At 71.0% G+C, this 52,827-nt stretch carries 50 protein-coding genes; 40 read left to right on the top strand and 10 right to left on the bottom strand.

What is annotated here, in order from left to right; all coding sequences use genetic code 11:
- The 14 genes from KVT44_RS51140 to KVT44_RS51075 all read left to right on the top strand — a co-directional run.
- A partial coding sequence (locus tag KVT44_RS51140; protein WP_302832235.1) for a biotin/lipoyl-containing protein occupies nt 1-156 on the top strand: 156 nt, incomplete at its 5' end.
- Nucleotides 157-311: 155 nt separating this feature from the next.
- Nucleotides 312-641: a TcmI family type II polyketide cyclase gene (locus KVT44_RS51135; RefSeq protein ID WP_054237209.1), complete on the top strand. Its 330-nt coding sequence runs from the start codon at nt 312-314 to the stop codon at nt 639-641.
- A complete protein-coding gene (locus KVT44_RS51130) occupies nt 638-1,909 on the top strand; it encodes a beta-ketoacyl synthase (RefSeq protein ID WP_054237210.1) in 1,272 nt (423 codons plus the stop codon). Before KVT44_RS51135 ends, KVT44_RS51130 begins: the two co-directional genes overlap by 4 nt.
- The gene (locus KVT44_RS51125) at nt 1,906-3,120 is read left to right on the top strand and encodes a ketosynthase chain-length factor (protein WP_217575481.1); all 1,215 of its coding nucleotides are present in this window, start codon (nt 1,906-1,908) and stop codon (nt 3,118-3,120) included. The genes KVT44_RS51130 and KVT44_RS51125 overlap by 4 nt, the downstream gene beginning before the upstream one ends.
- Before the next feature lie 64 nt (nt 3,121-3,184).
- Nucleotides 3,185-3,460, top strand: coding sequence for an acyl carrier protein (locus KVT44_RS51120; RefSeq protein ID WP_054237212.1), 276 nt, complete (start codon nt 3,185-3,187; stop codon nt 3,458-3,460).
- A gap of 97 nt (nt 3,461-3,557) precedes the next feature.
- Nucleotides 3,558-4,343, top strand: a complete 786-nt coding sequence (gene fabG / locus KVT44_RS51115) for a 3-oxoacyl-ACP reductase FabG (protein ID WP_099921683.1) — start codon at nt 3,558-3,560, stop codon at nt 4,341-4,343.
- 50 nt (nt 4,344-4,393) lie between these two features.
- On the top strand, nt 4,394-5,329 hold the full coding sequence (locus KVT44_RS51110) for an aromatase/cyclase (RefSeq protein WP_217575479.1): 936 nt from the start codon (nt 4,394-4,396) through the stop codon (nt 5,327-5,329).
- 2 nt (nt 5,330-5,331) lie between these two features.
- Nucleotides 5,332-6,912, top strand: coding sequence for an FAD-dependent monooxygenase (locus tag KVT44_RS51105; protein ID WP_217575478.1), 1,581 nt, complete (start codon nt 5,332-5,334; stop codon nt 6,910-6,912).
- Between the two features lie 163 nt (nt 6,913-7,075).
- Nucleotides 7,076-8,551, top strand: a complete 1,476-nt coding sequence (locus KVT44_RS51100; protein WP_254651023.1) for an FAD-dependent monooxygenase — start codon at nt 7,076-7,078, stop codon at nt 8,549-8,551.
- A gap of 164 nt (nt 8,552-8,715) precedes the next feature.
- Nucleotides 8,716-9,615, top strand: a complete 900-nt coding sequence (locus KVT44_RS51095) for an alpha/beta hydrolase (RefSeq protein WP_177324387.1) — start codon at nt 8,716-8,718, stop codon at nt 9,613-9,615.
- A gap of 112 nt (nt 9,616-9,727) precedes the next feature.
- Nucleotides 9,728-10,984 (top strand): MFS transporter, encoded by a 1,257-nt coding sequence (locus KVT44_RS51090; protein WP_254651026.1) that lies wholly within the window; start codon nt 9,728-9,730, stop codon nt 10,982-10,984.
- Nucleotides 10,968-11,282, top strand: a complete 315-nt coding sequence (locus KVT44_RS51085) for an acyl carrier protein (RefSeq protein ID WP_054237216.1) — start codon at nt 10,968-10,970, stop codon at nt 11,280-11,282. The genes KVT44_RS51090 and KVT44_RS51085 overlap by 17 nt, the downstream gene beginning before the upstream one ends.
- 30 nt (nt 11,283-11,312) lie before the next feature.
- Complete coding sequence (locus KVT44_RS51080; RefSeq protein ID WP_217575474.1) at nt 11,313-12,896, top strand: acyl-CoA carboxylase subunit beta; 1,584 nt, start codon at nt 11,313-11,315, stop codon at nt 12,894-12,896.
- Between the two features lie 14 nt (nt 12,897-12,910).
- The gene (locus tag KVT44_RS51075) at nt 12,911-13,183 is read left to right on the top strand and encodes an acyl-CoA carboxylase subunit epsilon (protein WP_075033384.1); all 273 of its coding nucleotides are present in this window, start codon (nt 12,911-12,913) and stop codon (nt 13,181-13,183) included.
- A gap of 150 nt (nt 13,184-13,333) precedes the next feature.
- Here the strand turns inward: KVT44_RS51075 and KVT44_RS51070 are convergent, their stop codons facing one another.
- The 3 genes from KVT44_RS51070 to KVT44_RS51060 form a co-directional block, all read right to left on the bottom strand.
- A complete protein-coding gene (locus KVT44_RS51070; RefSeq protein WP_129592043.1) occupies nt 13,334-14,140 on the bottom strand; it encodes a 4'-phosphopantetheinyl transferase superfamily protein in 807 nt (268 codons plus the stop codon).
- Nucleotides 14,137-15,090 (bottom strand): aromatase/cyclase, encoded by a 954-nt coding sequence (locus tag KVT44_RS51065; protein ID WP_217575473.1) that lies wholly within the window; start codon nt 15,088-15,090, stop codon nt 14,137-14,139. Before KVT44_RS51065 ends, KVT44_RS51070 begins: the two co-directional genes overlap by 4 nt.
- A 304-nt stretch (nt 15,091-15,394) precedes the next feature.
- Nucleotides 15,395-16,090: an antibiotic biosynthesis monooxygenase gene (locus KVT44_RS51060; RefSeq protein WP_054237220.1), complete on the bottom strand. Its 696-nt coding sequence runs from the start codon at nt 16,088-16,090 to the stop codon at nt 15,395-15,397.
- 248 nt (nt 16,091-16,338) lie between these two features.
- Between KVT44_RS51060 and KVT44_RS51055 the strand changes: the two genes are divergently transcribed.
- The 3 genes from KVT44_RS51055 to KVT44_RS51045 all read left to right on the top strand — a co-directional run bounded on the left by KVT44_RS51055 (nt 16,339) and on the right by KVT44_RS51045 (nt 18,789).
- Nucleotides 16,339-16,785, top strand: coding sequence for a nuclear transport factor 2 family protein (locus KVT44_RS51055; RefSeq protein WP_190172712.1), 447 nt, complete (start codon nt 16,339-16,341; stop codon nt 16,783-16,785).
- Entirely contained in the window at nt 16,782-18,092 is a 1,311-nt protein-coding gene (locus KVT44_RS51050) for a cation:proton antiporter (protein ID WP_099921677.1), read from the top strand. Before KVT44_RS51055 ends, KVT44_RS51050 begins: the two co-directional genes overlap by 4 nt.
- Before the next feature lie 172 nt (nt 18,093-18,264).
- Nucleotides 18,265-18,789, top strand: a complete 525-nt coding sequence (locus tag KVT44_RS51045) for a flavin reductase family protein (protein WP_225900379.1) — start codon at nt 18,265-18,267, stop codon at nt 18,787-18,789.
- Between the two features lie 14 nt (nt 18,790-18,803).
- Here KVT44_RS51045 and KVT44_RS51040 read toward each other — a convergent pair whose 3' ends face one another.
- Nucleotides 18,804-19,211, bottom strand: a complete 408-nt coding sequence (locus KVT44_RS51040) for a helix-turn-helix domain-containing protein (protein ID WP_075033417.1) — start codon at nt 19,209-19,211, stop codon at nt 18,804-18,806.
- Between the two features lie 206 nt (nt 19,212-19,417).
- Between KVT44_RS51040 and KVT44_RS51035 the strand changes: the two genes are divergently transcribed.
- The 5 genes from KVT44_RS51035 (at nt 19,418) to KVT44_RS51015 (ending at nt 26,600) form a co-directional block, all read left to right on the top strand.
- Nucleotides 19,418-20,911, top strand: a complete 1,494-nt coding sequence (locus KVT44_RS51035; RefSeq protein ID WP_217575471.1) for an MFS transporter — start codon at nt 19,418-19,420, stop codon at nt 20,909-20,911.
- A 47-nt stretch (nt 20,912-20,958) separates the two neighbouring features.
- Nucleotides 20,959-21,354 carry a pyridoxamine 5'-phosphate oxidase family protein gene (locus KVT44_RS51030; protein WP_054237224.1) on the top strand — a complete coding sequence of 132 codons (396 nt, stop codon included), beginning with the start codon at nt 20,959-20,961 and terminating at the stop codon, nt 21,352-21,354.
- A gap of 225 nt (nt 21,355-21,579) precedes the next feature.
- A complete protein-coding gene (locus KVT44_RS51025) occupies nt 21,580-23,055 on the top strand; it encodes an FAD-dependent monooxygenase (RefSeq protein ID WP_099921675.1) in 1,476 nt (491 codons plus the stop codon).
- A 123-nt stretch (nt 23,056-23,178) separates the two neighbouring features.
- Nucleotides 23,179-24,879 (top strand): NAD(P)/FAD-dependent oxidoreductase, encoded by a 1,701-nt coding sequence (locus KVT44_RS51020; protein ID WP_060900219.1) that lies wholly within the window; start codon nt 23,179-23,181, stop codon nt 24,877-24,879.
- A gap of 209 nt (nt 24,880-25,088) precedes the next feature.
- Nucleotides 25,089-26,600, top strand: a complete 1,512-nt coding sequence (locus tag KVT44_RS51015) for an FAD-binding oxidoreductase (RefSeq protein ID WP_099921673.1) — start codon at nt 25,089-25,091, stop codon at nt 26,598-26,600.
- 152 nt (nt 26,601-26,752) lie between these two features.
- Here the strand turns inward: KVT44_RS51015 and KVT44_RS51010 are convergent, their stop codons facing one another.
- A complete protein-coding gene (locus KVT44_RS51010; RefSeq protein WP_217575469.1) occupies nt 26,753-27,355 on the bottom strand; it encodes a TIGR03086 family metal-binding protein in 603 nt (200 codons plus the stop codon).
- A gap of 178 nt (nt 27,356-27,533) precedes the next feature.
- Here KVT44_RS51010 and KVT44_RS51005 point away from each other — a divergent pair, with 178 nt between their 5' ends.
- Both KVT44_RS51005 and KVT44_RS51000 read left to right on the top strand, forming a co-directional pair.
- Complete coding sequence (locus KVT44_RS51005) at nt 27,534-28,568, top strand: YafY family protein (protein WP_217575467.1); 1,035 nt, start codon at nt 27,534-27,536, stop codon at nt 28,566-28,568.
- Between the two features lie 115 nt (nt 28,569-28,683).
- Nucleotides 28,684-29,526 carry an NAD(P)H-binding protein gene (locus tag KVT44_RS51000; RefSeq protein WP_217575466.1) on the top strand — a complete coding sequence of 281 codons (843 nt, stop codon included), beginning with the start codon at nt 28,684-28,686 and terminating at the stop codon, nt 29,524-29,526.
- 187 nt (nt 29,527-29,713) lie between these two features.
- On the opposite strand, the gene KVT44_RS50995 is transcribed toward KVT44_RS51000, so the two are convergent.
- Complete coding sequence (locus KVT44_RS50995; RefSeq protein ID WP_217575464.1) at nt 29,714-30,367, bottom strand: FMN-dependent NADH-azoreductase; 654 nt, start codon at nt 30,365-30,367, stop codon at nt 29,714-29,716.
- Nucleotides 30,368-30,470: 103 nt separating this feature from the next.
- Between KVT44_RS50995 and KVT44_RS50990 the strand changes: the two genes are divergently transcribed.
- The 4 genes from KVT44_RS50990 (at nt 30,471) to KVT44_RS50975 (ending at nt 34,034) form a co-directional block, all read left to right on the top strand.
- A complete protein-coding gene (locus KVT44_RS50990; RefSeq protein ID WP_060900223.1) occupies nt 30,471-30,842 on the top strand; it encodes a helix-turn-helix domain-containing protein in 372 nt (123 codons plus the stop codon).
- Nucleotides 30,843-30,978: 136 nt separating this feature from the next.
- Entirely contained in the window at nt 30,979-32,544 is a 1,566-nt protein-coding gene (locus tag KVT44_RS50985) for a DUF2252 domain-containing protein (protein WP_254651022.1), read from the top strand.
- Between the two features lie 171 nt (nt 32,545-32,715).
- Nucleotides 32,716-33,615 carry a hypothetical protein gene (locus KVT44_RS50980; RefSeq protein WP_229889364.1) on the top strand — a complete coding sequence of 300 codons (900 nt, stop codon included), beginning with the start codon at nt 32,716-32,718 and terminating at the stop codon, nt 33,613-33,615.
- A gap of 89 nt (nt 33,616-33,704) precedes the next feature.
- The gene (locus tag KVT44_RS50975; RefSeq protein WP_054237233.1) at nt 33,705-34,034 is read left to right on the top strand and encodes a rhodanese-like domain-containing protein; all 330 of its coding nucleotides are present in this window, start codon (nt 33,705-33,707) and stop codon (nt 34,032-34,034) included.
- 196 nt (nt 34,035-34,230) lie between these two features.
- On the opposite strand, the gene KVT44_RS50970 is transcribed toward KVT44_RS50975, so the two are convergent.
- The gene (locus tag KVT44_RS50970; protein WP_217575462.1) at nt 34,231-35,364 is read right to left on the bottom strand and encodes an acyl-CoA dehydrogenase family protein; all 1,134 of its coding nucleotides are present in this window, start codon (nt 35,362-35,364) and stop codon (nt 34,231-34,233) included.
- Between the two features lie 366 nt (nt 35,365-35,730).
- Here KVT44_RS50970 and KVT44_RS50965 point away from each other — a divergent pair, with 366 nt between their 5' ends.
- Genes KVT44_RS50965 through KVT44_RS50955 form a run of 3 tightly spaced genes read left to right on the top strand, consistent with a single transcriptional unit; the run spans nt 35,731 to nt 38,728 of the window.
- The gene (locus KVT44_RS50965; protein ID WP_254651021.1) at nt 35,731-36,699 is read left to right on the top strand and encodes a DUF5819 family protein; all 969 of its coding nucleotides are present in this window, start codon (nt 35,731-35,733) and stop codon (nt 36,697-36,699) included.
- Nucleotides 36,696-37,925, top strand: coding sequence for an HTTM domain-containing protein (locus KVT44_RS50960; protein ID WP_217575460.1), 1,230 nt, complete (start codon nt 36,696-36,698; stop codon nt 37,923-37,925). Before KVT44_RS50965 ends, KVT44_RS50960 begins: the two co-directional genes overlap by 4 nt.
- Nucleotides 37,922-38,728 (top strand): RNA methyltransferase, encoded by an 807-nt coding sequence (locus KVT44_RS50955; RefSeq protein WP_217575457.1) that lies wholly within the window; start codon nt 37,922-37,924, stop codon nt 38,726-38,728. The genes KVT44_RS50960 and KVT44_RS50955 overlap by 4 nt, the downstream gene beginning before the upstream one ends.
- 100 nt (nt 38,729-38,828) lie before the next feature.
- Here KVT44_RS50955 and paaN read toward each other — a convergent pair whose 3' ends face one another.
- Nucleotides 38,829-40,529, bottom strand: a complete 1,701-nt coding sequence (paaN, locus tag KVT44_RS50950) for a phenylacetic acid degradation protein PaaN (protein WP_217575455.1) — start codon at nt 40,527-40,529, stop codon at nt 38,829-38,831.
- A 148-nt stretch (nt 40,530-40,677) separates the two neighbouring features.
- On the opposite strand from paaN, the gene KVT44_RS50945 reads away from it, so the two are divergent.
- The gene (locus KVT44_RS50945; protein WP_217575453.1) at nt 40,678-42,192 is read left to right on the top strand and encodes a 3-hydroxyacyl-CoA dehydrogenase; all 1,515 of its coding nucleotides are present in this window, start codon (nt 40,678-40,680) and stop codon (nt 42,190-42,192) included.
- Nucleotides 42,189-42,779 (top strand): TetR/AcrR family transcriptional regulator, encoded by a 591-nt coding sequence (locus tag KVT44_RS50940; protein ID WP_054234203.1) that lies wholly within the window; start codon nt 42,189-42,191, stop codon nt 42,777-42,779. The genes KVT44_RS50945 and KVT44_RS50940 overlap by 4 nt, the downstream gene beginning before the upstream one ends.
- 751 nt (nt 42,780-43,530) lie before the next feature.
- Here KVT44_RS50940 and KVT44_RS50935 read toward each other — a convergent pair.
- Entirely contained in the window at nt 43,531-44,016 is a 486-nt protein-coding gene (locus KVT44_RS50935; protein WP_099921663.1) for an Lrp/AsnC family transcriptional regulator, read from the bottom strand.
- Between the two features lie 188 nt (nt 44,017-44,204).
- On the opposite strand from KVT44_RS50935, the gene pdhA reads away from it, so the two are divergent.
- From pdhA to KVT44_RS50905, 6 genes are all read left to right on the top strand, one after another.
- Nucleotides 44,205-45,347, top strand: coding sequence for a pyruvate dehydrogenase (acetyl-transferring) E1 component subunit alpha (pdhA, locus tag KVT44_RS50930; protein ID WP_217575451.1), 1,143 nt, complete (start codon nt 44,205-44,207; stop codon nt 45,345-45,347).
- On the top strand, nt 45,344-46,348 hold the full coding sequence (locus tag KVT44_RS50925; protein WP_054234200.1) for an alpha-ketoacid dehydrogenase subunit beta: 1,005 nt from the start codon (nt 45,344-45,346) through the stop codon (nt 46,346-46,348). The genes pdhA and KVT44_RS50925 overlap by 4 nt, the downstream gene beginning before the upstream one ends.
- The gene (locus KVT44_RS50920) at nt 46,348-47,730 is read left to right on the top strand and encodes a dihydrolipoamide acetyltransferase family protein (RefSeq protein ID WP_217575449.1); all 1,383 of its coding nucleotides are present in this window, start codon (nt 46,348-46,350) and stop codon (nt 47,728-47,730) included. Before KVT44_RS50925 ends, KVT44_RS50920 begins: the two co-directional genes overlap by 1 nt.
- A 25-nt stretch (nt 47,731-47,755) precedes the next feature.
- A complete protein-coding gene (locus KVT44_RS50915; RefSeq protein ID WP_217575447.1) occupies nt 47,756-48,691 on the top strand; it encodes an NTP transferase domain-containing protein in 936 nt (311 codons plus the stop codon).
- On the top strand, nt 48,688-50,082 hold the full coding sequence (locus tag KVT44_RS50910; RefSeq protein ID WP_217575445.1) for a molybdopterin molybdotransferase MoeA: 1,395 nt from the start codon (nt 48,688-48,690) through the stop codon (nt 50,080-50,082). The genes KVT44_RS50915 and KVT44_RS50910 overlap by 4 nt, the downstream gene beginning before the upstream one ends.
- 102 nt (nt 50,083-50,184) lie before the next feature.
- Nucleotides 50,185-50,556: a potassium channel family protein gene (locus tag KVT44_RS50905; RefSeq protein ID WP_368857614.1), complete on the top strand. Its 372-nt coding sequence runs from the start codon at nt 50,185-50,187 to the stop codon at nt 50,554-50,556.
- Here KVT44_RS50905 and KVT44_RS50900 read toward each other — a convergent pair.
- Nucleotides 50,478-51,584, bottom strand: a complete 1,107-nt coding sequence (locus KVT44_RS50900) for a TrkA family potassium uptake protein (protein WP_217575443.1) — start codon at nt 51,582-51,584, stop codon at nt 50,478-50,480. The genes KVT44_RS50905 and KVT44_RS50900 overlap by 79 nt on opposite strands.
- Before the next feature lie 448 nt (nt 51,585-52,032).
- Here KVT44_RS50900 and KVT44_RS60360 point away from each other — a divergent pair.
- A partial coding sequence (locus KVT44_RS60360; RefSeq protein WP_302832234.1) for a YncE family protein occupies nt 52,033-52,827 on the top strand: 795 nt, incomplete at its 3' end.

Genomic DNA, 52,827 nt, shown 5'->3' with positions numbered 1-52,827 from the left:
CAGGAGGTCAAGGAGGGCGACCTCGTCGTCGTCCTGGAGGCCATGAAGATGGAACAGCCCCTCAACGCCCACCGCTCGGGGATCGTCAAGAGCCTCACCGCCGAAGTGGGCGCGTCCGTCGCCTCGGGCGCCGCCATGTGCGAAATCACCAGCTGAATCACCCGGAATTTCCCGGCATTCTCCAGCGCAATTCTGAACCGGTCTGACAATTCCCTGACACGGGGAATATTGAAACCGCTCGTACCGCCCAAGATACTGAATATGAGCTTTCGTCAACTGTTGTGTGGTGGGCCCCGAGGAGAGGGAAACGTATGTACAGCACGCTGATTGTGGCTCGGATGGATCCCGGGTCGAGCGTCGACGTCGCGAAGATTTTCGGTGATTTCGACGACACGGAAATGCCGCACCGCATGGGCACGCGCCGGCGCCAGCTCTTCCAGTACCGGGGTCTGTACTTCCACCTCCAGGACTTCGACGCGGACAACGGCGGCGAGCTGATCCAGCACGCCCGGCACGACCCCCGCTTCATACAGATCAGCGAGGACCTGAAGCCGTTCATCGAGGCGTACGACCCGGCCACCTGGCGCTCCCCGGCCGACGCGATGGCCACACGCTTCTACAACTGGGAGGCGTCCGCGTGACCGGCCGACGAGTTGTCATCACCGGTATCGAGGTGCTCGCCCCCGGTGGTGTCGGGGCGAAGAACTTCTGGAACCTGCTGAGCGAGGGCCGTACGGCCACCCGCCGCATCACGTTCTTCGACCCCAGTCCGTTCCGTTCCCGGGTCGCCGCCGAGATCGACTTCGATCCCGCGGAGCACGGACTGCGCCCGCAGGAGATACGCCGGATGGACCGCGCCGCCCAGTTCGCGGTGGTCGCGGCCCGTGGCGCGGTCGCCGACAGCGGTATCGACATCGACGCCTACGACCCGTACCGCGTTGGCGTCACCATCGGCAGCGCGGTCGGCGCGACCATGGGTCTGGACGAGGAGTACAACGTCGTCAGCGACGGCGGCCGGCTCCATCTGGTCGACCACGCCTACACGGCCCCGCACCTGTACAACTACCTGGTCCCCAGCTCCTTCGCGGCCGAGGTCGCGTGGGCCGTGGGCGCGCAGGGCCCCAACACGGTGGTCTCCACGGGCTGTACGTCCGGCATCGACTCGGTCGGGCACGCCGTGGAGCTGCTCCGAGAGGGCTCGGCGGACGTCATGATCACGGGTTCGTCCGACGCCCCGATCTCGCCGATCACGATGGCGTGCTTCGACGCGATCAAGGCGACGACGCCCCGGGACGACGTACCCGAGCGCGCCTCGCGCCCCTTCGACGGGACCCGCAACGGGTTCGTCCTCGGGGAGGGTGCCGCCGTGTTCGTCCTGGAGGAGCTGGAGAGCGCCAAGCGGCGCGGCGCGCACATCTACGCCGAGATCGCGGGCTATGCGACGCGCTCGAACGCGTACCACATGACCGGTCTGCGTCCGGACGGGGCGGAGATGGCCGAGGCCATCACGGTCGCGCTCGACGAGGCCAGGATGAACGCGACCGAGATCGACTACATCAACGCGCACGGCTCGGGCACCAAGCAGAACGACCGCCACGAGACCGAGGCGTTCAAGCGGAGCCTGGGCGACCACGCCTACCGGACCCCGGTCAGCTCGATCAAGTCGATGGTCGGGCACTCGCTCGGCGCGATCGGCTCCATCGAGATCGCCGCGTCCGCGCTGGCGATGGAGAACCACGTCGTGCCGCCCACGGCCAACCTCACCACCCCCGACCCCAAGTGCGACCTCGACTACGTGCCGCTGGTCGCCCGTGAGCAGCTCACCGACGCGGTGCTCACGGTCGGCAGCGGCTTCGGGGGATTCCAGAGCGCCATGGTGCTGGCGCGTCCCGAGAGGAGCGTGGCATGACCACCACGGTGGTAGTGACCGGTCTGGGCATCGCCGCCCCCAACGGACTGGGCACACAGGACTTCTGGGCCGCCACCCGGACCGGCAAGAACGGCATCGGGCGGGTCACCCGCTTCGACCCGTCCTCCTACCCGTCGACCCTGGCGGGCGAGGTGCCCGGTTTCGTCGCCGCGGACGTGCTGCCGAGCCGGCTGCTGCCGCAGACCGACCACATGACCCGGATGGCGCTGGTCGCCGCCGAGTGGGCGCTCGCGGACGCGGGCATCGACCCCAAGGAACTGCCCGAGTACGACATGGGCGTCGTCACGGCCAGTTCCTCGGGCGGCTTCGAGTTCGGACAGGGCGAGCTGGAGAAGCTGTGGAGCCAGGGCAGCCAGTACGTGTCCGCGTACCAGTCCTTCGCCTGGTTCTACGCCGTCAACAGCGGTCAGATATCCATCCGCAACGGGCTCAAGGGCCCCAGCGGCGTCATCGTCAGTGACGAGGCCGGCGGTCTCGACGCGGTGGCGCACGGCCGGCGGCTCATCCGCAAGGGCACCCCGATGATCGTCTCCGGGGGCGTCGACGCGTCGATCTGTCCCTGGGGCTGGGTGGCGCAGATGGCCGGCGACCGGCTGAGCACGAGCGACGAGCCGACCCGTGCCTACCTGCCCTTCGACGCCGACGCGGCCGGTTACGTACCGGGCGAGGGCGGCGCCATCCTGATCATGGAGTCGGCCGAGTCGGCGTGCGAGCGCGGCGCCAAGATCTACGGCGAGATCGCGGGCTACGGCTCGACGTTCGACCCGCGGCCCGGCAGCGACCGCGAGCCCGCCCTGCGCAAGGCGATCGAACTCGCCCTCGCTGACGCGGGTGCCGCGCCCGAGGACGTCGACGTGGTCTTCGCGGACGCGGCGGGCGTGCCGGAGCTGGACCGTATCGAGGCCGACGCGATCTCGGCGGTCTTCGGGGTCCGGGGTGTCCCGGTCACCGCGCCCAAGACGATGACGGGCCGGCTGTACTCCGGCGCGGCCCCGCTCGACGTCGCCACCGCGCTGCTGGCCATCGAGGAGGGCCTCATCCCTCCGACGGTCCACATCAACCCCGACGAGGAGTACGGCCTCGACCTGGTCCTCAACCAGTCGCGCACCGCCCAGGTGCGCACCGCCCTGGTCCTGGCCCGCGGTTACGGCGGCTTCAACTCGGCCGTCGTGGTCCGCGCCGTCGACTGACCGGCACCCCCTGCCCCCAAGACCCCCGACTGAACGATCCATTTCGACCTGGGAAGGAACCCACGTGTCCACTTCGGAATTCACCCTGGACGACCTGCGCCGCATCCTCCAGGAGGGTGCCGGTGTCGACGAGGGCGTCGACCTCGACGGCGACATCCTCGACGAGCCGTTCGAAGTCCTCGGCTACGAGTCGCTGGCGCTCCTGGAGACCGGCAGCCGTATCGAGCGCGAGTACGGGATCGTCCTCGACGAGGACCTGCTGACCGACGCCGACACCCCGCGCGCCCTCATCGAGGCCGTGAACCAGCAGTTCGGCGCCGACGAGCCCGCCGCCGCCTGACGCCCGACGGCGTTCCCGGACCGGGCGAAACCTTTCACCTGACCTCGTCCGGTCCGGTACCGCCGCACCCCCGCAGCACAAGAGGGAGAGGAAGCACATGTCAACGCTGGAAAAGCGGGTCGCTCTCATATCGGGGGCCACCAGCGGCATCGGCCTCGCGTCCGCGCGGGCGCTGGCCGCGGCCGGCCACCGCGTGTTCATCGGCGCCCGCAGCGCGGACAACGTCGCCGAGACCGTCAAGATCCTCCAGGAGGAGGGCATCGACGCCGACGGCACGGTCCTCGATGTCCGCGACCCCGCCTCGGTCGGCGCCTTCGTGCAGGCCGCGGTCGACCGCTTCGGCACCGTCGACGTCCTGGTCAACAACGCCGGCCGGTCCGGTGGCGGCGTCACCGCCGACATCGAGGACGAGCTGTGGACCGATGTCATCGACACCAACCTCAACAGCGTGTTCCGGCTGACGCGGGAGGTGCTCACCACCGGCGGCATGCGCCACAAGAGCCGTGGCCGCGTCATCAACATCGCCTCCACGGCCGGCAAGCAGGGCGTGGTCCTGGGAGCCCCCTACTCCGCCTCGAAGCACGGCGTGGTCGGTTTCACCAAGGCCCTCGGCAATGAGCTGGCCCCCACCGGCATCACCGTGAACGCCGTCTGCCCCGGCTATGTCGAGACGCCGATGGCCCAGCGCGTGCGCGCCGGATACGCGGCCGCCTACGACACCTCCGAGGACGCCATCCTCGAGAAGTTCCAGGCCAAGATCCCGCTCGGCCGCTACTCCACCCCCGAGGAGGTCGCCGGCATGGTCGCCTACCTCGCCTCCGACACGGCCGCCTCGGTCACCGCGCAGGCCATCAACGTCTGCGGCGGACTCGGCAACTTCTGAGCACCCCCACCGACCGGCAGCCCGTACCCAGCCATGGAGAAGAAAGCGTCATGACGACCCGTGAGGTAGAGCACGAGATCACGATCGCCGCGCCCGCACCGGCCGTGTACCGGCTGCTGGCGGAGGTCACCAACTGGCCCCGGATCTTCCCGCCCACCATCCACGTGGACCGCGTGGAGCACGACGGCTCCCAGGAGCGGATACGGATCTGGGCCACCGCCAACGGCGAGGCCAAGAACTGGACCTCGCGCCGCGAACTGGACCCCGAGGCCCTGCGCATCACCTTCCGCCAGGAGGTGACCGCCCCGCCGGTCGCCGCGATGGGCGGCACCTGGATCATCGAGCCGCTCGGCGAGAACGAGTCCCGGGTACGGCTGCTGCACGACTACCGCGCCGTTGACGACGACCCGCACGACCTCCTGTGGATCGACGAGGCCGTCGACAAGAACAGCCGCTCCGAGCTGGCCGCGCTGAAGAAGAACGTCGAGTTCGCGCACGCGGCGGAGGAGGTGACCTTCTCCTTCGAGGACACCGTCTACGTCGACGGTTCGGCCAAGGACGTGTACGCCTTCATCAACGAGGCGAACCTGTGGTCGGAGCGCCTGCCGCACGTCGCCACGGTCCGTCTGGAAGAGGACACCGTGGGGCTCCAGACCCTGGAGATGGACACCCGGGCCAAGGACGGTTCCGTCCACACCACCAAGTCCTACCGGGTGACCTTCCCGCACCAGCGCATCGCGTACAAGCAGGTCACGCTCCCCGCGCTGATGACCCTGCACACGGGCCACTGGACGTTCACCGACACCGACCAGGGCGTCGCGGCGACCTCCCAGCACACGGTCACCCTCAACACGGACAACATCGAGAGCATCCTCGGCTGCGGGGCCACCGTCGCCGACGCCCGCGAGTACGTCCACACGGCCCTGTCCACCAACAGCCGGGCCACCCTCACCCACGCCAAGGCCTTCGCAGAGAACAGGCGTTGACGATGACGACGGACCATCAGGACACCGACACGACCATCCTGGACACCGACGTCCTCGTGGTCGGAGCGGGCCCCGCCGGGCTGATGCTCGCCACCGAGCTGAGGCTGGGCGGCGCCGAGGTGGTCGTCGTCGACCAGCGCCCCGGCCCGACCACCGAATCGCGGGCCTCCACCCTGCACGCCCGCACGATGGAGATCCTCGACTCCCGCGGGCTGCTGGACGAGCTCGGTACACCGCCGTGCGAGCCGCGCGGTCACTTCGGCGGCGTACCGCTGGACCTGACGCTGCCCAGCTCACACCCCGGGCAGTGGAAGGTCGCGCAGACCCGCACCGAGGAGCTGCTGCAGCGGCGGGCCGCCGTGCTGGGCGCCGATCTCCGGCGCCGGCACCAGCTGCTGTCCCTGGAAGCGAAGAGCGAGGGAGCCGGGCGGGACGAGGCCGGACAGGTCGGCGCCGGGCAGGACAGGGTGGAGGCCGAGGCCATCGGTCCCTACGGTCCCGTCCGCATCCGGGCCCGCTACCTGGTCGGCTGCGACGGCGAGGACAGCACCGTACGGCGCCTGGTCCGGGCCCCCTTCCCGGGCCGGGACGCCGCACGCGAACTGCTGCGCGCCGACGTCTCCGGCGTCGAGGTCGCCGACCGGCGCTTCCAGCGCCTGGAGCACGGGCTCGCCATCGCCGCCACCCGCGAGGGGGTGACCCGGGTGATGGTCCACGAGTTCGGGCGCCCCGCCGCCGAACGCGGCGGCGCCGAACCGGACTTCGCGGAGGTCACCGACGTCTGGAAGCGCGTCACCGGCGAGGACATCAGCCAGGGCACCCCCCTGTGGGTCAACGCCTTCGGCGACGCCAACCGGCAGCTCGCCCACTACCGGCACGGTCGCGTCCTGTTCGCCGGGGACGCGGCGCACCGGCAGATGCCGAGCGGCGGACAGGCCCTCAACCTGGGCGTCCAGGACGCCTTCAACCTCGGCTGGAAGCTCGCCGCCGTCGTCCGCGGCAGCGCGGGCGAGGACCTCCTGGACACCTACCACTCCGAGCGCCACACCGTGGGCCGCCAGGTCCTCGCCAACATCCGGGCCCAGGTCGAGCTGCTGCTCGGCGGCCCGGAGGTCGAACCCGCCCGGGCCCTGCTCACCGAACTCGTCGCCCTGGACGGCGTACGGCAGCACCTCGCCGGGATGATCAGCGGCCTCGGCATCCGGTACGACGTCGAGGACGTCGGCGTCGGCCCCGAGATCCACTCCGACGAACACCCGCTGCTCGGGCGGAGGTTGCCGGACGTGTGGCTGGAGCCCGCGGAGCGTGGCACGCGGCGCCGTACGACCGAACTGTTGCGCACCGGTCGCGGCTTGCTGCTGTCCCTGGACGGGGACGGCGCCCCGGCGCTGCGCGCGACGGCGGCCCCCTGGTCGGACCGGGTCGCCTTCGTCGCCGACCGCCCCGCTGCCGGCGGCCCGCTGCCGGCCGGGCAGGCCCTGCTGATCCGTCCCGACGGCCATGTGGCCTGGGCCGGTTCCGGTCCGGCCGGTCTGGCGCGGGCGCTGACCCGCTGGTTCGGCACCCCGGCCGCCGACGACTGAGTACGACCGCACGGGCCCGTCACGGACAAGCACACGCACAGGCAAAGGCACGGCACGGCAGGGCACGGACAGGCACACGCACACGCACGCACACGCACAGCTGAGGCACCGCACGTCACCCACCGATGCGACGCGCGCCCGGGCGCGCGAGGAGAGGACACCCATGGACGCGCAGATGGACGCGGACGTCATCGTCGTCGGCGCCGGCCCGGCCGGGCTGATGCTGGCCGGGGAACTGCGGCTGGGCGGGGTGAGTGTCATCGTCGCCGAGCGGCTGGCGCGGCCCACCGGACAGTCGCGCGGGCTCGGGTTCACCGCCCGCGCCATGGAGTCCTTCGACCAGCGCGGTCTTGTCCCGCGCTTCGGCGGGCTGGAGAAGAGCCCGATGGGTCACTTCGGAGGGGTGCAGTTCGACTACACCGTGCTGGAGGACGCCCACTTCGGGGCCCGCGGCGTCCCCCAGTCCCAGACGGAGGCGGTTCTGGAGGAGTGGGCGGGTGAGCTCGGCGCCGACATCCGGCGGGGCTGGGAGTTCCTGGCGCTGGAGCAGGACGGGACCGGGGTCACCGTCACCGTGGCCGCGCCCGACGGCGAGCGCACGCTGCGCGCCGCGTACCTGGTGGGCGCCGACGGCGGGCACAGCCCGGTGCGCAAGGCCGCGGGCTTCGACTTCCCCGGTACGCCCGCCACCCGCGGCATGTACCTCGCGGATGTCGTCGGCTGCGAGATCCCGCCGCGCTTCCTGGGCGAGCGGCTGCCCGGCGGCATGGTGATGGCCGCGCCGCTGAAGGAGGGCGTGGACCGGATCATCGTGTGCGAGCACGGCACCCCGCCGGCCGACCGCAGTGAGACCCCGGAGTTCGCCGAAGTGGCCGCGGCCTGGGAGCGGTTGACGGGTGAGGACATCTCCGGCGGCGGTGCGGACTGGGTCAGCTCCTTCACGGATGCCACCCGCCAGGTCACCGAGTACCGGCGCGGGCGGGTGCTGCTCGTCGGCGACGCCGCGCACATCCACCTGCCGGCCGGCGGCCAGGGACTGAGCACCGGTGTCCAGGACGCGGTCAACCTCGGCTGGAAGCTCGCGGCGACCGTCCAGGGCCGGGCCCCCGAGGGACTGCTCGACACCTACCACGACGAGCGTCACGCGGTCGGCGCGCGGCTGCTGATGAACACCAAGGCACAGGGCACGGTCTTCCTCGGCGGCCCCGAGTCCCAGCCGCTGCGGGATCTGTTCGCCGAGCTCATCGGCCTCGATTCGGTCAAGCGGCACCTCGCCGGGGTGGTCAGCCACCTCGACGTCCGCTACGACCTCGGGGACACCGGGGACTCGCTGGTCGGGCGCCGGTTGCCGCCGCGGGCGCTGAACACCGCCACCGGCGAGGTCCGTACGCCCGAACTCCTCCACGCCGCCCAGGGCGTGCTGCTCGACCTCGCCGACGACTCCGTACTGCGTGAGGCGGCTGCCCGCTGGAAGGACCGCGTCACCGTCGTCACCGGCACCCCGCAGGACCCGGCCGCGTTCGGCGGCGCCGCCGCGGTGCTGGTCCGCCCCGACGGCTATGTGGCCTGGGCGGACACCGGTTCGGCGGAGCTGTGCGCGACGCTGCACCGCTGGTTCGGCGCACCCGAGACCCGCTGAGAACCACCACCGGCAACCGATCCGCACGAGAGCACCAAGACGAGAGCACCCGCACGAGAGCACCCACAAGAAAGCACGAACACGCAAGCACGAACACGAGAGGAAGTACCCCAGTGAGCGTTCCCACGGTCGAGACCATCCCCTCGTCCGTACCCGGTTCGGCCATGCCCTCGATGTCCCCTGGTGTGCGCCCCGTCGCCCTGGCGGCCGGTGACGTCACGCTCTCCGCGCTGATCGCCCAACCGTCCGGGCCACCGCGGGCCACGGTCGTCGCGGTGCACGGGGGAGGAATGAGCGCCGGGTACTTCGACGGGCAGGCCCACCCCGACGTCTCCCTGCTCGCCCTCGGCGCCCGGCTCGGCTACACCATGGTCGCCGTCGACCGGCCCGGCTACGGGCTGTCCGCCGCGGACGCCCCGAGCGGTCAGACCCTGGCCGAGCAGTCCGCAGCGCTGCACGCGGCGCTGCGGCACCTGGCCGGCCGCGCCGAGACGGGCGCCGGGGTGTTCCTGCTCGCGCACTCCTTCGGCGGCAAGCTCGCCCTGACGTACGCCGCCTGCCAGGCCGGCGATCCGGATCCGGCCGTACCGCCGCTGCTCGGGCTCGACATCTCCGGGCTCGGCCGGGACTACGCGGTCGACCACCCGGAGGGCGGCCCCGACCCGCACCAGCACCGGCACTGGAAGCGGAACTGGGGTGCCCTGCGTTTCTACCCGCCGAACACCTTCCGCGAGGCCGAGGGCCTGGTCGCCCCGATGCCCCCGCGCGAGCAGGCCGAGGCACTCCAGTGGCCGCGGCGGTTCCCGGTCGCGGCGGCGGCCGTGCAGGTCCCGGTGCGGCTGACGTTCGCCGAGCAGGAACTGTGGTGGCACCACGACGAGGACACCGTCGCCGACCTCGCCGCGCACTTCGCCTCGGCGCCGTCCGCCGCCGTCGACCGTCAGCCCGGTGCCGGGCACAACATCAGCCTCGGCTGGGCCGCCCGCACCTACCACCTGCGCGCGTTCGCGTTCTTCGAGGAATGCCTCGCGCGCCGGTCCGCGGGCGCGTCCGTGACGCCCTGATGCCATGACGACCACACGGCCCGACGCCAGGGACACGACGAAGAGGGCGAGGCGGGGAAGGAGGGGCAGGCGGCCCGGGGGCGTCGGCAGCCGTCGTACGCCCTTCCGGTCCCTGGCCGTGCGCAACTTCCGGCTCTTCGCGGCCGGCCAGGTCGTCTCGGTCGCGGGCACCTGGATGATGGTCACCGCCCAGGACTGGCTGGTGCTCTCCCTGACGGGGGACTCCGGCACGGCCCTGGGCACCGTGACCGCGCTCCAGTTCACCCCCCTGCTGCTGTTCACGCTGTACGGCGGCCGGCTCGCCGACCGCCACGACAAGCGGCTGCTGCTCACCGTCGCCAACCTGGTCTCCGGCGCCCTCGCGCTGGCACTCGCCGTACTCGTCCTGGCCGGCTCCGCCCGGCTGTGGCAGCTGTATCTGTTCGCGCTGGGCCTCGGCACCGTCAACGCGGTCGAGGTGCCCACCCGGATGGCGTTCGTCAGCGAGATGGTCGGCCCCGAGCTGCTGCCCAACGCCTCGGCGCTCAGCGCCGCCTACTTCAACACCGCCCGCGTGGTGGGCCCCGCCCTCGCCGGACTGCTGATCAGCGCGGTCGGCGCGGGGACAGCCATGCTGCTCAACGCGGCCAGCTATCTCGCCACCGTGACCGGGCTGCGACTGATGCGCCCGGGGGAACTCCTGCGCACGGCCCCGCCGGAGCGCGGGGTCAAGGTGGTCGACGGGCTGCGGTACGTGCGCGGGCACCCCGACCTGTTCGTGCCGCTGGCACTGGTCGCCGTGGTCGGCCTGTTCGGCTTCAACTTCCAGCTCACCCTGCCGCTGCTCGCCAAGACCGTCTTCCACTCGGGCGCGACCGCGTTCGGGCTGCTGACCACGGCGTTCGCCGCCGGTTCGCTGCTCGCCGCGTTCGCCACCACCGTGCGCAGCGCCCGCCCGGCCGCCCTGACCGTCACCGCCTCCGCACTCGCCTTCGGGCTCCTCGAGACGGCGGCAGGCTGGTCGCCCACCTACGTGTGGGCGGCCGTGCTGCTGTTTCTGACCGGCTTCGCCACCCTCTACTTCGCCCAGGCCGCCAACCACCGCATCCAGTTGGGCAGCGACGCCGCCTACCGCGGCCGGGTGATGGCGCTCTACACGCTCATCCTGCAAGGACTCACCCCACTCGGCGCCCTCCTCGTGGGCTGGCTCACCGTTCGTCACGGTGCGCGCTCCGGCCTGTACGTGGGAGGGCTCGCCTCGTCGGCGGCGGCGCTCGCGGTGCTGCTCGCGGGGCGGACACGTCGATTCCTCCCCAGCCACCGGCCGGAACCGGCACTCCTCGGGCCCGGCCCTCTCCCTGAAAGGCAGCCCCATGAGTCCCCTGAGTGACGACACCCCGTGCAGTTGGCTCGACCGGCTCCCGGACCCGGTCCAGCTGCGCGCCATGGCCCCCGACGCACGTGCCCGCACCATCGGCCACTGCCTGCGCCTCGAACTGCATGACCTGCTCGCGGTCCCGCCGGGGCACCGGCTCTCGCCCGGTCTGCCGTTGCGCGGCCAGGGCCTGGACACGCTCGACGCCCTGCACCTGGGGCGCCGGATCCGGCGCGCCCTCGACGCCGAGGTGCCCGCCGAGGTGCTGCGGGAGAGCACCGTCGGCGAACTGACCGCGTTGCTCGCCCGCTGACCGAACCGTCTTTCCTCTTGATCCACTTGAATGGGAGATCCGTACATGGAGCCCGCGATACCCATCGAACTGGGCGGCCGGCTGATGGAGCTGGCCGAACGCAAGGACATCGCCCGTGCCGGACAGGACCCGAAGGCGACCGAACGACAGCACGCCAAGGGCAAGCTGACCGCTCACGAGCGCATCGAACTACTGCTGGACAAGGGCAGCTTCCAGGAGGTCGAACCGCTGCGCCGGCACCGGGCGACCGGCTTCGGCCTGGAGGCGAAGAAGCCCTACGGCGACGGTGTGATCACCGGCTGGGGCACGGTCGAGGGCCGTACGGTCTTCGTCTACGCCCATGACTTCCGTGTCTTCGGCGGCGCGCTGGGCGAGGCCCACGCCTGCAAGATCCACAAAATCATGGACATGGCCATCGCGGCCGGGGCGCCGCTGGTGTCGCTCAACGACGGTGCGGGCGCCCGCATCCAGGAGGGTGTCTCCGCGCTCGCCGGGTACGGCGGCATCTTCCAGCGCAACACCCGGGCCTCCGGTGTCATCCCGCAGATCAGCGTGATGCTCGGCCCGTGCGCGGGCGGTGCGGCGTACTCGCCCGCCCTGACCGACTTCATCTTCGCCGTCCGGGACATCTCGCAGATGTTCATCACCGGGCCCGACGTGGTCCGCGCGGTCACCGGCGAGGAGATCAGCCAGAACGGGCTCGGCGGCGCCGATGTGCACGGCGCTGTCTCCGGAGTGGCGCACTTCGTCCACGACGACGAGGAGAGCTGCCTCGCCGAGGTGCGCTATCTGCTGTCGCTGCTGCCGTCCAACAACCGCGAGCTGCCGCCCCGGCACGTCAGCGGCGACCCGGGCGACCGGTCCGGGGACGTGCTGCTCGACCTGGTGCCGCACGACGGCAACCGCTCGTACGACATGCGCGGGGTCGTCGAGGAACTCGTCGACGACGGCGACTACGTGGAGGTGCACGCGGGCTGGGCGCCGAACATCGTCTGCGCCCTGGCCCGGATCGACGGTCACACCGTCGGCATCGTCGCCAACCAGCCGGCCGCCATGGCGGGTGTCCTGGACATCAAGGCGAGCGAGAAGGCCGCGCGGTTCGTGCAGTTCTGCGACTCCTTCAACATCCCGCTGGTCACGCTGGTCGACGTGCCCGGCTTCCTGCCGGGCGTGGACCAGGAGCACGACGGCATCATCCGGCGCGGCGCCAAGCTGCTCTACGCGTACTGCAACGCGACCGTGCCGCGGGTCTCGGTGGTGCTGCGCAAGGCGTACGGCGGCGCGTACATCGTGATGGACTCCCGCTCCATCGGCGCCGACATCGCGCTGGCCTGGCCGACCAACGAGATCGCGGTCATGGGTGCCGAGGGGGCCGCCAACGTGGTCTTCCGGCGGGAGATCGCGGCCGCGGACGACCCCGACGCGATGCGTCAAGAGAAAATCGACCAGTACAAGGAGGAGCTGGTCCACCCTTACTACGCCGCCGAACGCGGGCTGGTCGACGACGTCATCGACCCGCGCGAGACGCGGGCGGTCCTGGCCCGTTCGCTCGCCATGCTCGCGGCCAAGCACGCCGAGCTGCCGCGCCGCAAGCACGGCAACCCGCCCCAGTGAGCAGGGAGGAAACCATGAGTATCCAGCGCCCCGCCCTTGTCCCCGTTCCCGATCCCGCCCCCGATCCCGTCTCCGAACCCGCGGCCGGTCCGCTTTTCCGGATCGAGCGCGGCTGCCCCTCCCCGGAGGAGCTGGCCGCGCTGACCGCGGTACTGATGGCCGTCACCGCGGGCCCCGGCGTCGCACCCGACGACACGGCCCGCAAGCACCAGGTCGTCGCCCTGTGGCGCCGCCCCGAACGCGTCACCGGCTTCGACGGCCCCCGCACCTGGCGAGCGGCGGCCTGAACCCGTCACGGGCACCACAGCCCGAAGGGGCCGGAGAGTTCACCAGAACTCTCCGGCCCCTTGGTCGTGCCCCCTCAGGGGCGCGGGGAACTGCGCGACCAGCCCACGGCAACCCGCACCCTGAGCCCGACCCGCAGTCCCCCCATCTCCTCAGCGCTCCAGATCCCCATGCTGAGCAGGATCCCGGAGCATCGACCGCAGCCCCGGTTCCATCTCCACAAGACGCTCCACCGCGTCCGGGGCGTAGAGATAAGCGGTAGGCACGGCGCGAAGGGCGACGGGCCGATCTCCCGCCCCGGCCAGCGCCACCGCCGCGATGTGGGTGGAACACAGGGGCAGGTTGCCCACCACCCACCCCGTCGGCCGCTCGGCCAGCCCTGCCTCACCGAGGTAGTCGAGGTCGGCCCCCCGGGTCAGCCCGGTGCCCAGCCCCTTCAGATAGGCCTCCTTCCGTGTCCACAGGCGGCCGAAGGCCATGGTCCGTTCGTGCTCGGGAATCTTCTCGAGCTCCTCACGTTCGGCCGGATGCAGCGCCGGCAGACACGCCTCGGCGGTCTGGGGCGACGGCAGTCGCTGGACGTCGGCGCCCACCCGTGACTCCGCCACCACCACGATCGCCAGGCCGTGGCTGTGCGAGAGCGAGAACTGGGGGGCGCCGCCGGGCACGCCGAGCACCACGGGTCGGCCGTGGCGTTCACCGTTGCCGTTGTACCGCTCGCCGGCGAGGTTGAGCCGGCTCGGTTCGATGCCGGTGTAACCGGCGAGGACCCGGCGCAGTCCCACGTGCGCCGCGGCGTACATCTGGCGGTCGTCGGGGCGACGGTAGGAGTCGGCCCGACCTCTCTCGTACGCGTCGAGCTCGTCGTACGGGACGTCACGCGGCGAGTCGGGCGGTGGCAGCAGCCACACGTCCAACTCCCCTCGCGCTACGGCGAGCCGGCGCACCGTCGGGGTCAACGGCGGCCCTCCGCGTGAGCCTTGGCGTGGTTCAGGGTGGCCAGGCTGTTGGTGGACAGGGCGGTGTGGACGTACTCGCGGGCGTCGGCGACGGTGGCGGTGTCACCGAGGATGCGGGCGATGTTGTCCGTGTTGAGGGTGACGGTGTGCTGGGAGGTGGCCGCGACGCCCTGGTCGGTGTCGGTGAACGTCCAGTGGCCCGTGTGCAGGGTCATCAGCGCGGGCAGGGTGACCTGCTTGTAGGCGATGTGCTGGTGGGGGAAGGTCACCCGGTAGGACTTGGTGGTGTGGACGGAGCCGTCCTTGGCCCGGGTGTCCATCTCCAGGGTCTGGAGCCCCACGGTGTCCTCTTCCAGACGGACTGTGGCGACGTGCGGCAGGCGCTCCGACCACAGGTTCGCCTCGTTGATGAAGGCGAACAGGTCCTTGGCGGAGCCGTCGACGTGGACGGTGTCCTCGAAGGAGAACGTCAACTCGGCGTCGGCGTATTCGCGTTCCGCGCTCTCCTTCAGCGCCGCGAGTTCCGCGACGGCGCTCCGGTCGATCTCGGCGCCGATCCGGTCCAGGGCCCCGGGGTCGTCGTCGGCGGCCCGGAACTCGTGCAGCAGCCGTACTCGGGACGCGTTCTCCCCGAACGGTTCGACGAGCCAGGCGCCGCCGAGGCCGGCGACGGGGGACGCGGTGACCAGGTGCTGGAAGTTGACCCGCAGCTTGGCGGGTTCGACGATCCGGCGCAGCGGACGGCAGCGCGGTTCGCCCGCCGCGGTCGGTGCGGTCTCCCAGATCGTCAGCCGCTCCTCGCCCTCGGGAGCCTCCTCGTACTCGACGTGGATGACCGAGGGGAAGATCCGTGGCCAGTTCCCCACCTCGGCGATCAGCCGGTGGACGGTGTCCGCCGGGACCGCGATGTTGATCTCGTGCGCGACTTGGCGCATGCCCGGGTGTTCCATGCGTGCTGTCTCCTCGTCCTGGTGTGGCGCGCGGGGGCGGGACGGGAACGGGAACGTGACGGACAGAAAAGCCGCTGCCGGGTGGGGGATTCCCGGCAGCGGCCAGCCAGTGGGGATGGGAACGCGCCCGTGCGTCCGCGTCCGTGCGCGATCTGTCATACGTGCTTCTGTTGCGCGTGGGTCTGCCGTGCGGGCGGGGCTGCCATGTCTTCAGAGCCGCCGTGCGGGTGTTTCACGTGAAACAACGTGCAGACCCGGTGGCGGGCCGGCCGCCGCCCGACCGGTCGGCCCGCCACCGGGTGGCTCACTCGCCCGCGGAGCGGGTGTGGACGACCTGGTAGGTGTTCTCGTCCTGCCAGGTCTGGAGCGCGGCGACGCGGGCGTCGACCTTCTGGCGCTCCGGGGAGCGCTCACCCTGCGGCACGGAGCGGAAGGCGTCGTACGCCTCCTTGCTGTCCCACTGGGAGTAGACGACGACGAACTTGCCCTCGATGCCGCGGGCACGCAGGCCGCGCAGCACCGTGTGGGTGCGGTAGCCGGGGACGTCGACCAGCCACGTCTGGGACTCGCCCAGGGCGTCGATCAGGTCCTCCTGGTTCTCCGGCAGCACGCCGAACAGCTCGATGGCCGTGTAGTCGTCGCGGGACGGGGAGATCTCGGTGACGCCGCCCAGCTCCGGCTTCTGCTGCGTGAAGGCGATCTCGTTCTGGAGCAGACGGATCGAGGTGGTGATCTCACCGAAGAGCGGGAGGGTGCGGTGCTTGAACTCCTCACCGGCGTAACGGCTCTCCAGGTCCTCGGTGCTGCGCCACTGGATGAAGTTGGCCGTTCCCGGCTTGTCCTGCCCGGCGTGGACCGTGCTGGATATCCAGCCCTCGTAGGCCGCCGTGTCGACGATCTGGCGCATCGCGGCGAGCAGCTTGACCTGCTTCTCGGCGGCGTCGGTCGAGAACAGGTTGAGAACGGTCAGGTGCTGACCATCGGCTGCGATCTTCGGCATTCTCTCGTCTCTTCCGTTCGAGGAAATGGGAGTGCGAATGGAGGTGCGAATGAAGGTGCGGGTGGAGCCACGAATGCAGCTACGAATGCAGCATGGCAAGAAGATCTGCCCATGTGAAAGGGTCGGCACTTCAGGATTGGCGGCGCTTTTGTCAATTGTTCGAGGGCGGTGTCAGATCTTTCTCAACTTCGTCAGGGCTGTGAAAAGCGGCCTTGGTTGCCGATTGGCGTGGGCGCCATGCTCGGGTAATGCAGTCAGGCCCGGAAGCATTAGAGATATCCACTCTCCTTGACCGGTACCTCATCGGTCTCGACGACGACGAACTCGACGACGCGTGGGCGCGGGGGCTCTTCACGAAGGACGCCCTGGTCGAGTTCCCCATGAGCCGGCACGAGGGCCTCGACGGACTCGCCGGCTACCACCGTGACGCACTGGCGGCCTTCGCCGCCACCCAGCACCTCGGTTCGCCCGCGGTCGTCGACCTCGACGACGCCGGTGAGCGGGCCGTGCTGCGCGCCAACCTCGTCTCGACGCATGTGCACCACCCCGACGCGGCGGACGAGCCCCTGTTCCAGGTCGGCACCCTCGCGACCGGTGAAGCCCGCCGCGCCGCCGAGGGCTGGCGGCTCTCCTCCCTGACCTTCCGCGTGCTGTGGACCCGCGGCACCCCGCCCCGACCCCGGGAGCCCCAATGACGACGCTGGCGGCGGCCAGTCCCCAGGACATGAAACTCGCGATCATGCTTGCCGACATCGGCGTGGTGCTCGTGGCCGGCGCCGCACTCGGCCGGCTCGCGCAGAAGCTGCGTCAGCCGATGGTGGTCGGCGAGATCACCGCGGGCATCCTGCTCGGCCCGAGCGTCCTCGGTCTGCTGCCGGGGAACCTCACCGAGCACCTTTTCCCCGCCGACGTGCGGCCGTTGCTGTCCGCGGTCTCCCAGGTCGGTCTGATCCTGTTCATGTTCGTGGTGGGCTGGGAGTTCGAGAAGCGCCTGATCAGGCCGCACGCCCGGCTCGCCGCGGGCGTCTCGCTCTCGTCGATCGCGATGGCCTTCGGCCTGGGTGTGGCGCTGGCCCCGTTCCTGTACGACGAGCACTCCACGGTGGCCGGACACCACATCTCCTTCGTCGCGTTCGCCACCTTCATCGGCACCGCGATGTCGGTGACCGCCTTCCCCGTGCTCGCGCGGATCCTCACCGAGAACAAGCTCCTGGACACCCGGGCCGGTTCGCTCTCGCTGGCCAGCGCCGCCATCGACGACCTGCTCGCCTGGTGCCTGCTGGCCTATGTCTCGGCCCTGGTCACGGCGAACGGGAACTACTCCGACCTCGCCCGCATCGGTCTCTACAGCGTGCTCTACGTGGCCGGGATGCTGTTGGTCGTACGCCCGCTGGTGGCCCGGCTGGTGTGGCGCTGGGCGGCCACCGAGCGCTGGTCCGCGCTGCTCGCGGTGCTGTGCGCGGGCGCCCTGACCTCGGCCTGGCTGACCACCTGGATCGGCATCCACGCCATCTTCGGGGCCTTCCTGTTCGGGTTCGTGATGCCCCGTGAGCCCGCCATGGTCCTCGCGGAGCATCTGCGCAAGCCCATGGACCACGTCAGCGTCGTGCTGCTTCCGGTCTTCTTCATCGTCACCGGGCTCGGCGTGGACCTCGGTGCGCTCACCGCCGGTGACTTCGTCGCGCTCGTCGCGATCATCGTCGTGGCCTGCACCGGCAAGCTGGTCGGCGCCATTCTTCCGGCACGGCTGGCCGGGTTCTCCTGGCGTGAGTCGAAGGACCTGGGGCTGCTGATGAACACCCGGGGTCTGACCGAACTCATCATCCTCAACGCGGCCGTCAGCCTGGGCGTGCTCGACACCCGCATGTTCACGATGCTCGTGATCATGGCGCTCGTCACGACGGCGATGGCGGGTCCGCTGCTGTCCAGGCGTCGTCCGGTGCCGGCTGTCGTGCCCGAGCCGTCCGAGCCGTCCGAGGCCCCGGCTTCACGCGCCGCCTGATCAGGAACGCCCCGGAACCCCCGTAACTCCGCCCCGCCCGGACTCCGAACCCCCCGACTCCGTAATTCCGGACTCCGTAACCCCGGACTCCGTAACCCCCGAACCCGGTAACCCCCGTAACTCCGTAACCGCGTAACTCCGTAACCCCGTATCCGAGAACGAGAGGGCTGTCGTGATCCCCGTTTCGCAAGCCATCCCCGAGCAGCTCGGTCCGGTCGACGGCCGCGCGCTGCGCACCGTGTGCGGACACTTCGCCACCGGTGTCACGGTCATCACCTCGGGCAGCGGCGACAACGCCACGGGCGCCACGGTGAACTCCTTCACCTCGGTCTCCCTGGACCCGGCGCTGGTGCTCATCTGCCTGCACGACAACTCCCGGCTGCTGCCCGTGGTCCAGGAGTCCGGCGGCTTCGTCGTGAACTTCCTGACGCAGCGACAGGAGCCCGTGGCCTGGGCGTTCGCCGGTCGGCGGACCGCCCGGATCGAGGAGGTGCCGCACCACAGGTCCGTCCTCGACCTGCCGGTGCTCAGCGAGGCGCTCGCGCATCTGGAGTGCCGGCTGGTCACCGAGTACGACGGCGGCGACCACACCATCCTGCTGGGCGAGGTCGTCGGTCTGCGCGCGCCCTCCGAAGCCGAGCAGGAGGACCCGCTGATCTTCTTCCAGGGCTCCATGCGGACACCGGCATGGAGCTGAGGGACCTACCCGGCTCAGTGGTTGCGGGCCGCGGCCTGCTCCTCCGCCTCGTCGAACGCCTGCCGCGCCTGCTCCACCAGCGGCAGGTGGCCGGTCGACCAGTCGAAGAGCGAGGCGAACAGGGGGGCCAGGGTCCGTCCCAGATCGCTGATCTCGTACTCCACCCGGGGCGGCACCTCCGGGTAGTACGTGCGGATCACCAGCCCGTCCCGCTCCAGCTGACGCAGCCGCTGCGTCAGCACCTTCGGCGTGATGGTGCCGATGTTGCGGTGCAGTTCCACGAAGCGCTGGGTGCCGAAGGCGTTCAGCGTCCACAGGATCGGCGTGGTCCAGCGGCTGAACACGATGTCGAGGACCGGGGCGATCGGACACCTCTGCGGGGTGCCGGCGGCGGCCGCGTGCGCGGCTTCGGGGCTGGTCATGACCGGCATGCCGGGCGCGTCGGCGGCGCCGCTCGCGGCCGTGGGGCCCTGCGTGGCTGTGCTCTTCATTCCGACCATCACCTTTCGGGAAGTCACTTTCCTCTAGGTACCTACTATACCCAGGATGCTAGCTTCCAAGAAGCCAGCAAAGCCAGTACCTCCCTGTACGTCCCCGTCCGAGAATCCTCATGCTCCTAGGGAGTGACATGTCCATCCAAGAGTCCACCCACAGCCCCGCCAAGGCGGCGGGCGAGTCCGGGCCGGTCCGCCGCCCCGGCCTCATCCTGGCCTTCCTCTGCCTGGCCGGCTTCATGACCTTCCTCGACGTGTCGATCGTGAACGTCGCCCTGCCGACCATCGAGGACGAGCTCAACATCTCCACCACCGCTCTCCAGTACGTGGTCACCACCTACGGCATGCTCCTCGGCGGCTTCCTGCTGCTGACCGGCCGGCTCGCCGACACCCTCGGCCGCCGCCGGATGCTGCAGACCGGTCTGCTCCTGTTCGCCGGTTCCTCGCTGCTCGCCGGGGTCTCGCAGAACGCCGCGATGCTGATCGGTGCCCGCGGTGCCCAGGGCCTGGGGGCCGCGTTCATCGCCACCGCCGCGCTGAGCCTGCTGACCAACAACTTCGAAGAGGGCGCGGCCCGCAACAAGGCGCTCGGTGCCTGGGGCGCGCTCAGCGGTCTCGCCGCCGTCGCCGGTGTCACCCTCGGCGGTCTGCTCACCGATGGGCCCGGCTGGCGCTGGATCTTCTTCATCAACGTCCCGATCGGCGTCATCGGCGCCCTGGTCGCCCCGATGGTCGTCGGCGAGAGCCGCTCCGCCCAGCGCAGCAAGTCCTTCGACGTCGCCGGTGCGGTCACCCTCACCGCCGGCCTGGTCCTGCTGATCTTCACCCTCGGTCAGACCGTCTCCGACTCCAATGTCCCGACCGGCCGGGTCATCGGCGGGTTCATCCTCTCCGCGATCCTGCTCGTCTCCTTCATCGTCATCGAGCGCCGCGCCAAGGAGCCGCTGATGCCGCTCGGCATCTTCCGCCGCCCCTCGCTGCGCGCCGCCAACGGCATCGCCATCCTGCTGCTCGGCACCTGCGTCACCCTGTTCTTCTTCGCCAGCCTCTTCATGCAGCAGGTCCTGGACTACTCCGCCGTCAAGACCGGCTTCGCGTACGTGCCGCTCGCGGTACTCACCGCCGTCGGCGCCGGCGTCGCCTCCCAGGTCGTCACCAAGGTCGCCGCCAAGCCCGTCCTGCTGGTCGGCCTCGCGCTCGCCGCGACCGGCATGATGCTGCTGTGGCGTGCCCCGTCCGACGCCTCCTACCTGACGGACGTACTGCCCGCCTTCGTCCTGATGGGCCTCGGCCTCGGAATGTCCTTCGTCCCGCTGCAGGTCTCCGCGTTCGCGGGGATCGAGGAGCGCGAGTCGGGTCTGGCCGCCGGTCTCATCAACACCGCCCAGGAAGTCGGCGGCGCGCTCGGCCTCGCGGTCGCGGCGACCTACGCCTTCCGCCGGGTCGACGAGCTGACGGCCAAGGCCCACGGTGTTCCCGCCCTGGTCCAGGAGGCCCGTACGACCGTCTTCCACGACGCGTTCCTCGTGGGCGCCTGCTTCGCCGCGGCCGCCTTCGTTGTGACCCTGGTGCTGCTGCCGTTCACCAGGTCCTCCGAGCAGTCCGCGGCCGTCCCCGCGCACGCCTGACGGCAGACCAGAGACCGAAGTCGGACGACGGAAGAACGGACCCGGCCATGTCCAAACCCCTGCCCCTGTCCGCCGCGGCGGAGGAGTTCCTCGCCGAGAACGCCCTGTGCACCCTCACCACCCTTCGCCCGGACGGCACGCCGCACGTCGCGCCCGTACGGTTCACCTGGGACGGTGAGGCGGGCCTGGCCCGGGTGATGACCACGGTGCACCGCCGCAAGTCCCGCAACCTGTTAGCCAGGGCCGGTGGCCGGGCCGCCGTGTGCCAGCTGGTCGGCCCCCGCTGGATCACCCTGGAGGGCCCGGCCACCGTCTCCACCGACCCGCCCCGGGTGGTGGAGGGAATGCGCCGCTACGCCAAGCGGTACTGGTCCCAGCCGCCGCAGCCCCCGGGCCTCGCGGTCATCGAGATCGCGGTCGACCGCGTGATGGGCCTGTACTGAACGGCCTGTACCGAACTCCCGGAGCACATACGGGGCGAGAGGGTGCCGGAAGACGCTTCCGGCACCCTCTCGCATGCTCCGCCTGTACCTGCCCAGTACTCGCCAACCCGTACCGCCCAGTAGCTGCAAGGCCTCTGACGAACTTGTCAGAGTCCTGTATCGGCGGCCATTCAGCTTCCCGGGAGCCCTCGGAATACTGGAGAAAACGCCAGCGGGAGAGGGAATATGGACGCCTTCAATGCCGATGTGATCGTTGCCGGAGCGGGGCCCTCGGGTCTCATGCTCGCGGGAGAACTGCGCCTCTCGGGTCTCTCGGTCATCGTGCTCGACCGGCTGGAACAGCCGATGCAGCAGTCCCGTGCGCTGGGATTCTCCGCCCGTACGATCGAGGAATTCGGCCAGCGTGGCCTTCTCGAGGATTTCGGTCCGCTGGAGACCATACCCGGCGGCCATTTCGGTGGACTTCCCATCGACTACCGCATTGTCGAGGGCGGCAATTTCGGTGTCCGCGGTGTTCCGCAGTCGCGCACCGAGGCCATCATCAACAAGTGGGCCGTGGGTCTGGGCGCCGACGTCCGCCGGGGCCACGAGGTCATCGGCCTGACGCAGGACGAGAACGGGGTCCAGGTCGAGGTCGCGGGCCCGGAGGGCGTCGAGACGCTGCGCGCCGCGTACGTCGTCGGCTGTGACGGCGCCCGCTCCACCGTCCGCCACCTGGCCGGGATCGACTTCCCCGGCGTCAGCGCCACCATCGAGATGAAGATGGCGGACGTCGCCGGAGTCCAGCTGCGGCTGCGCCCCACCGGTGAGGTCGGCGAGGCCGGCATGGTCGTGGTCCTGCCGCTCGGCCCGGGCGCCACCCGCGTGGTGGTCTTCGAGCGCGGCGCCGGTGTCCGCCCCACCCAGGAGCCGCCCACCTTCGAGGAGGTGGCCGCCGCCTTCCAGCGGGTGACCGGCGAGGACATCAGCGGTGCCAAGCAGCTGTGGACCAGCTACTTCACCGACGCCAGCCGGCACGCCGCCGAGTACCGCAAGGGCCGGGTCTTCCTCGCGGGCGACGCCGCCCACATCCACCTGCCGATCGGCGCCCAGGGCATCAGCGCGGGCGTCGGCGACGTGGTCAACCTCGGCTGGAAGCTCGCCGCCGCGGTCAAGGGGCACGCCCCGGAGGGCCTGCTCGACACCTACCACTCCGAGCGCCACCCGGTCGGCGCCCGCATCGTCTACAACACCCTGGTTCAGCGCACCCTCTACCTCGGCGGTCCCGAGGCCCAGCCGCTGCGCGACCTGTTCGCCGAACTGGTCCAGATCGAGGACGTACGACGTCACCTCGTCGGCCTGGTCACCGGCCTGGACATCACCTACGGCGCCGTCGAGGGCGGTCACCCGCTGCTCGGCCGCCGGCTGCCCGACCAGGAACTGCTGGTCGGCGACGAGAAGACCACCACGTACGAGCTGCTGCACCGGGGCCGCCCGGTCCTCCTCGACCTGCACGACAACGCGGCGCTGCGCGAGGCCGCGGCCGCCTGGTCCGACCGCGTCGACGTCGTCACCGCCACCCGGCCCGACGCCGCCGCCCCGGCCGCCGACCTCCTCGTACGCCCCGACGGCTACATCGCCTGGGTCGGCGCCGACGGTTCCACGGACGGCCTGACCGACGCGCTCGCCCAGTGGTTCGGCGAGCCCGGCACCGCCGCCTGAATCCCCCGGTCGACCCGACCTGTTGATCCGACCCGTTGATCCGACCCGTTGATCCGAATCCCTCCAGTAGGACGCGCGCCACCCATCCGACCCGTCCGTGAAACGAGAAAGAGGAGTGCGGTCTTGCCCACCAAGGCTGAGGAAGCGAAGAAGGCCGACAAGGCCGCCGAGTGGACCGAATGCGACGTAGCCATCCTGGGGTCGGGCCTCGCGGGCTCGATCATGGGAGCGATCCTGGCCCGTCAGGGCGCGAACGTGGTGCTCATCGACGCAGGTCAGCACCCCAGGTTCGCCGTCGGCGAGTCCCAGAACCCGCAGCTCGTCGAGTGGCTGCACATTCTGGCCGTGCGCTACGACGTGCCAGAGATCAAGCACATGCTGGACGTGAAGGCGGTCACCGAGCACATCGGCCCGACGCACGGCCGCAAGCAGAGCTTCGGCTTCGTCACGCACCGGCCGAACCGCGAGCCGGACCCGCACGAGGCGACGATGTTCGTCATCCCGAAGATGCTCACCGAGGCGGTGCACCTCTTCCGCCAGGACACGGACTCCCACTACCTGAACGTCGCCGCCAAGTACGGCTGCACGCTCCGCCAGAACTGGTTCGCCACCGACCTCGACGTCGACGACGACGGCGTCACCATCACCGGCAGGAACGGCGAGGTCTTCCGGGCCAAGTACCTGATCGACGCGAGCGGTTTCCGCTCCCCGCTCGCGCAGAAGTTCGACCTGCGCGAGAACCCGCCCCGGCACAAGCACCACGCGCGCTCACTGTTCACGCACTACGTCGGCATCAAGCCGTACGACGACGTGTGCAACTACCCGGAGGCGCTGCGCCCGCCCGCCGAGTCGCCCTTCCACGGCGGCACCCTGCACCACCTCATCGAGCGGGGCTGGTTCTGGATCATCCCGTTCGACAACTACAAGGACTCCAAGAACCCGGCCTGCAGTGTCGGCCTGACCTTCGACGAGCGGCTGTACCCCAAGCCGAAGGACATGACGCCGGACCAGGAGTTCAACCACTACCTCGACATGTACCCCGCGGTGAAGCGGCAGTTCGAGGGCGCCAAGCGGATCCGCGAGTGGGTCTCCACCGACCGCCTCCAGTACTCCTCCAAGCGCACCATCGGCGCCCGCTGGTGCCTGATGTCGCACGCGGCCGGTTTCATCGACCCGCTGTACTCGCGCGGTCTGTCCAACACCTTCGAGGTCGTCGACGCCCTCGCCTACCGGATCCTGGACGCCCTGCGCGAGAACGACTTCACCGAGGAGCGCTTCGAGTACGTGGAGCGCCTGGAGCAGGGGCTCCTGGAGTACAACGACAAGATCGTCAACAGCTCCTACATCGCCTTCAGCCACTTCCGGCTGTGGAACGCGGTGTTCCGGGTGTGGGCGTGCTTCACCACGCCGGCCACCATGCGCCAGATCATGGCGCGCCAGAACTTCCAGCTCGACGGTGACGACCGGCACTTCAAGGAGATGGAGAAGGCGCCCTACACGGGTCTGTGGTGGCCGGACAGCCACGCCTTCAAGGTCCTCTTCGACACCACCGCCGAGACCTGCGAGCGGTACGAGGCGGGCGAGATCGACGGTGACAAGGCCGCGGACATCGTCTTCGAGGCGATCCGCGACTGCGAGTCCGTCAACACGCCCTTCGGCTGGAAGGGCCCCGAGGACCTCCGGTTCTTCCGGGCCACCACCCCCACGATGATGAAGTTCATGTGGTGGGCCAGCACCTCCGGCCCCAAGGAGATGCGCGACCTCGGCCGCTCGATGCTGGCCGGCGTCGTCAAGCAGGGGGTGCGCGGCCGCAAGGTGTCCTGACCTCGGCCCCTCTCGAAGGCACCGCCTCGAAGGCCCGGCCTCCCGGGCCCGTCTCCCGGGCCCGCCTTCTCAGAGCCACTTTCCCCCGGTTCCGGCGCCGGGCCCACCTTCCCCCCGTGGGCCCGGCGCCGGCCCCCTTCTCCTTCCTTTACGTCTCCCCACACTGACTTCCACCTACATCCACCGCTTCCTAGAACCTTGGGACATCCGTGATCACTCGTAGAGCACTGATCGGTGCGGGAACCGCCGCCGTCGGCCTGGCCGTCCTGCCCAACAGCCCCGTCTCCGCGGGCTCCTCCGCCCCCTGGAGCACCCTCGCAGGCAAGCTCCAGGGACAGCTGGTGCTGCCCACCGACTCCGGCTACGGCGTGGCCAAGCAGCTGGAACTCGGCCAGTTCGACTCGGTCAACCCGCGGGCCGTCGCGTACTGCGTCAGCTCCTCCGACGTCTCCGTCGCGCTGCGCTTCGCCCAGGACAACGGACTCCCGTCCGCGGTCCGCAGCGGCGGCCACAGTTTCGCCGGCTACTCGACCACGCCCGGCCTGATCATCGACGTGTCGCGGCTCAACGCGATCACCGTCGGCAACGGAACCGTCGACATCGGCCCTGGCGCCAAGAACGTCGAGATACTCAACGCGCTCGCCCCGCACGCCCTGGTGGTCAGCGAGGGCGGCTGCCCCACCGTGTCGGCCGGCGGCTTCCTCCAGGGCGGCGGATTCGGCTTCCTGACCCGCCCGACCGGCATGGCGTGCGACGCGATCACCTCGGCCGAGGTGGTCCTCGCCGACGGCTGCGTGGTGACCGCCTCGCCGACCAGCCACCCCGACCTCTTCTGGGCGATCCGCGGCGGCGGTGGCGGCAACTTCGGTGTCGTCACCCGCTTCACGGTCACCCCGCACGAGGGCGACCAGATGGCCATCAGCAACCTGATCTTCCCGTACGACCGCGCGGCCGACGTGCTGCACGGCGTGGGCCAGTGGCTGGTGGACGCCCCCCGGACCATCGGCGGCGGCGCCTACCTCGTCCAGGCCGACGCGGCGCCCGGCACCGTACCGGCGCTCAACGTCTTCCTCGCCTCCCGCGGCACCCCGGCCGAACTGGCCTCGGAGGCGGCGCGGCTGCTGTCGCTGACCGGCGCGGTGACGGCCCGCCAGGACGCGGTCATGACGTACCAGCAGGTCATGATGATGATCTTCGGTTGCAGCACCCTGACCCAGGACCAGTGCCAGCGCGCCGGGAAGTCGCCGAGCGGGGTGCTCACCCGGCCGTCCTTCGGTCTGGAGCGGACCCGGCTGGGCAGCGCGCCCTACGCGCAGAGCGACTGGGCGAACGTGGTGACGGCCTTCGACGCCGACCGCAAGGCCGGGCAGGCCCGGTACCTCGACTTCCACTTCTTCGGGGGCGCGGCCAACGACCCGGCCCGCACCGACACGGCGTACGTGCACCGTGACTCGCTCTTCTCCGTCAACTACCGGGTCCTGATCAACGACCCGGCCCAGGTCACCGCCGAGGCCACGGCCGTCGCCACGAGCTGGGTGGACCACGGGTTCGACACCATCGACCCGCTGTCCAACGGCGAGACGTACCAGAACTGGATGGACGCGGAGCTGCCGAACTGGCGGCAGTCGTACTACGCCGAGAACTACGCGCGGCTGAAGGTCGTGAAGGCGAAGTACGACCCGTACCGCTACTTCAAGTTCGCCCAGGGCATCGGAGCCTGACGCTTCGTCATCCCAGACCTCTCGTGAACTCGGACCTCTCGTGAACTCGGACCTCTCGTGAACCCGGACATTTCTTGAACCTGGACAGAGGGAAAGGCCGCCGGATCGATGTCCGGCGGCCCGCCCGCTCGATCGTCTGCCGCGTCGCCCCGTCAGGGACGACGTCCGTACCAGCCCACCAGCTTGTCGATGTCGGGAGCGTCCTCGTGCACCTCCACCACCGGACCGAACGGCACCTGGCCGCCGCGGGGTTCCGCGGGCACGGCCCGGTGCATGTTGGCCAGCGGCGCGGCGAGCATCTCCGGGTCCCACTCGGGGCTCTGGCCGGTCGCCTTCGCCAGGTCCCAGGCGTGCAGCACGAACTCGTTGGTGTAGATCACCGAGGCGACCACCCCGGGAACCGGGCCCCAGGGCAGGCCGATCTGGCGGCCCAGTACGGCCGGGTCCGACCACACCGCGTCGAACTCCTTCGTCGCCTCCGCCCAGGCCTTGGCCCAGTCGCCGTCGGGGATGTCCTGGGCGAAGTGCGGAACGCTCATGAAGGAGCCGCCCGCGCCCATGACGGCGACCCGGCGCAGCACGGACACCACGTGGTTGGCCATGTCACGGACCGAGTAGTCGGGACACGGGGTGACGGTGTCGTACTGCTCGGGGCGCAGCGCGGCGAGCGTACGTCCGGTGAGCTCGACGGCCTTGAACAGGCCGCCACGGGGGTCGGTGGGCGGGTTGGCGGGGGGATTGGTGCTGTCAGCCATGTCTTGAGTCATGTCTTCATCGTCGAGGTCAAACAGGTCATCTTGTGGCCTATTTCTGAAGCCTCATCAGATCTTGCTGAAAATAGATGTATTGGCTCAAAGCCTCTCAAAATCACGGATCTCAACGTCTTAGATCTCAACGTCTCAGATCTCAACATCTCGGAGGGGGCCGGTCGTTGTGAAGGCTGACCGTCTGGTGGCGACCCTGCTGCTGCTCCAGGCGCGCGGGCGGGTGACCGTGCGCGAGGTGGCCCAGGAGCTGGAGGTGTCGGAGCGCACCGCGCGGCGCGACCTGGAGGCCCTCACCACCGCCGGTGTCCCCGTCTACTCGCAGCGCGGCCGGGGTGGCGGCTGGAGCCTGGTCGGCGGTGCCCGCACCGATCTGACCGGTTTCACCTCGCGGGAGATCGGGGCGTTGTTCCTGGCCGCGGGCCCCTTGTCGGCCTCGCCCGAACTGCGCGCCGCGTTAAGGAAGTTGATGCGGGCGGTGCCCGCGCCCATGCGGCCGCACGCCGAGGCGGCCGCCAAGGCCATCCTCATCGACGGTGTCGACTGGTCGCGCACGGCGGGTGGTGGCGGCCCCCACCAGCACACTCTGGAGCGGGCGGTGCTCGACGGCGAACAGGTCCGGCTCGGCTACGCCCATCCCGACCGGGCTCCGGGCGAGCGCACGGTGCACCCGCTCGGCCTGGTCTCGAAGGCCGGCCGCTGGTACCTCGTCGCCGGTACCGAGGAGGGGCTGCGCACCTTCCGGCTCAGCCGGGTCACCTCCGCGACCAGGACCGGTGAGCCGGTGCGGCGCCCGGAGGGTTTCGACCTCGCCGCCGCCTGGCGGGAGTTGGCCGCCGAGGTGGAGCAGCGGCTGACCGCGGCGACCGTACGGGCGCGGGCCGACCGCGACGCCCTGCCGGTGCTGCGGCAACTGCTGGGCGGTCGGCTGCGGACGGGCGAGGCCCAGATCGACGGCCGGGTCGAGTTCACGGCCGACGGTCCTTCGGTGGAGGTGCTCGCCGCGCAACTGGCCGGTCTCGGCAGTCGCGTCGAGGTGCTCGATCCTCCGGAGGCGCGGGAGTCGCTCGTACGGCTGGGCCGTTCGCTCACCGCGGTGTACGGCGGGCGCGAGGAAGAGACCCACTTGGATAGCCACTTTCCTCTAGGTACCTACTATACGGAGGATGCTAGCGTCCCTGTCATGGCCGCCCACCACGGATGACCGGCGGATTTCCCCACATCGATCCCCACCCCCCTCTCCACTCCAATCCCCACACCGATGCAACCGATGACTGCTGATTACTGGTTCGGATTAACGCACTAGGGAGTTTTTTCTGATGATTGTCGTCACTGGAGCCACCGGAAATGTCGGACGTCCGCTGATCGAGGCGCTCGCCGAGGCGGGGGAGCAGGTCGTGGCGGTCTCGCGCCGCCCGCTGCCCTCCCCGACGGACGGTGTCCGTCACGCCCAGGCCGACCTCGGCAGCGCCGAGAGCATGCGGCCGGTCCTCGAAGGCGCCGACGCCTTCTTCATCCTGCTCGCCGGCGAACTGCTCGGTTACGGCGAGGCCGCGACCGACCTGCTGGCCGCCGCCAGGGACGCCGGCGTCAAGCGGGTCGTCCTGCTCTCCTCGCAGATCAACGCCACCCGCCCCGACTCCGCCTCGCACGGCAGGCTGCGCGAGTTCGAGGAGGCCGTACGCGGCTCGGGCCTTGACTTCACCATCCTGCGCGCGGGCGGATTCGCCTCCAACGCCTTCGCCTGGGCCGAGTCGGTCCGCGCCGACCGCACGGTCTTCGCCCCGTTCGGTGACGTGGCCCTGCCGGTCGTCGACCCGGCGGACATCGCCGCGGTCGCCGCGGTCGTCCTGCGTGAGGACGGTCATGCCGGTCGTACGTACGAGGTGACAGGCCCCGAAGCGGTCAGCCCGCGTGCGCAGGCCGAGGTGATCGCCGGGGCCATCGGTGAGGAAGTGACCTTCGTGGAACTGACCCGCGAGGCCGCCCACACCCACCTGGCCCAGTTCATGCCGGAGGACGTCATCCCCGGCACCCTGGACATCCTCGGCGCCCCGCTCCCCGCCGAACAGCGGGTCAGCCCCGATGTGGAGAAGGTCCTGGGCCGCCCGGCCACCCCCTTCTCCGGCTGGGTGAGCCGCAGCCTCCCGGCGTTCAAGTAGCCGACTCGGCCCACTCGGCCCGCTCGTCCCCCCCGGTACCGCCGCCGGATGCCCGCTGTGATCCATCCCCCGCGGCAGTGGGCATTCGGCGGCCCATGCAGACGGCCCCGCAGGTCACGCACCTGCGGGGCCGTCGTGTCGTGGGGGCTACCGGGGCAGGGGTTCATTCGGCCCTCCCCCGGAGGGGCTACGCGGCGAAGCGCTCGGCGTACTCCTTGGCCTTCGTGACCGCCTCGTCGACGGCCTTGGCGCGGGAGGCCTCGTACATCGGGATCAGGTCGGCCATCGCCGGGTTGTGCGGCGCCATCGTGAGCTCCGGGACGATGACGTGGACGTCCAGGGCGAGGGTGTCGCGCAGGATCGCCTCCAGGTAGTTCTGGACGTACTCGTAACCCTCGCGCGGGGTGCCCGGCGCGTAGGAGCCGCCGCGGCTGGCGACGACCGTGACCGGGGTGCCCTTGATCTTCGAGTCCTCGCTCATGGCGGTACGGCCGATGAGGATCACCTGGTCCAGCCACGCCTTGAGGGTCGAAGGGATCGTGAAGTTGTACATGGGCGCGCCGATCAGGATCGCGTCCGCCTGCTCCAGCTCCTCTATGAACGTCAGGCGCTCGGCGAAGGCCGCGGCCTGCTCGGGGGTGTGCGCGTCCGCGGGGGCGAAACCGGCGGTGTGGGCGTCGGCCGTGATGTGCGGGACCGGGTTCACGGCGAGGTCGCGGTAGATCACGGTGCCCTGCGGGTGCTGCTCCTCCCAGGCCTTGCGGAACGCGTCCGTGACCGTGCGGGAGGCGGAGGCTGCGCCCGGGAAAACGGACGAGTCGACGTGCAGGAGGGTGGCCATGGGGATCTCCAGGAGAAGAGGGCGAACTTTTCGTACTGGACTAGAGATAACACAGCTACTTACTTTTTTTCATCCCCCCACGGGAACACAGTACCCTGGACCCATGCCAGAGCCGGGGACTCACGACGCAGGGCCGTGCCAGAGGGTCGACGACGGCATGGCCCGCGTCTTCCAACTGCTCGGGAAGCGCTGGACCGGCCTGGTCGTGGCCGTGTTGCTGCCGCACCCCGCGCACTTCGCCGACCTGCGCAGAGCGATCCCCGGCATCAGCGAACGGATGCTCTCCGACCGCCTCACGGAACTCGGCGCGGCGGGGCTGGTCGTCCGCGAGGTCGACGAGGGTCCTCCGCTGCGGGTCGTGTACGGCCTGACGGAGGCGGGCGCCGCACTGCAGCCCGCGCTCGTGGAACTCGGAACCTGGGCGGAGAAGCACCTGCCGGGGAGCCCGCCGTGCCCGGGCGAACTCCGCAAGTGACCCTGGACCGGGGCTGATTCGCAGGGGCCGGGTTTTCCACAGGCTGGGAGTTGTCCACAGGGTCTGACGCGTTTCGGCCACCGGCGGTACGGTCATCACGAGTTGATGTTCGTGCGTGACGGGGGAGGCAGTCGGTATGACGGATCTTGGTGCAGCTGATCGGGCGCAGCAGGACCAGCGGAGCCGGCCGGGCGGGCAGGACCATCAGGGACATCAGGACCATCGGGGCGAACAGGGCGAACAGGGCGAACAGGGCGAACAGGGCCGGCGGAGCGAAGACAGCCGCAGGAGCGAGCAGGGTCGGCAGGCGTCCAGGGTCTCCGGAGTCTTCGGCGTGCGGGGATTCGCGGGCCGGCCCGTGCAGGCCGCACCCAAGGAAGAGGGCAAGGCGCTGCGCCGACGGGTGCCGCGCGGCGTGCACGCGGAGCTGAGCTTCGACGCCGGCCGGCCGGACGCGGTGACCGCCGTCGAGGAGTCCAACCTCGGCCGGATCCCGGAGCTCACTCCGATACGGGTCGGCAGGATGGCGGCCACCCCCTTCGCCTTCCTGCGCGGTTCGGCGGGCCTCATGGCCTACGACCTCGCGCGCACCCCCGCGACCGGCATCGCCGCCCAGATCTGCGGCGACGCCCACGCGGCCAACTTCGGCCTGTACGGAGACGCGCGCGGCGGCCTGGTCATCGATCTGAACGACTTCGACGAGACGGCACACGGCCCCTGGGAGTGGGACCTCAAGCGCCTCGCCACCTCGCTCGTGCTCGCGGGCAGGGAAGCGGGCGCGGACGAGGACACCTGTCGCAAGGCCGCCCACGACGCGGTCGGTGCCTACCGACGCACGCTGCGGCTGCTCGCGAAGCTCCCGGTGCTGGACGCGTGGAACGCCATCGCGGACGAGGAACTCGTCTCCCACGCCGACGCCCACGACCTGCTCGGCACCCTGGAGCGGGTCATGGAGAAGGCGCGGGCCAACACCAGCGGACGGTTCGCGGCCAAGTCGACCCAGCCGACGGAGGACGGCAGCCACCGCTTCGTGGACGCGCCTCCGGTGCTGCGCCGGGTGCCCGACGCGGAGGCCGCGGCGGTCGCGGCCTCGCTGGAGCACTACCTGACCACCGTCTCCGAGGACCGCCTCCCCCTCCTCGCGCGGTACGCGGTGCACGACGTCGCCTTCCGCGTCGTCGGCACCGGCAGTGTCGGCACCCGCTCCTATGTCGTGCTGCTCCTCGACCACCGCGGCGAACCCCTGGTCCTCCAGGTGAAGGAGGCCCGCGCCTCGGCGCTGCTCCCGCACCTGGCGACGGCAGGCCACGCCATACCGGAGGTGCCGCACGAGGGCCGCCGGGTCGTCCTCGGCCAGAAGCGCATGCAGGTCGTCAGCGACATCCTGCTCGGCTGGACCACCGTCGAGGGCCGCCCCTTCCAGGTACGCCAGTTCCGCAACCGCAAGGGCAGCGTCGACCCCGCCGCCCTCGCTGCCGACCAGGTCGACGACTACGCCCGTATGACCGGCGCCCTTCTCGCGCGCGCCCACACCCACACCGCCGACCCCCGCCTCATCGCCGGGTACTGCGGGAAGAGCGAGGAGTTGGACGAGTCCATCGCCTCGTTCGCCGTGGCCTACGCCGACCGTACGGAGGCGGACCACGCGGAGCTGGTCGCGGCGGTCAGGGAGGGGCGGTTGGCGGCGGAACTCGGGGTGTGAGCCACACCTGTGAGCCGCAAGAGGGACACCGCCGCGCCGCCGAATCGAGAGGAGCGGGGCCGGGCTGAGAGGAGCGAGGTCGGGCCGAGAGCGGCGGGGCCGGGGCGTGGCGCACCGCCCCGGCCGGGGGAAGGCCGCGAGTCGTACGGGGCCGTGGCCTAGTCTGGTCGGGTGACGACCCCGGAAGCCGAGCACAGCGAGTCCGACCGTACCCAGGCCGAGGATGCCCGGCCCCAGGGCGCCGGGGATGCGGATGCCCACGACGAGTCCGCCCCGGAGGCGGCCCCCGAGCCGCAGGCGCGGCCCGAGGAGCGGCTGGAGCGGGCCGTGCGGGCGGCCGAGCAGGCGTTGATCGAGTTCGAGATCGCCGTGGAGACCTTCCGCGTCGAGGTCGAGAACTTCTCGCGCCTGCACCACCAGAAGCTCGGCCCGATGTACTCGCGGCTCGACGAGCTGGACGCGCAGATCGCCGAGGCGGTCGCCGCGCGCACCGGAGACGTGGAGGACATACGCAAGGCGGACGAGGCGCGGGCGCGGGTCATGCCGATGCCCGGGGTCGAGGAGCTCTTCCACGGCTGGATGGACTCCGAGGGACTGTTCCCCGAGGCGGTGGCGATGCTGACGGACCAGTCCGTACGCCCCCCGCAGCGCGTACGCCCCAGCGACGAGGCCCGTCAGCTCTACCGTGAGCTGGTCCGCAAGGCCCACCCCGACCTGGCACAGGACGACGACGAGCGCAGTCGGCGCGACGAGTTCATCGCCCGGGTCAACGCCGCGTACAGCCGTGGCGACGAGGCCCTGCTGCGGGAGCTGTCCGAGGAGTGGGCGGCGGGCCCGGTGCCCGAGGAATGGAAGCCGAGCCGCAGCGAGGAGCTCTACGCCCGCCTCGAGTGGCTCACCCAGCGCAAGGAACTGCTGACCCTGGTCGCCCGCGAGCTGGAGGAGAGCGCCATCGGCGCCATGCTCAAGATGGCCCCGGAGGACCCGGACCGGCTCCTGGACGAGATCGCCGAGCAGCTGCTGGCCCAGGTCGACGAGCGCGAGAAGGAACTGGCCCGGCTGGTCGGCTAGGGCCGGACAGGTCCTGGGGCCTGTCCGGTGGGGGCTTCGGGTCGCCTGCCCGGTCGGGTAGCGTCGGGGGCATGAGTTTTGGATCTGGTGTGCCCACGGTCGAGGTCGGGGATCTCGCGGACGGAGACTTCCTGCTGGACGTCCGGGAGGACGACGAGTGGCAGGCGGGCCATGCCGCGGGGGCGCTGCACATCCCCATCAGTGAGTTCGTCGCTCGCTACGGCGAGCTGACCGAGGCGGCGCCGCAGGACGGCAGGGTCCATGTGATCTGCCGCTCCGGGGGCCGTTCGGCGCAGGTCACGATGTACCTGGTCCAGCAGGGCATCGACGCCGTGAACGTCGACGGTGGCATGCAGGTCTGGGCCGCCGCCGGCCGCCCGGTCGTGGACGACAAGGGCACCCCCGGCTTCGTGCTGTAGCCACCGCCAGGGGGACTCCCAGCTTCGTGCCGTAGCGATCAGCGAGGGTTCACGCCCCCTGCAGCCACCGGCAGGGGGTTCGCGCCCGCGCTCGCATCCGCCGAGTGGCGTTCACCACCGCTGCCCGGGGCTTGCCCAGGCCTGGAGAAGCGAGGACGCGCCTGGAGAGGCGAGGGCGTGTCGCGGGCATGGGCGTTCAGCCCAGGGGATGGGCCGCGAGCAGATCCCCCAGTGCTTCCTCGTGCGCCGCCGCCGGTCCCAGCGACAGTTCAAGCTGCTTGGCCCAGGCGTGGTACCGGTGCAGCGGGTAGTCGACGTCGGCGCCGAACCCCCCGTGCAGATGCTGCGCGGTCTGCACGACCCGTCGTACGCCTTCCGATGCCCAGATCTTGGCGACGGCCACGTCCCCGGACGCCGGAAGGGCACCCCCCGCCCCCGTACTGATCCGCCACGCGGCCTGCCACAGCGTCGCCTCCATCGCCCGCAGGTCGATATAGCGGTCGGCGGCCTGCACGGCGACGGCCTGGAACGTGGCGACCGGGAACCCGAACTGCTCCCGCTTGCCCGTGTACGCGCTGGTCATCGCGAGCACCCGCTCACCGAGCCCGAGCGCCAGCGCGCACGTCCCGGTGGCCAACAGCTCCCGCAGCCACTCCCACGCCCCGTCCGCGTCGATGACATCCCGGGCGGTGATCCGCGCGGATTCCAGACGCAGCTCGCCGAGCCGTTCCCCGGTCGTGGAGATCTGCTCGCCGAGGACGACGCCCTCATGAACCCGGGGTACCAGCGCGAGGACGGTCCGGCCGGCGCCCGTGTGCGCGGGTACGACGGTGAAGTCGGCGTTCTCCGCCCACGGAACCGCCGTCTGCACCCCGTCCAGCACCCACGCGTCACCGTCCCGCCGTGCGGTCACGGCGAGTTCGGCCGGGTCGTGCCCGGTCCGCCCGTTCGCCGCGACGGTCAGCACGACCTCGCCCCGGCCCGCCCGCGCGAGCAGCTCCGCCTTCAACTCCTCGCCGCCGTACGCCTGTACGGCCACCGCCGCCGCACTGCTCTCCAGCAACGGCACCCGCGCGAGCACCTTCGCCGCCTCGCGCAGCACCAGGCACAGCGCGATCGCGTCCAGGCCCGCCCCGCCGTACTCCGCGGCGAGCAACAGACTCAACAGATCCGCGTCGGCGAGCTTCGTCCACAGTGCCCGGTCGAAGTCGTCGGCGACGGCGCCCGCGGTGATCGCGGGGCTGGGTACTCCGTCGGGCGCGACCCCGCCGAACACCGCCTTCGCCGCCTCGACCGCCGCCTGCTGCTCCTCGGTGAAGGTGAAGTCCACGTCCCTGTCCTCCCACGCACCGATCCACCGACCCGGCGGACACCGGATCTGACGGAGCGTCAAGATAGAACAGGTTCTACAAGAAGGGAACGGTCGGGCCGCGGAAGGCCTGGCGTCCAGACAGACCGAACGTTCGGTCTGTAGAACCACGCGGCGGGGCGGGCGGCCGTAGGGTGTCCACCGCTGTGGATAACCTCGGGGTCGCTGTTGTGTCGCTGTTGTGCCCGCTGTGCCGAATGGGGCTGTGCTGGGCGGTCCGGCCTGAGTACCGTTCCCGTGCGCACGCCGCGGTGTGGTGCGCGCGGGCGCCACGGCGCCGCGCGGTCCGGCGGCGGGAATCGGACCGGGATCGGGAATCGGGGCGGAATGGACGCGTACGACGAGGGCTCGAAGGCCCGGCATCTGCCGGACGGCCCTGACGGCTCCCTGCCCGAGGGCCCCGCCTCCGCCGGTTCCACCCCCGACAGCACCCTCTCCGCGGACCAGGAATCCGTCGGCCAGGAATCCGTCGGCCAGGAATCCGTCGGCCAGGAATCCACCGATCAGGAATCCACCGATCAGGAATCCGTTCCGCAGCACCACGATTCCCAGGCGCCCACTGCTCAGGCCCCCGGCCCCCAGGCACTCGGCCCCCAGGCACCCGCCGCCGATCCCCCCGTCCCCGTCCCCACCCCCACCGGCATAGCCTCCCTCCCCCTCCGCTCCCAGGTTGTCGCCGCGCTCGCCCTCGCGGTCGTCGCGGTTGTCGCCTGTGTGCACCTCGGCATGGTGTTCCTGCACGTCGCGCCCTCGAACACGGTCACCAAGCAGCACGGCCGGGCGATCGACGACTGGATCTACCCGGAGTTCGAGCAGAACTGGAAGCTCTTCGCCCCCAACCCGTTGCAGCAGAACATCGACGTCCAGGTCCGTGCGCAGGTCCGCGGCGCGGACGGTGGCATCACCGAGACCGGCTGGTACGACCTGTCCGCGCTGGACGGCGCGGCGATCGACGGCAATCTGCTGCCGAGCCACACCCAGCAGAACGAACTGCGCCGGGCCTGGGACTTCTACATCGGCACGCACGACAACGACAACCGCCCGGTGGGCCTGCGCGGCGACCTCTCCCAGCGCTATCTGCGCCGGATCGTCGTGCTGCGTCTCGACCGTGAGGGGGCCGGCGGCAAGGGCGCCGTCGTCGAAAGCGTCCAGGTCCGTTCCCGTACCACCAACGTGCCGCCCCCGAAATGGAGCGAGGAGCAGGTGTCCGACACGCCCGTCCTGCGCGAGCTGCCCTGGTGGACCGTTCCCGAGGAGGACGTGACGGACGCGCGGACGGAGGCGAGCGCCGGATGAACCGCATCGCAGTGTCGATCTCGCGCGGCATCGCCCGGGTCACCGACGCCGCCCTCGGCCCGTACCAGACGGCCGTGATCCGCATCGGCTTCGCCGCCACCTGGCTGCTGTTCCTGCTGCGCGAGTTCCCGCACCGCCAGGAGATGTACGGCCCCGACGGACCGTGGAAGTGGGACCTCGCCCAGCGGCTCGTCGCGGACAACCACGCCTTCACGATCCTGATGTGGTCCGACAGCCAGGTGTGGTTCGAGACCGTCTACGCCCTGGCCGTCCTCTCCGCTCTCCTGCTGCTGGTGGGCTGGCGGACCCGCACGATGTCCGTGCTCTTCATGGTCGGCGTGCTCTCGCTGCAGAACCGCAGCATCTTCATGGGGGACGGCGGCGACAACGTCATCCACCTCATGGCGATCTATCTGGTGTTCACGCGGTGTGGACAGGTGTGGTCGCTGGACGCCCGGCGGGCCCGGCTCACGCGGGAGGCACGCGCGCGTGGGGACCTCCCACGGGCCGGGGCCCAGGACCGGGTCGGTCTCGTCCTGTGGGCGGCGCTCGGTCTGCTGCTGGCCGCGGCGACGGGCGCGGGGCGGCTCAGCCCCGGCTGGCTGGCGATCTTCTGGGGGCTGTGGGCGGTCCAGGCGCTGTGGTGGGCCGTCGGCCGCCTGGGACGCACCGCGGAGCCTCGGATCCTGCTCGACGTCATCGCCAACGCCGTGCACAACGCGGCCCTGCTCGTGATCATGGCCGAGGCGTGTCTGATCTACGCGACCGCCGGCTGGTACAAGATCCAGGGCTCGCGCTGGCAGGACGGCACGGCCGTCTACTACCCGCTCCACCTGGACTACTTCTCTCCCTGGCCCGCCCTGTCCGACCTGCTGGCCTCACACGGCACGATCGTGATGCTGGTGACCTACGGGACGGTCGCCGTGCAGGTCGCCTTCCCCTTCACCCTGATCAACCGGCGCGTCAAGAACGTCCTGCTGGCCGCCATGATGACCGAGCACGCCGTGATCGCCGTGGTCCTCGGGCTGCCCTTCTTCTCGCTCGCGATGATCGCCGCCGACGCGGTGTTCCTGCCGACGTCGTTCCTGCGGCGCCTCGGCGGATGGGCGGCACGCGCGCGTGGACGACTGTTTCCGCCAGGCGCCCGCAAGCTCCCGGGCCAGCGCGCTCAGGGGCCGCGCACCCCGGAGCCGGCCGAGGACCCGCACGTAGGCTTCACCGCATGAAGGACCCCGCAAGCGACCCCACGGACCGTGTGCAGGACCCGGTGGGCGACCGCCGGCAGGACCACGACCCCGTGAGCGCCTGGCACCGCCTCGCCGACATCTCCGTCCTACTCGACGGCTTCCACGCCCTCAAGCACGCCGTGCGCTTCCGGGCCGAGGTCCTGGTGGCGGTCACCAGCGACCGGCAGGCGGCGCTCGCCCTCACCGACGAGCTGGCCCCGGACGTACGCGACGCCCTGGACGCCCTCCTGGTGGAGGTCCCGGAGGCCACGTACCGCTCCCTCGTCCCGCGTCCGCACCCGACCGCGGTGGCCGCGTTGGCGGTACGTCCCTCCCGTGAGGCCAATCTGCGGGCGCTGGCCCGCACACCCCGCACCGCCCCCGTGGTCGTCCTCGACCATCCGCGCAACCTCGGGAACGCCGGCGCCGTGATCCGCCTGGCGGCCGGCTTCGGCGCGACCGGCGTCGTCACCACGGGCACGCTCGACCCCTGGCACCCCACGGTGGTGCGGGGCGGGGCGGGCCTGCACTTCGCGACCGCCGTGGAGCGGCTGACGGTGGCCGAGCTGCCGTCCGGGCCGGTGTTCGCCCTCGACCCGGACGGCGACGACATCCGGGGACTGAAGCTCCCGGACGACGCCGTGCTCGCATTCGGCTCCGAGCGCAGCGGCCTTTCCGCCGACCTGCGCGCGCGTGCCGACCACCTGGTGTCGCTCCCGATGCGCCCCCAGGTCTCCAGCTACAACCTGGCGACGAGCGTGGCCATGACCCTGTTCCACTGGAGCGCCCCGCAAGGGGGCTAGGGCCTGTCCGGCGGATCTTGCCGCAGACGTGGGGCTTGGGGCCTGTCCGGCGGATCTTGCCGCAGACGCGGGGCCTGGGAGCTGTCCGGCGGAGCAGGTCCTAGCGCCGGACCTCCACCACCCGGAACCGGTTGGCCACGAAGCCCCCGTCGCACAGCGCGGCGTTCGCCGCCGGGTTGCCGCCCGACCCGTGGAAGTCCGAGAACGCGGCCGTCTGGTTGACGTACACGCCGCCCGTCAGATTCAGGGACAGCTGGGCACACTCCTCCAGACAGGCCTCCCGCACGGCCTCCTCGACGGCCTCGTCGGTGGTGTACGCCCCGACGGTCATCGCCCCCTTCTCCCGGACGGTCCGCCGCAGCAGCTCCACCGCGTCCCCTGCCGAGTCGACCGCGACCGCGAAGGACACCGGTCCGAAGCACTCGTTCATGTAGGCGGCCTCGTCGTCGGCACCCTCCCAGTACTTCCGGGCACCGTCGAGCTTGACGATCACCGGAGTGCGGACGACCGCGTCCGGGAACTCCGGGTTGCCGACCTCACGCGACGTGAGGGCGACCTCGCCGAGCCCTGCTGCGGCCTCCAGACGCGCCTTGACATCCGGGTTCACGATCGCGCCCAGCAGCCCGTTGGCACGCGCGTCGTCCCCGAGGAGTCCGTCGACCGACCGGGCGAGGTCGGCGACCACCTCGTCGTACGACTTGGTGCCCTCCTCGGTGCGGATGCCGTCGCGGGGGATGAGGAGGTTCTGCGGGGTCGTGCACATCTGGCCGCTGTACAGGGACAAGGAGAAGGCCAGGTTGGACAGCATCCCCTTGTAGTCGTCGGTCGACTCCACGATCACCGTGTTGACGCCGGCCTTCTCCGTGTAGACCTGCGCCTGGCGGGCGTGGGTCTCCAGCCAGTCGCCGAACGCCGTCGACCCGGTGTAGTCGATGATCCGGATCTCGGGGCGCACGGCCAGGGTCTTGGCGATGCCCTCCCCGGGCCGCTCGGCGGCCAGCGCCACCAGGTTCGGGTCGAAGCCCGCCTCGGCGAGCACCTCGCGCGCGACCTGCACGGTGAGCGCGAGCGGCAGCACCGCGCGCGGGTGCGGCTTGACGAGCACGGCGTTACCGGTGGCCAGGGAGGCGAACAGGCCCGGATAGCCGTTCCACGTCGGGAAGGTGTTGCAGCCGATCATCAGCGAGATGCCGCGCGGCACCGGCGTGAACTGCTTGGTCATCGCGAGCGGGTCGCGCTTGCCCTGGGGCTTGGTCCACTCCGCGGTGTCGGGCGTGCGGACCTGCTCCACATACGCGTACGCCACCGCCTCCAGGCCGCGGTCCTGCGCGTGCGGGCCGCCCGCCTGGAACGCCATCATGAAGGCCTGGCCGCTGGTGTGCATGACCGCGTGCGCGAACTCGTGCGTGCGGTCGGCGATCCGCTTGAGGATCTCCAGACAGACCATCGCGCGCATCTCCGCGCCCGCGTCGCGCCAGGCCCGCTGTCCGGTCCGCATGGCGGTCAGCAGCACGTCGACGTCCGCGTGCGGATAGGTGACGCCCAGCTCGATGCCGTACGGGGAGATCTCGCCGCCCACCCAGTCGTCGGTGCCGGGCTGGCCGAGGTCGAGGCGGCTGCCGAGGAGGGCGTCGAAGGCGGCCTTGCCCTCGGCCATGCTCAGGCTGCCGTTCTCCCCGTAGGCCTTCGGGTGCTCGGGGTGTGGGGACCAGTACGCGCGCGTACGGATCGCTTCCAGTGCCTGGTCGAGCGTGGGCCGGTGCTGGGCGGTCAGCTCGTGCGCGGTCAGTTCGGCGGCCATGCGGGACCATCTCCTCGTCTCAAGAACTCTTCGCTGAGCTCATGACCTGGGCAGAAATAGCCGGACAGAGTTAGAGTAACCGAACGATCGGTCGGGACAAGGGGGTCCGCCGCATCTGTGGAAAACCCCGTGCGGGAGGATCGCGCACATGACAGGACTCGACCTCAGCAGCCCCGTGGCCGTCGTCGGCACCGGCACCATGGGCCAGGGCATCGCCCAGGTCGCGCTCGTCGCGGGCCACCCCGTGCGGCTCTACGACACGGTTCCCGGGCGTGCCGACGCGGCGGCCGAAGCGATCGGCGCGCGCCTCGACCGGCTCGTCGAGAAGGACCGGCTCGCCGCCGCCGACCGGGACGCTGCACGCGCCCGGCTGCACCCCGCGCACAGCCTCGCCGAGCTCGCGGACTGCGCGCTCGTCGTCGAGGCGGTGCTCGAACAACTCGAAGCGAAACAGCAGCTGTTCCGCGAGCTCGAGGACATTGTCGAGCACGACTGTCTGCTCGCCACCAACACCTCCTCGTTGTCCGTCACGGCCATCGGCGGCGCCCTGCGCAACCCCGGTCGGCTGGTCGGACTGCACTTCTTCAACCCGGCGCCGCTGCTGCCGCTGGTGGAGGTCGTCTCCGGGTACGCGAGCGACTTCTCGTCGGCCACGCGCGCGTACGAGACGGCACGCGCCTGGGGCAAGACGCCGGTCGCCTGCGCCGACACCCCCGGCTTCATCGTCAACCGCATCGCCCGGCCCTTCTACGCCGAGGCCTTCGCGGTGTACGAGGCGCAGGCCGCCGACCCCGCGACGATCGACGCCATCCTGCGCGAGTCCGGCGGCTTCCGGATGGGGGCCTTCGAGCTGACCGACCTGATCGGCCAGGACGTCAACGAGTCCGTGACGCACTCCGTGTGGCAGTCCTTCTTCCAGGACGTGCGCTTCACGCCCTCGCTCGCCCAGCGGCGGCTCGTCGAGTCCGGCCGGCTCGGGCGCAAGACGGGGCATGGCTGGTACGACCACGGGGCCGACGCCGAGCGGCCGGAGCCGCACACCGCGGAGAAGGCGCAGGCACCCGCGTACGTCGTCGCCGAGGGTGATCTGGGTCCGGCCGCCGAACTGCTCACGCTGATCCGCGAGGCGGGCATCCAGGTCCGCGAGGACGAGGAGGACCACGGGACCCGCCTGGTGCTGCCCAGCGGCGGCCAGCTGGTCCTCGCCGACGGCCAGACGTCGGTCGAGTTCCGCGACGTCGTCTACTTCGACCTGGCGCTCGACTACCGCCGGGCGACCAGGATCGCCCTCTCCGCCTCCCAGGACACCGCCCCGCAGACCCTCTCCGAGGCCGTCGGCCTGTTCCAGGCGCTGGGCAAGACCGTCAGTGTCATCGGGGACGTGCCCGGCATGATCGTCGCCCGGACCGTGGCGAGGATCGTCGACCTGGCGCACGACGCCGTCGCCAAGGGCGTCGCCACCGAGGAGGACATCGACACCGCGATGCGGCTCGGGGTCAACTACCCCCTGGGCCCCTTCGAATGGAGCCGCAGGCTCGGCCGGAGCTGGGCCTGCTCCCTTCTGGACGACCTGCACCAGCGCGATCCCTCCGGGCGCTACGCGCCCTCTCTCGCGCTCTACCGCCACGCGTACGCCACCGAGAAGCGCGAGGGAACCTCATGACCACCGCCAAGCGCGACACGTACACCCCGGAGAGCCTGCTCTCCGTCGCCGTCCAGGTCTTCAACGAGCGCGGCTACGACGGCACCTCCATGGAGCACCTCTCCAAGGCGGCCGGCATCTCGAAGTCGTCGATATACCACCACGTCACGGGCAAGGAGGAGCTGCTGCGCCGCGCCGTCTGCCGGGCCCTGGACGGCCTCTTCGGCATCCTCGACGAGGAGCACGCGCGCGTGGGGCGTGCGGTGGAGCGCCTGGAGTACGTCGTACGCCGCATGGTCGAGGTACTCACCGCGGAACTCCCGTACGTGACCCTGTTGCTGCGCGTGCGCGGCAACACGGACACCGAGCGCTGGGCCCTGGAGCGGCGCCGCGAGTTCGACCACCAGGTGGCCGAACTCCTGAAGGCGGCGGCCGCCGACGGGGACGTACGCGGCGACATCGAGGTCCGCCTCGCGACCCGCCTGGTCTTCGGAATGATCAACTCACTCGTCGAGTGGTACCGCCCCGACAGCCGAGGCATGGGCGAACGCGAGGTCGCCGACGCGGTGGCGCAACTGGTCTTCAGCGGCCTCAGAGAGGAACGCTGACCCTCCGCCCCTCAACTGCCCACCCGCGTCCCCGCCCCCCGACCCCAGGCCAAGCCCCCACTCCCACCCGCACCCCTCCGGCCCTCCGGCCCTCCCACCCGCACCCCTCCGGCCCGCACCCCTCCGGCCCTCCGGCCAAGGCTCTCCGGCCCGCGGACCTTGAGGCTCCGGTCCACCGGTCCCGGCCCGTCGGCTCTCAGCCCCCGACTCTCCGACCCGGGCCCTCGGGCTCTGGGCCGCCGGCTCTGCCCTCCGGCCCGTGGGCTCTCAGCTCCGGGTCACCGGTCCAGGCCCACCGGTCCCGGCCCCTTCTGCCCGTGAGCCTTCCGACCTTGGCCCTCCGGCTCAGGGCTACGGGTCCAGGCTCATGCCCTCCCGCCGCCGGACTTGTGGCTCGCTCTGGCCCACCCAGGTTCGGGTGCCGGGCCAGGGGCCCTGGTCGTCGGCGGTCTGAGACAAGAACGTCAAACCCCGACCCGGGCGCTCGGCTCCGCGCCTCCTGCCACGGGCTTCCAGATCCTGGCTCCCCACCCCCGGGGCTCCCAGGCCCTGGCTCCCCCCCCCCGAGCTCCCAGGTCCCGGCTCTCCAACCCCCTGGGCTCCCGTTCCTGGCTCTGCGCCCCAGGCCCTGGTTCGGGCCTTCGGACCCGGGACGGGAGGTCCGAGCCGACGGGCTCCGGGGGACCGCGCCTCGGGGGCGGGCCCAGGTTCAGGACCGCCCCGGCCCCGGTCCCACGTCTCCCGCCGCCCGTCACCCCTCCGGCTCCAGATCCTCCTCCTCGAAGACCAGGAGTGTGCGGGTGCTGAGGACCTCGGGGATGGCCTGGAGGCGGGTGAGGACCAGTTCGCGGAGGGCCCTGTTGTCGGGGGTGTGCACCAGGAGCAGGACATCGAAGTCGCCGCCCACCAGGGCGATGTGGGAGGCGCCGGGCAGCACCCTGAGCTGCTCACGGACCGTGCGCCAGGAGTTCTGCACGATCTTGAGGGTGATGTACGCGGACGTGCCCTGCCCGGCGCGTTCGTGGTCGACGCGCGCCCCGAAGCCGCGGATCACACCGTCCTCGATGAGCCGGTTGATCCGCGCGTAGGCGTTGGCGCGGGACACATGGACCCGTTCGGCCACGGAGCGTATCGAGGCGCGGCCGTCCGCCTGGAGCATCTGCAGGATGTCCTGATCGATGGCGTCGAGCGGACGGGCGGGCGGCGGGACGGGGCCGGCCTCCGACGGCTCGGCCATTTGTTCAGGTGCCATGTCCCCCCGCCTCCCTACCATGGACGTACTGCGTCCATCTCAGGCTGTGCAGAACCGTTTGTCCACAGCCTGGCGCTGCCTGTAGCCAAAATGTGCCGACGACCGAACAATCGGTAGGTGAGGCGCCTCACACCCGTGCAGCGCCCAAGCCGCTCCCACGAGGAGGTGCCGTCATGACGGTCATGGAGCAGCGAGGCGCTTACCGGCCCACGCCGCCGCCCGCCTGGCAGCCCCGCACCGACCCCGCGCCGCTGCTGCCCGACGCGCTGCCCCACCGCGTCCTCGGCACCGAAGCCGCCGCGCAGGTCGACCCGGGCCTGCTGCGCCGTCTGTACGCGGAGCTGGTGCGCGGTCGTCGCTACAACGCGCAGGCCACCGCCCTCACCAAACAGGGCCGCCTCGCCGTCTACCCGTCCAGCACCGGCCAGGAGGCCTGCGAGGTCGCCGCCGCACTCGTCCTCGAGGAGCGCGACTGGCTCTTCCCGAGCTACCGCGACACGCTCGCCGCCGTCGCCCGCGGCCTCGACCCCGTCCAGGCCCTCACCCTCCTGCGCGGCGACTGGCACACCGGCTACGACCCCCACGAGCACCGCATCGCACCCCTGTGCACCCCCCTCGCCACCCAGCTCCCGCACGCCGTGGGCCTCGCGCACGCCGCCCGCCTCAAGGGCGACGACGTGGTCGCGCTCGCCCTGGTCGGCGACGGCGGCACCAGCGAGGGCGACTTCCACGAGGCGCTGAACTTCGCGGCGGTCTGGCAGGCCCCGGTCGTCTTCCTCGTCCAGAACAACGGCTTCGCCATCTCCGTCCCGCTCGCCAAGCAGACCGCCGCGCCCTCCCTGGCCCACAAGGCCGTGGGCTACGGAATGCCCGGCCGGCTGGTCGACGGCAACGACGCGGCGGCCGTGCACGAGGTCCTGAGCGACGCCGTGCGCCACGCGCGCGCGGGGGGCGGTCCGACGCTGGTCGAGGCCGTGACGTACCGCATGGAAGCCCACACGAACGCCGACGACGCCACCCGTTACCGCGGCGACTCCGAGGTCGAGACCTGGCGGGCGCACGACCCGATCGCCCTCCTGGAGCACGAGTTGACCGAACGCGGCCTGCTCGACGACGGCGGCATACGGGAGGCCCGCGAGGCCGCCGAGATCATGGCCGCCGACCTGCGCGCCCGCATGAACCAGGACCCGGTGCTCGACCCCATGGACCTCTTCGCCCACGTGTATGCCGAGCCCACACCACAACTGCGCGAGCAGGAGGCGCTGTTGCGCGCCGAGCTCGCGGCCGAGGCCGAGTCGGAGGGTACGGCCCGATGACCACCGTCGCGCTCAAACCCGCCACCATGGCGCAGGCCCTGACCCGCGCGCTCCGCGACGCCATGGCCGCCGACCCGACCGTCCACGTCATGGGCGAGGACGTCGGCACCCTGGGCGGCGTCTTCCGCGTCACCGACGGGCTCGCCAAGGAGTTCGGCGAGGACCGCTGCACGGACACCCCGCTCGCCGAGGCGGGCATCCTGGGGACGGCCGTCGGCATGGCCATGTACGGGCTCAGGCCGGTCGTGGAGATGCAGTTCGACGCGTTCGCCTACCCGGCGTTCGAGCAGCTGATCTCGCACGTGGCACGGATGCGCAACCGCACCCGCGGCGCCATGCCGCTCCCGATCACCATCCGGGTCCCGTACGGCGGCGGCATCGGCGGCGTCGAGCACCACAGCGACTCCTCCGAGGCGTACTACATGGCGACTCCGGGACTCCATGTCGTCACGCCCGCGACCGTCGCCGACGCCTACGGGCTGCTGCGCGCCGCCATCGCCTCCGACGACCCGGTCGTCTTCCTGGAGCCCAAGCGCCTGTACTGGTCGAAGGACTCCTGGAACCCCGACGAGCCGACGGCCGTCGACCCGATCGGCCGCGCGGTGGTGCGGCGCCCGGGCCGCAGCGCCACGCTCATCACGTACGGGCCGTCCGTGCCCGTCTGCCTGGAGGCGGCCGAGGCGGCGCGGGCCGAGGGCTGGGACCTCGAAGTCGTCGACCTGCGCTCGCTCGTGCCCTTCGACGACGAGACCGTGGCGGCATCGGTGCGGCGGACCGGACGCGCCGTCGTCGTGCACGAGGCCGGTGGTTACGGCGGCCCGGGCGGCGAGATCGCGGCCCGCGTCACCGAGCGCTGCTTCCACCACCTGGAGGCGCCGGTGCTGCGCGTCGCCGGATTCGACATCCCGTACCCGCCGCCGATGCTGGAGCGGCACCACCTGCCCGGCGTCGACCGGATCCTGGACGCCGTGGGGCGCCTGCAATGGGAGGCGGACAGCTGATGGCCCAGGTGCTCGAGTTCAAGCTCCCCGACCTCGGTGAGGGCCTCACCGAGGCGGAGATCGTCCGCTGGCTGGTGGAGGTCGGCGACGTCGTCGCCGTCGACCAGCCCGTCGTCGAGGTCGAGACGGCCAAGGCGATGGTCGAGGTCCCCTGCCCCTACGGAGGAGTGGTCACCGCACGCTTCGGCGAGGAGGGCACGGAACTGCCCGTGGGCTCCCCCCTGTTGACCGTCGCGGTCGGCGCTCCGTCCTCCGGCGAAGAGACCGAGGGCTCCGGCAACGTGCTGGTGGGGTACGGCACCGGGGCGCCGCCGGCGCGGCGCAGAAGGGTACGGCCGCCCGCCGGGTCAACCACACCGCCCGGGGCGCACACGCAGACCCGGCCCGCGCACCCCGCCGCCGACGACCACCGGGGCGCCCCGGCGCGCGAGCCCGGGCCGGTCCGCGACCACATCGCGGCGGCGGTACGCGCCGACGGCCCCGTACCGGTGATCTCCCCGCTCGTCCGCAGGCTCGCCCGGGAGAACGGCCTGGACCTGCGGACCCTGGTGGGATCCGGCCCCGACGGGCTGATCCTGCGGTCGGACGTGGAGCACGCGTTGCGCTCGGCCGGCACCCCGGTCCGGCAGCCGGAAACCCCGCTCGACCCGCACACCCCCGAACCCACCCCCGTGGCCCCCGCACCTGCCACGGCCGGCACCCGTATCCCCCTCCGCGGCATCCGCGGCACGGTCGCCGACAAACTCTCCCGCAGCCGTCGCGAGATCCCCGACGCGACCTGCTGGGTGGACGCCGACGCGACGGAACTCCTGCACGCGCGCAGGGCGATGAACGCCGCCGGAGGTCCCAAGATCTCCCTGCTGGCGCTGCTCGCCCGCATCTGCACCGCCGCACTGGCCCGCTACCCGGAGCTCAACTCCACGGTCGACACGGAAGCCCGCGAGATCGTCCGCCTCGACCACATCCACCTGGGCTTCGCGGCACAGACCGAGCGCGGTCTCGTCGTCCCCGTCGTCCGGGACGCCCACACGCGCGACGCGGAATCGCTGAGCGCGGAGTTCGCCCGGCTGACCGAGGCCGCACGCACCGGCACGCTGACACCCACGCAACTCACGGGCGGCACCTTCACGTTGAACAACTACGGAGTGTTCGGCGTCGACGGCTCCACACCGATCATCAACCACCCCGAGGCCGCCATGCTCGGCGTCGGCCGGATCGTCCCCAAGCCCTGGGTGTACGAGGGCGAGCTGGCCGTGCGCCAGGTCGTCCAGCTCTCGCTCACCTTCGACCACCGGGTGTGCGACGGCGGCACGGCGGGCGGCTTCCTGCGCCATGTGGCGGACTGCGTCGAACAGCCGGCGGTGCTCCTGCGTTCCCTGTGATCGCGGCGGCACGCATACTCGGGGGATGACCGCGTACGAGCCACCGGGCACCCCCGGCCCCGCCGCCCCGTACGACGCCGTCGTCCTCGCGGGCGGCGCCGCCCGCCGGCTCGGCGGAGCGGACAAGCCCGGTCTGCGCGTGGGCGGGCGCCCGCTGCTCGACCGGGTGCTCACCGCCTGCGCCACCGCCACCACCACGGTGGTCGTCGCCGAGCCCAGGGAGACGGCGCGCCCCGTGCAGTGGGCGCGCGAGGAGCCGCCCGGCGGGGGGCCGCTCGCCGCGCTCGACGCCGGTCTGCGGCACGTTTCGGCGGAACACGTCGTGGTGCTCTCCGCCGACCTGCCGTTCCTGGACGAGTCGACGGTACGGCGCCTGCTGGACGCGCTGCGGACGGGCGACGCCCCCCAGGGTCCGGCGCGGCCCGACGGCGTGCTGCTCACCGACCCCGACGGCCGCGACCAGCCGCTCGTGGCCGCCTATCGCGCGGATGCCGTGCGCCGTGAGCTGGCGGCGCTCGCCGTCGCCCACGGCGGAGTCACCGGGCTGCCGCTGCGGCGGCTCACCGCCGCGCTCGACCTCACCCGCATCTCCGACCCCGTCGCGTCCTTCGACTGCGACACCTGGGACGACATCGCCGCCGCCCGGGCCCGCATCAGGGAGCATGGGAACGTGTTGGATGAATGGATTTCCGCAGTCAAGGACGAGCTGGGCATCGACCTGGACGTCGACACCGGTGGCCTGCTCGACGTGGCCCGCGACGCCGCGCACAGTGTGGCCCGGCCCGCGGCGCCGCTGACCACGTTCCTCGTGGGATACGCCGCCGCACAGGCCGGGGGAGGCCCCGAGGCCGTCGCGGAGGCATCCCGCAAGGCCGCGGCGCTCGCGCTCCGCTGGGCGGCCGAGGACACCCCCGACGCCAAGTCGACCTCGGACGCCAAGCCGACCCCCGACGCCGGATGAACGCGCCCCGGGCCCGGCCCCTCGATCAGGACGCCGACGATCTCGACGTGGAGGAGGCCCTGGCCTTGGTCAAGGACCCCCGAGGCGCGTCCGACTCCCGGCACGGCCACGGCACCCCCGCGGTCCCCGCGCCCCCATCGGAGGGCGAGAGCCGCACCCACGCCCCCGACAGCGCCAAGGGCAAGGGCGACGGGCACAGGGCCACCCCCTGGCCCCAGGCCCGTACGACCGCCGAGCGGGCCGCCCGTTCCGTCCCGCGGCGCGCCCCCGTCTCCGTGTCCCTGGACGCGGCCCTCGGTCTGGTCCTCGCCGCCCCGCTCGCCGCGCTCACCGACCTCCCCTCCTTCGACACCTCCGCGATGGACGGCTATGCGGTAGCCGGACCCGGCCCCTGGGACCTCCGCGAGGAGCGGGTACTCGCGGGCCACGCGAAGCCGGAGCCGCTCATCGACGGCGAGGCGATGCGGATCGCCACCGGCGCGCGCATCCCGCAGGACGCCACCGCCGTGCTGCGCAGCGAGCACGGGCGCCTCGACGACAAGGGGCGGCTGCACGCCACCCGGGAGGCCGTGCACGGGCAGGACATCCGGCCCCGTGGCCAGGAGTGCCGCAGCGGCGACCAGCTCCTGCCGGCCGGCGCCCTGGTCACCCCCGCCGTGCTGGGTCTCGCCGCGGCCGCCGGATACGACATCCTCACCGTGATTCCCCGCCCCCGCGCCGAAGTCCTCGTCCTCGGTGACGAATTGCTCACCGAGGGGCTCCCCCAGGAGGGCCTGATCCGGGACGCGCTCGGGCCGATGCTGCCGCCCTGGCTGCGCTCGCTCGGTGCCGAGGTCCTCGCGGTACGCAGGCTGGGCGACGATGCCAAGGCCCTGCACAAGGCGATCACCCGCTCCGACGCCGACCTGATCGTCACGACCGGGGGCACCGCCTCGGGCCCCGTCGACCACGTCCACCCCACCCTGAGCCGCATCGGCGCCCAACTCCTCGTGGACGGCGTCAAGGTCCGCCCGGGTCACCCCATGGTCCTGGCCCGCACCAAGGAGAACCAGCACCTCGTCGGGCTGCCCGGCAACCCCCTGGCGGCCGTCTCCGGCCTGCTGACGCTCGCCGAGCCCCTCCTGCGCGTCCTGGCAGGTCGGGCGGCCCCGGAGCCGTACACGCTGCCCCTCGGGGACGCGGTCCACGGGCACCCGTACGACACCCGGCTCATCCCCGTCGTGGTGCGTGCCGACCGGGCCGTGCCGCTGCACTACAACGGTCCGGCCATGCTGCGGGGCATCGCGGCGTCCGACGCCCTCGCGGTCGTACCACCCGGCGGCGCTCGTCCGGGCCAGGAGCTGGAACTCCTCGATCTACCCTGGGCGTTGGCCGGTATGGGGAATGCCTGAGATGAGCGGGGGCATGAACCGGACGGTGAGCCGGATCGGGGAGTGTTTCACGTGAAACTGCCGGGCCATGATGCGATCGCCTGCTAAGCGGACGAGCATCTCGTGACCCACCGGGTGAGACTCCCGAGAAAAGTGGTGGAACGCCCCATCCGCCAGGTCGTCAAACGCCTGGCGATGGCCTTGTTCGTGCTAGCCGCGACCGCCTTCATCGTCTGGGTCGACCGCGACGGCTACCACGACAACGCGGGTGACGGCGTCGACTTCCTCGACTCCCTCTACTACGCGACCGTCACCCTCTCGACCACCGGATACGGCGACATCACCCCGGTCAGCGACGCCGCCCGACTCACCAACATCTTCGGTCAACGTTTTGTCAGATGTGCCACAGCAACGCTTCAGCTCGGGTACGTGGCCCGGCTGATAGTGATGAGACGGTCCCCGAGCTTGAGTTTCCCGAGCCAGGGATCCGTGTAGTCCAGCACCTTCTTGTCGCGTACGACTGCCACGACAGGATCCGCGCACTCTCGTGGTGACTGCCCCACCTCGTCCTGCGACACGGGGCGTTCTGTGAGGTCCAACCCGCTGCCCTGGGTCATGAGGTCTTCAAGCGTCCGGGCCGCAGCGGGGCTGACCACCGAGACCCCGAGCAAGCGGCCGGCTGCGCTGGAACTCGTGATCACGGCGTCCGCGCCGCTCTGCTTCAGCAGCGGCACGTTCTCGTCTTCCCGGATCGACGCGACGATCGTGGCACGCTTGGTGAGCTGGCGCGCGGTGAGGGTGATGAGCGTGGCCGTCTCGTCGCGATGCGGAGCGATGATCACTTTAGAGGCGTTCTGCACTGATGCCTTACGCAGGGTCTCGGAACGAGTCGCATCACCGACAACCGAAACCAAGCCGTCGTCGCCGGCAGCACGTGCTGTCTCGTGCTGTGAGTCGACGATGACGATCTTCTCCTTGGCGATGCCCTGGCCCAGCAGCGTTTCGATGGCCTTACGGCCCTTGGTGCCGTAACCGACGACAACCACGTGATCACGAATCTGGGCGCGCCACCGGTGAATGCGCACTTCCTGCCGGGTGCGCTCGGTGAGGACCTCAAGCGTGGTGCCGACCAGGATGATCAGGAACAGCACGCGCAGTGGCGTAATCACGAAGATGTTGGTGAGCCGGGCACTGTCGCTGACCGGGGTGATGTCGCCGTACCCGGTGGTGGAGAGGGTGACCGTCGCGTAGTACGCGGCGTCGAGAAGGTTGACCGGGCTGCCGGAGTTGTCGTTGTAGCCGTCGCGGTCGAGCCAGACGACAAGCGTCGTGAGGGCCAGGACCAGCACGGCCAGAGCAAAACGACGCAGCGCTTGCCGGAGAGGCGGCGCAGCATTTTCGACGGGCACCGTGATTGAACGGCTGGCTTCGGTCTCATCCCGAGCCTCCGTGCGTGACCGATGCCAGAGCGAACGGAGGATCGGGTGCCTTGCGGCCGTCGGCCGTGCCTGTCTGTCCTTCATCGCTCGCCCCCTGCTGCGCGGTCATCCGGTGTGTCATCACTATGGTTCCGGATTGGCTGCGGGCGGTGCTTCTCGCCCCGCCCGTCGGCGTCGGTGCTGTCTTCCCAGACACCGTCGCCGGGCCCCGGAGGCGCTTCGCTGATCGTCTCCGAGTGGACGGGTCTGAGGCCAGTTCCACGCGTGATGAACGCCGTCGTCTTTGAGGCGGCAGTCGCGGAGGATCTTCCGCCGGTGGGCGACGGCGAAGACCGCACGGGGTTGCCCGGCTCGTCCGTACGGCCCCATGTACGGGGAGTCGTACGGGCACGAGGCGATCACGGCACTTAGCTTCTGTCGCGGCGATCATCAGCGCCGCGGCGGTCCCGTATGTCCATGCCAGGGCATCGATCGCTGCCTTCATCCGGAGCACGCCAATACACCTCGGTGTGGTGCATTGCAGGAGGTCTGCATGTCGGGAATCACGGTACGGGGGGCATCGGAGCAGGGAAGCAAGGAGCGAAGTCGCGAGGGCACGGGTGCGTGGTGGGTGTTGGCGCGGACCTGGGTGGCGGGACTTGCGGTCCTAACCGGCATGGTCGTCCCGATCGCCGTGGCCACGCCCGCCGCCGCGCAGACGGGCACCTTCACCTACGCCAGCAACTTCGGCTCGGACAGCGTGTCGGTCATCGACACCGCCACCAACACCGTCACCGCCACCGTCCCCGTGGGCGACGGCCCCTTCGACGTGGCGGTCACTCCGGACGGCACCCGTGCCTACGTCGCCAACAACAACTCGGACAGCGTGTCGGTGATCGACACCGCCACCAACACCGTCATCGCCACCGTCCCCGTCGGCGACAGCCCGCGCGGTGTGGCGATCACCCCCGACGGCACCCGCGCCTACGTTGCCAACCTCGGCTCCGACGACGTGTCCGTGATCGACACCGCCACCAACACCGTCATCGGGGGTCCCATCCCCGTCGGCAACGGTCCCCGCAGCGTGGCGATCACGCCGGACGGCGCCCGTGCCTACGTGGTCAACACCATCTCGGACAGCGTGTCGGTGATCGACACCGCCACCAACACCGTCATCGCCACCGTCCCCGTCGGCGCCAACCCCGTCGGCGTGGCGATCACCCCCGACGGCACCCGCGCCTACGTCGCCAACACCAGCTCGGGCAGCGTGTCCGTGATCGTCACCGCCACCAACACCGTCACCACTAACATCCTCTCCGGCCTTGCCCCCATCGGCCTGGCGATCACC

The organism is Streptomyces sp. GbtcB7, from assembly GCF_019091445.1.
Taxonomy (GTDB): domain Bacteria; phylum Actinomycetota; class Actinomycetes; order Streptomycetales; family Streptomycetaceae; genus Streptomyces; species Streptomyces mirabilis.
Note: the sequence above shows the minus strand (reverse complement) of the source record. Positions and strands in the feature narration are given on the sequence as shown.

Bases quoted from the DNA above. Each gene is read 5' to 3' on its own strand.
- KVT44_RS51135 (WP_054237209.1), top strand. From the start codon at position 312: ATGTACAGCACGCTGATTGTGGCTCGGATGGATCCCGGGTCGAGCGTC.
- KVT44_RS51125 (WP_217575481.1), top strand. From the start codon at position 1,906: ATGACCACCACGGTGGTAGTGACCGGTCTGGGCATCGCCGCCCCCAAC.
- fabG (WP_099921683.1), top strand. From the start codon at position 3,558: ATGTCAACGCTGGAAAAGCGGGTCGCTCTCATATCGGGGGCCACCAGC.
- KVT44_RS51110 (WP_217575479.1), top strand. From the start codon at position 4,394: ATGACGACCCGTGAGGTAGAGCACGAGATCACGATCGCCGCGCCCGCA.
- KVT44_RS51105 (WP_217575478.1), top strand. From the start codon at position 5,332: ATGACGACGGACCATCAGGACACCGACACGACCATCCTGGACACCGAC.
- KVT44_RS51100 (WP_254651023.1), top strand. From the start codon at position 7,076: ATGGACGCGCAGATGGACGCGGACGTCATCGTCGTCGGCGCCGGCCCG.
- KVT44_RS51095 (WP_177324387.1), top strand. From the start codon at position 8,716: ATGCCCTCGATGTCCCCTGGTGTGCGCCCCGTCGCCCTGGCGGCCGGT.
- KVT44_RS51085 (WP_054237216.1), top strand. From the start codon at position 10,968: ATGAGTCCCCTGAGTGACGACACCCCGTGCAGTTGGCTCGACCGGCTC.
- KVT44_RS51080 (WP_217575474.1), top strand. From the start codon at position 11,313: ATGGGAGATCCGTACATGGAGCCCGCGATACCCATCGAACTGGGCGGC.
- KVT44_RS51075 (WP_075033384.1), top strand. From the start codon at position 12,911: ATGAGTATCCAGCGCCCCGCCCTTGTCCCCGTTCCCGATCCCGCCCCC.
- KVT44_RS51065 (WP_217575473.1), bottom strand. From the start codon at position 15,090: ATGGAACACCCGGGCATGCGCCAAGTCGCGCACGAGATCAACATCGCG.
- KVT44_RS51060 (WP_054237220.1), bottom strand. From the start codon at position 16,090: ATGCCGAAGATCGCAGCCGATGGTCAGCACCTGACCGTTCTCAACCTG.
- KVT44_RS51055 (WP_190172712.1), top strand. From the start codon at position 16,339: ATGCAGTCAGGCCCGGAAGCATTAGAGATATCCACTCTCCTTGACCGG.
- KVT44_RS51050 (WP_099921677.1), top strand. From the start codon at position 16,782: ATGACGACGCTGGCGGCGGCCAGTCCCCAGGACATGAAACTCGCGATC.
- KVT44_RS51040 (WP_075033417.1), bottom strand. From the start codon at position 19,211: ATGACCAGCCCCGAAGCCGCGCACGCGGCCGCCGCCGGCACCCCGCAG.
- KVT44_RS51035 (WP_217575471.1), top strand. From the start codon at position 19,418: ATGTCCATCCAAGAGTCCACCCACAGCCCCGCCAAGGCGGCGGGCGAG.
- KVT44_RS51030 (WP_054237224.1), top strand. From the start codon at position 20,959: ATGTCCAAACCCCTGCCCCTGTCCGCCGCGGCGGAGGAGTTCCTCGCC.
- KVT44_RS51025 (WP_099921675.1), top strand. From the start codon at position 21,580: ATGGACGCCTTCAATGCCGATGTGATCGTTGCCGGAGCGGGGCCCTCG.
- KVT44_RS51010 (WP_217575469.1), bottom strand. From the start codon at position 27,355: ATGGCTGACAGCACCAATCCCCCCGCCAACCCGCCCACCGACCCCCGT.
- KVT44_RS51000 (WP_217575466.1), top strand. From the start codon at position 28,684: ATGATTGTCGTCACTGGAGCCACCGGAAATGTCGGACGTCCGCTGATC.
- KVT44_RS50995 (WP_217575464.1), bottom strand. From the start codon at position 30,367: ATGGCCACCCTCCTGCACGTCGACTCGTCCGTTTTCCCGGGCGCAGCC.
- KVT44_RS50990 (WP_060900223.1), top strand. From the start codon at position 30,471: ATGCCAGAGCCGGGGACTCACGACGCAGGGCCGTGCCAGAGGGTCGAC.
- KVT44_RS50985 (WP_254651022.1), top strand. From the start codon at position 30,979: ATGACGGATCTTGGTGCAGCTGATCGGGCGCAGCAGGACCAGCGGAGC.
- KVT44_RS50965 (WP_254651021.1), top strand. From the start codon at position 35,731: ATGGACGCGTACGACGAGGGCTCGAAGGCCCGGCATCTGCCGGACGGC.
- KVT44_RS50960 (WP_217575460.1), top strand. From the start codon at position 36,696: ATGAACCGCATCGCAGTGTCGATCTCGCGCGGCATCGCCCGGGTCACC.
- KVT44_RS50955 (WP_217575457.1), top strand. From the start codon at position 37,922: ATGAAGGACCCCGCAAGCGACCCCACGGACCGTGTGCAGGACCCGGTG.
- paaN (WP_217575455.1), bottom strand. From the start codon at position 40,529: ATGGCCGCCGAACTGACCGCGCACGAGCTGACCGCCCAGCACCGGCCC.
- KVT44_RS50945 (WP_217575453.1), top strand. From the start codon at position 40,678: ATGACAGGACTCGACCTCAGCAGCCCCGTGGCCGTCGTCGGCACCGGC.
- KVT44_RS50940 (WP_054234203.1), top strand. From the start codon at position 42,189: ATGACCACCGCCAAGCGCGACACGTACACCCCGGAGAGCCTGCTCTCC.
- KVT44_RS50935 (WP_099921663.1), bottom strand. From the start codon at position 44,016: ATGGCCGAGCCGTCGGAGGCCGGCCCCGTCCCGCCGCCCGCCCGTCCG.
- pdhA (WP_217575451.1), top strand. From the start codon at position 44,205: ATGACGGTCATGGAGCAGCGAGGCGCTTACCGGCCCACGCCGCCGCCC.
- KVT44_RS50925 (WP_054234200.1), top strand. From the start codon at position 45,344: ATGACCACCGTCGCGCTCAAACCCGCCACCATGGCGCAGGCCCTGACC.
- KVT44_RS50920 (WP_217575449.1), top strand. From the start codon at position 46,348: ATGGCCCAGGTGCTCGAGTTCAAGCTCCCCGACCTCGGTGAGGGCCTC.
- KVT44_RS50915 (WP_217575447.1), top strand. From the start codon at position 47,756: ATGACCGCGTACGAGCCACCGGGCACCCCCGGCCCCGCCGCCCCGTAC.
- KVT44_RS50910 (WP_217575445.1), top strand. From the start codon at position 48,688: ATGAACGCGCCCCGGGCCCGGCCCCTCGATCAGGACGCCGACGATCTC.
- KVT44_RS50900 (WP_217575443.1), bottom strand. From the start codon at position 51,584: ATGAAGGACAGACAGGCACGGCCGACGGCCGCAAGGCACCCGATCCTC.